At 62.5% G+C, this 56455-nt stretch carries 53 protein-coding genes (2 of these 53 only partly in view); 13 read left to right on the forward strand and 40 right to left on the reverse strand.

The annotated features are described in order from the left end of the window. The 7 genes from HMPREF3173_RS08480 to HMPREF3173_RS08510 form a co-directional block, all read right to left on the reverse strand. Positions 1–284, reverse strand: the 5' end (the start) of a protein-coding gene (locus HMPREF3173_RS08480; protein WP_070572335.1) for a phage tail protein I. It extends 325 nt beyond the left edge of the window; only the first 284 of its 609 coding nucleotides appear in the window; the start codon lies at positions 282–284; its stop codon lies off the left edge, out of view. A gap of 1 nt (position 285) precedes the next feature. Next, positions 286–1167 (reverse strand): baseplate assembly protein, encoded by an 882-nt coding sequence (locus tag HMPREF3173_RS08485; RefSeq protein WP_070572337.1) that lies wholly within the window; start codon positions 1165–1167, stop codon positions 286–288. Further along, positions 1164–1490: a GPW/gp25 family protein gene (locus tag HMPREF3173_RS08490; RefSeq protein ID WP_070572340.1), complete on the reverse strand. Its 327-nt coding sequence runs from the start codon at positions 1488–1490 to the stop codon at positions 1164–1166. Before HMPREF3173_RS08490 ends, HMPREF3173_RS08485 begins: the two co-directional genes overlap by 4 nt. 164 nt (positions 1491–1654) lie before the next feature. After that, positions 1655–2212, reverse strand: coding sequence for a phage baseplate assembly protein V (locus HMPREF3173_RS08495; RefSeq protein ID WP_070572342.1), 558 nt, complete (start codon positions 2210–2212; stop codon positions 1655–1657). Next, positions 2209–2706, reverse strand: a complete 498-nt coding sequence (locus tag HMPREF3173_RS08500) for a hypothetical protein (RefSeq protein ID WP_070572344.1) — start codon at positions 2704–2706, stop codon at positions 2209–2211. The genes HMPREF3173_RS08495 and HMPREF3173_RS08500 overlap by 4 nt, the downstream gene beginning before the upstream one ends. 11 nt (positions 2707–2717) lie before the next feature. Further along, a complete protein-coding gene (locus HMPREF3173_RS08505; RefSeq protein ID WP_070572346.1) occupies positions 2718–3056 on the reverse strand; it encodes a phage holin family protein in 339 nt (112 codons plus the stop codon). Positions 3057–3519: 463 nt separating this feature from the next. Further along, positions 3520–4266, reverse strand: coding sequence for a LexA family transcriptional regulator (locus HMPREF3173_RS08510; protein WP_043208797.1), 747 nt, complete (start codon positions 4264–4266; stop codon positions 3520–3522). 139 nt (positions 4267–4405) lie between these two features. On the opposite strand from HMPREF3173_RS08510, the gene HMPREF3173_RS08515 reads away from it, so the two are divergent. Next, a complete protein-coding gene (locus HMPREF3173_RS08515; protein WP_070572348.1) occupies positions 4406–5302 on the forward strand; it encodes a LysR substrate-binding domain-containing protein in 897 nt (298 codons plus the stop codon). A 1-nt stretch (position 5303) separates the two neighbouring features. On the opposite strand, the gene HMPREF3173_RS08520 is transcribed toward HMPREF3173_RS08515, so the two are convergent. Beyond that, positions 5304–6689 (reverse strand): amino acid permease, encoded by a 1386-nt coding sequence (locus HMPREF3173_RS08520; protein ID WP_070572350.1) that lies wholly within the window; start codon positions 6687–6689, stop codon positions 5304–5306. 235 nt (positions 6690–6924) lie between these two features. Here HMPREF3173_RS08520 and HMPREF3173_RS08525 point away from each other — a divergent pair, with 235 nt between their 5' ends. From HMPREF3173_RS08525 to fdxA, 3 genes are all read left to right on the forward strand, one after another. Beyond that, positions 6925–7725, forward strand: coding sequence for a phytanoyl-CoA dioxygenase family protein (locus HMPREF3173_RS08525; protein ID WP_070572352.1), 801 nt, complete (start codon positions 6925–6927; stop codon positions 7723–7725). Between the two features lie 154 nt (positions 7726–7879). Further along, positions 7880–10450: a DNA mismatch repair protein MutS gene (gene mutS, locus HMPREF3173_RS08530; protein ID WP_043208806.1), complete on the forward strand. Its 2571-nt coding sequence runs from the start codon at positions 7880–7882 to the stop codon at positions 10448–10450. A 140-nt stretch (positions 10451–10590) separates the two neighbouring features. Next, positions 10591–10914: a ferredoxin FdxA gene (gene fdxA, locus HMPREF3173_RS08535; protein ID WP_016392282.1), complete on the forward strand. Its 324-nt coding sequence runs from the start codon at positions 10591–10593 to the stop codon at positions 10912–10914. Positions 10915–11511: 597 nt separating this feature from the next. Here the strand turns inward: fdxA and rpoS are convergent. From rpoS to HMPREF3173_RS08575, 8 genes are all read right to left on the reverse strand, one after another. After that, complete coding sequence (gene rpoS, locus HMPREF3173_RS08540; RefSeq protein ID WP_043208809.1) at positions 11512–12519, reverse strand: RNA polymerase sigma factor RpoS; 1008 nt, start codon at positions 12517–12519, stop codon at positions 11512–11514. Between the two features lie 109 nt (positions 12520–12628). Continuing rightward, on the reverse strand, positions 12629–13489 hold the full coding sequence (locus HMPREF3173_RS08545) for a peptidoglycan DD-metalloendopeptidase family protein (RefSeq protein ID WP_070572354.1): 861 nt from the start codon (positions 13487–13489) through the stop codon (positions 12629–12631). Between the two features lie 186 nt (positions 13490–13675). Next, positions 13676–14314, reverse strand: a complete 639-nt coding sequence (locus HMPREF3173_RS08550; protein WP_167358117.1) for a protein-L-isoaspartate(D-aspartate) O-methyltransferase — start codon at positions 14312–14314, stop codon at positions 13676–13678. Between the two features lie 38 nt (positions 14315–14352). Further along, positions 14353–15102: a 5'/3'-nucleotidase SurE gene (gene surE, locus HMPREF3173_RS08555; protein ID WP_043208815.1), complete on the reverse strand. Its 750-nt coding sequence runs from the start codon at positions 15100–15102 to the stop codon at positions 14353–14355. Beyond that, the gene (gene truD, locus HMPREF3173_RS08560) at positions 15090–16148 is read right to left on the reverse strand and encodes a tRNA pseudouridine(13) synthase TruD (protein ID WP_043208817.1); all 1059 of its coding nucleotides are present in this window, start codon (positions 16146–16148) and stop codon (positions 15090–15092) included. The genes surE and truD overlap by 13 nt, the downstream gene beginning before the upstream one ends. Further along, positions 16145–16618, reverse strand: a complete 474-nt coding sequence (gene ispF, locus HMPREF3173_RS08565; RefSeq protein WP_043208819.1) for a 2-C-methyl-D-erythritol 2,4-cyclodiphosphate synthase — start codon at positions 16616–16618, stop codon at positions 16145–16147. Before ispF ends, truD begins: the two co-directional genes overlap by 4 nt. Positions 16619–16742: 124 nt before the next feature. After that, positions 16743–17597, reverse strand: a complete 855-nt coding sequence (gene fghA, locus HMPREF3173_RS08570) for an S-formylglutathione hydrolase (protein ID WP_070572357.1) — start codon at positions 17595–17597, stop codon at positions 16743–16745. A gap of 9 nt (positions 17598–17606) precedes the next feature. Then, positions 17607–18719, reverse strand: coding sequence for an S-(hydroxymethyl)glutathione dehydrogenase/class III alcohol dehydrogenase (locus HMPREF3173_RS08575; protein ID WP_043208823.1), 1113 nt, complete (start codon positions 18717–18719; stop codon positions 17607–17609). A gap of 108 nt (positions 18720–18827) precedes the next feature. Here HMPREF3173_RS08575 and HMPREF3173_RS08580 point away from each other — a divergent pair, with 108 nt between their 5' ends. Beyond that, entirely contained in the window at positions 18828–19724 is an 897-nt protein-coding gene (locus HMPREF3173_RS08580; protein ID WP_070572359.1) for a LysR substrate-binding domain-containing protein, read from the forward strand. A gap of 59 nt (positions 19725–19783) precedes the next feature. Here the strand turns inward: HMPREF3173_RS08580 and ispD are convergent, their stop codons facing one another. From ispD to rpsB, 23 genes are all read right to left on the reverse strand, one after another. Further along, a complete protein-coding gene (gene ispD / locus HMPREF3173_RS08585) occupies positions 19784–20491 on the reverse strand; it encodes a 2-C-methyl-D-erythritol 4-phosphate cytidylyltransferase (RefSeq protein WP_043208827.1) in 708 nt (235 codons plus the stop codon). Beyond that, positions 20488–20769, reverse strand: coding sequence for a cell division protein FtsB (gene ftsB / locus HMPREF3173_RS08590; RefSeq protein WP_043208829.1), 282 nt, complete (start codon positions 20767–20769; stop codon positions 20488–20490). Before ftsB ends, ispD begins: the two co-directional genes overlap by 4 nt. 157 nt (positions 20770–20926) lie before the next feature. Beyond that, positions 20927–22216 (reverse strand): phosphopyruvate hydratase, encoded by a 1290-nt coding sequence (eno, locus tag HMPREF3173_RS08595; RefSeq protein WP_043208831.1) that lies wholly within the window; start codon positions 22214–22216, stop codon positions 20927–20929. Between the two features lie 149 nt (positions 22217–22365). After that, positions 22366–23211: a 3-deoxy-8-phosphooctulonate synthase gene (gene kdsA / locus HMPREF3173_RS08600; RefSeq protein WP_043208834.1), complete on the reverse strand. Its 846-nt coding sequence runs from the start codon at positions 23209–23211 to the stop codon at positions 22366–22368. A gap of 3 nt (positions 23212–23214) precedes the next feature. After that, positions 23215–24843, reverse strand: coding sequence for a CTP synthase (locus tag HMPREF3173_RS08605; protein ID WP_043208837.1), 1629 nt, complete (start codon positions 24841–24843; stop codon positions 23215–23217). Positions 24844–25112: 269 nt separating this feature from the next. Further along, on the reverse strand, positions 25113–26408 hold the full coding sequence (tilS, locus tag HMPREF3173_RS08610; RefSeq protein ID WP_070572407.1) for a tRNA lysidine(34) synthetase TilS: 1296 nt from the start codon (positions 26406–26408) through the stop codon (positions 25113–25115). Positions 26409–26562: 154 nt separating this feature from the next. Next, positions 26563–27510, reverse strand: a complete 948-nt coding sequence (locus tag HMPREF3173_RS08615; protein ID WP_043208841.1) for an acetyl-CoA carboxylase carboxyltransferase subunit alpha — start codon at positions 27508–27510, stop codon at positions 26563–26565. A gap of 105 nt (positions 27511–27615) precedes the next feature. Further along, positions 27616–31140 (reverse strand): DNA polymerase III subunit alpha, encoded by a 3525-nt coding sequence (gene dnaE / locus HMPREF3173_RS08620; protein WP_070572361.1) that lies wholly within the window; start codon positions 31138–31140, stop codon positions 27616–27618. 90 nt (positions 31141–31230) lie between these two features. Then, a complete protein-coding gene (gene rnhB, locus HMPREF3173_RS08625) occupies positions 31231–31854 on the reverse strand; it encodes a ribonuclease HII (protein ID WP_043208846.1) in 624 nt (207 codons plus the stop codon). Between the two features lies 1 nt (position 31855). Then, the gene (gene lpxB / locus HMPREF3173_RS08630; RefSeq protein WP_070572363.1) at positions 31856–32983 is read right to left on the reverse strand and encodes a lipid-A-disaccharide synthase; all 1128 of its coding nucleotides are present in this window, start codon (positions 32981–32983) and stop codon (positions 31856–31858) included. Position 32984: 1 nt separating this feature from the next. Further along, positions 32985–33761 (reverse strand): acyl-ACP--UDP-N-acetylglucosamine O-acyltransferase, encoded by a 777-nt coding sequence (lpxA, locus tag HMPREF3173_RS08635; RefSeq protein ID WP_070572364.1) that lies wholly within the window; start codon positions 33759–33761, stop codon positions 32985–32987. Further along, a complete protein-coding gene (gene fabZ, locus HMPREF3173_RS08640; protein WP_003252314.1) occupies positions 33758–34198 on the reverse strand; it encodes a 3-hydroxyacyl-ACP dehydratase FabZ in 441 nt (146 codons plus the stop codon). The genes lpxA and fabZ overlap by 4 nt, the downstream gene beginning before the upstream one ends. Positions 34199–34311: 113 nt before the next feature. Next, complete coding sequence (lpxD, locus tag HMPREF3173_RS08645) at positions 34312–35367, reverse strand: UDP-3-O-(3-hydroxymyristoyl)glucosamine N-acyltransferase (protein ID WP_070572366.1); 1056 nt, start codon at positions 35365–35367, stop codon at positions 34312–34314. Between the two features lies 1 nt (position 35368). After that, on the reverse strand, positions 35369–35872 hold the full coding sequence (locus HMPREF3173_RS08650; protein ID WP_043208855.1) for an OmpH/Skp family outer membrane protein: 504 nt from the start codon (positions 35870–35872) through the stop codon (positions 35369–35371). Between the two features lie 44 nt (positions 35873–35916). Then, positions 35917–38268 carry an outer membrane protein assembly factor BamA gene (gene bamA / locus HMPREF3173_RS08655; RefSeq protein WP_043208857.1) on the reverse strand — a complete coding sequence of 784 codons (2352 nt, stop codon included), beginning with the start codon at positions 38266–38268 and terminating at the stop codon, positions 35917–35919. Positions 38269–38347: 79 nt separating this feature from the next. Next, positions 38348–39700: an RIP metalloprotease RseP gene (rseP, locus tag HMPREF3173_RS08660; protein ID WP_070572368.1), complete on the reverse strand. Its 1353-nt coding sequence runs from the start codon at positions 39698–39700 to the stop codon at positions 38348–38350. 75 nt (positions 39701–39775) lie between these two features. Beyond that, positions 39776–40966 (reverse strand): 1-deoxy-D-xylulose-5-phosphate reductoisomerase, encoded by a 1191-nt coding sequence (gene ispC / locus HMPREF3173_RS08665; RefSeq protein ID WP_070572371.1) that lies wholly within the window; start codon positions 40964–40966, stop codon positions 39776–39778. Continuing rightward, positions 40963–41778, reverse strand: coding sequence for a phosphatidate cytidylyltransferase (locus tag HMPREF3173_RS08670; protein WP_043208863.1), 816 nt, complete (start codon positions 41776–41778; stop codon positions 40963–40965). Before HMPREF3173_RS08670 ends, ispC begins: the two co-directional genes overlap by 4 nt. Beyond that, positions 41778–42533, reverse strand: a complete 756-nt coding sequence (uppS, locus tag HMPREF3173_RS08675) for a polyprenyl diphosphate synthase (protein WP_043208866.1) — start codon at positions 42531–42533, stop codon at positions 41778–41780. Before uppS ends, HMPREF3173_RS08670 begins: the two co-directional genes overlap by 1 nt. A gap of 17 nt (positions 42534–42550) precedes the next feature. Then, entirely contained in the window at positions 42551–43108 is a 558-nt protein-coding gene (gene frr / locus HMPREF3173_RS08680) for a ribosome recycling factor (protein WP_043208868.1), read from the reverse strand. Next, positions 43105–43848: a UMP kinase gene (gene pyrH, locus HMPREF3173_RS08685; protein WP_043208871.1), complete on the reverse strand. Its 744-nt coding sequence runs from the start codon at positions 43846–43848 to the stop codon at positions 43105–43107. Before pyrH ends, frr begins: the two co-directional genes overlap by 4 nt. A 180-nt stretch (positions 43849–44028) precedes the next feature. Further along, on the reverse strand, positions 44029–44892 hold the full coding sequence (tsf, locus tag HMPREF3173_RS08690) for a translation elongation factor Ts (RefSeq protein ID WP_043208875.1): 864 nt from the start codon (positions 44890–44892) through the stop codon (positions 44029–44031). 184 nt (positions 44893–45076) lie between these two features. Further along, positions 45077–45814 (reverse strand): 30S ribosomal protein S2, encoded by a 738-nt coding sequence (gene rpsB / locus HMPREF3173_RS08695; protein WP_043208878.1) that lies wholly within the window; start codon positions 45812–45814, stop codon positions 45077–45079. A gap of 331 nt (positions 45815–46145) precedes the next feature. Here rpsB and map point away from each other — a divergent pair, with 331 nt between their 5' ends. The 4 genes from map (at position 46146) to HMPREF3173_RS08715 (ending at position 51729) form a co-directional block, all read left to right on the forward strand. Next, the gene (gene map / locus HMPREF3173_RS08700; protein WP_043208882.1) at positions 46146–46928 is read left to right on the forward strand and encodes a type I methionyl aminopeptidase; all 783 of its coding nucleotides are present in this window, start codon (positions 46146–46148) and stop codon (positions 46926–46928) included. Between the two features lie 31 nt (positions 46929–46959). Next, positions 46960–49662 carry a [protein-PII] uridylyltransferase gene (locus tag HMPREF3173_RS08705; RefSeq protein ID WP_043208884.1) on the forward strand — a complete coding sequence of 901 codons (2703 nt, stop codon included), beginning with the start codon at positions 46960–46962 and terminating at the stop codon, positions 49660–49662. 27 nt (positions 49663–49689) lie between these two features. Further along, complete coding sequence (dapC, locus tag HMPREF3173_RS08710) at positions 49690–50883, forward strand: succinyldiaminopimelate transaminase (protein ID WP_070572373.1); 1194 nt, start codon at positions 49690–49692, stop codon at positions 50881–50883. A gap of 105 nt (positions 50884–50988) precedes the next feature. After that, positions 50989–51729 carry a zinc metalloprotease gene (locus HMPREF3173_RS08715; RefSeq protein ID WP_139146830.1) on the forward strand — a complete coding sequence of 247 codons (741 nt, stop codon included), beginning with the start codon at positions 50989–50991 and terminating at the stop codon, positions 51727–51729. A 5-nt stretch (positions 51730–51734) separates the two neighbouring features. Here the strand turns inward: HMPREF3173_RS08715 and HMPREF3173_RS08720 are convergent, their stop codons facing one another. Continuing rightward, positions 51735–53381, reverse strand: a complete 1647-nt coding sequence (locus tag HMPREF3173_RS08720; RefSeq protein ID WP_070572378.1) for a Na+/H+ antiporter — start codon at positions 53379–53381, stop codon at positions 51735–51737. 271 nt (positions 53382–53652) lie between these two features. Between HMPREF3173_RS08720 and HMPREF3173_RS08725 the strand changes: the two genes are divergently transcribed. The 4 genes from HMPREF3173_RS08725 to HMPREF3173_RS08740 form a co-directional block, all read left to right on the forward strand. Further along, entirely contained in the window at positions 53653–54000 is a 348-nt protein-coding gene (locus HMPREF3173_RS08725; RefSeq protein ID WP_139146831.1) for an ArsC family reductase, read from the forward strand. Between the two features lie 41 nt (positions 54001–54041). Then, a complete protein-coding gene (dapD, locus tag HMPREF3173_RS08730; protein ID WP_070572381.1) occupies positions 54042–55076 on the forward strand; it encodes a 2,3,4,5-tetrahydropyridine-2,6-dicarboxylate N-succinyltransferase in 1035 nt (344 codons plus the stop codon). Between the two features lie 79 nt (positions 55077–55155). After that, positions 55156–56361, forward strand: a complete 1206-nt coding sequence (locus HMPREF3173_RS08735) for a cysteine desulfurase (protein ID WP_070572383.1) — start codon at positions 55156–55158, stop codon at positions 56359–56361. Continuing rightward, positions 56358–56455 carry the 5' portion of a SufE family protein gene (locus HMPREF3173_RS08740; RefSeq protein ID WP_043208900.1) on the forward strand. 313 nt of this gene lie beyond the right edge of the window, so only the first 98 of its 411 coding nucleotides appear in the window; its start codon is at positions 56358–56360; the stop codon falls past the right edge of the window. Before HMPREF3173_RS08735 ends, HMPREF3173_RS08740 begins: the two co-directional genes overlap by 4 nt.

Genomic DNA, 56455 nt, shown 5'->3' on the forward strand with positions numbered 1-56455 from the left:
TCGATCAGATAACCGAATGGCTCGACCACCCTGCGCAACGCGCCGAGGGTGCCTTTGTGGGCATGGACGAAAAAAGCCGAGCGGATCACCGCACGCTTGATGGTGTCGCTCCAGCCGTCATCCCAGCGGTCTACCGACCAGGTCCAGGCCAGTTGATAAAGCAGGTGTGATGGACAGTTATCCGGGCTATAGAGCAGACGAAGATCGACACTCAGGTCTTCCTCGCCGGCCCGCTCGATGGCCCGTTCCAGAGGTGTTTGATTAAGGGGAAGCAGACTTGGCATGTCAGGCTCCCCGCTTCACATCGATTCCCGTGCACCAAGCCGCCTGGGCTTTGGTCGGGCGCAAATCAATCCATCCGCCCAACTCCACCCGGCTGACACCGTCGATATGCAACTGGGCATCGATGCCGGAACGCGCCACCTCCAGGCCCAAGCGACGACGCGGATTGACCCAGGCATTCAGGCGGCGCTTGCACTCGGCCAGAACGGCCTCAGATTCCGGCCCCTTGTCGGTCATGTACACCACCGCATCGATGCGATACGGCAGCACCTGTGCACTGCGCACGTTGACCCTATCGGCCACCGGGCGGATGTCGTCGTCATTGAGATACACCCTGACCTGCTCCAGCAGTTCAGCGCTGGCCACGCCGTCACCCTCAAGGCTCAGCACGGTGACATCTACCACCGCTGGAGACGGACTTTCAGCGGTCGCGTCAGCGACCAGCCCAGAAGCGTTGCGGGCATGCAAGATGTAGCTGTTGCGCGGGCCGGCGGTGGTCAGGCCTTCGTAGACCAGTTGCACCCGCTCGCGCAGGGCGTCGTCGGCTTCCAACACCTGCGCCAGCGGCGGCACCGCCTGCAGGTCCTCGGCCTGGACCACCAAGCGCTGGAGATTGACGTTGGCCGCCAGTTGGTCGAGGTCGCTCCCTTGGGCGTAGGCCAGCAGCAGCGCCTTGGCCGCGTCGTTGATACGGGCGCGGTTGAGCAGCTTGCGGTAGGCCCCGACCTCCAGCAGCTTGGTTACCGGATCGCTTTCCAACTGGGCGGTCCACCCGTCGCCCATCTGGGCGCGGAAGGCCTCCAGGTCGGCTTGGTACAGCGCCTCGTAGTCAAGGTCTTCGAGCAACTGAGGCGCAGGGAGTTTCGACAAATCCACCTGGCTCATATGCTGACCTCCACCAGGGCGTCATCGCCCAGGTAACGGCCGCTGAGGGCGAGGTTGACCTGGCCGTCGAGCACCGACAGCACACGCACCCGCTCAAGCTTCAGGCGCGGCTCCCAACGCCCCAAGGCGCGGGCGACTTCCGCCTGCACGGCGCTCTTCCAGCCGTCGTTGACGGGCAAGTCGACGTAGCGACGCAACTGGCTACCGTACTCGGGGCGCATGCGCCTGCTGCCTAGCGGGGTGGACAGGATGTCCTCGATGGACTGACGAAGGTGGGCAATGCCGGCCAAAGGTTGGCCGGTGCGGCGGTCCATGCCGATCATGGTGCGCCTCCTGTTGCAAGGTGCGAGGTCCGTTGGTGGAATCGCATTTAAGAGTCTCTCCAGGTTAGGGCCTGCACCTGTTCGCGGCTAAACCCGCGATACAGACGCCACGGAGCAGGAAACCTGCTTGTCGGCGCCGGCATTTCCGATGCAGTGGGCCTCAATCAATGCTTGTGGTTAGCGGTGTTGCCAGCGGTGTCGATGATCCTGCCGCCGCCGTTGATGTCGCCGCTGACGGTCAGCGGCCCGTTGATGGCGACCTGGCCGGTCAGGGTGATAGCCGTGGCGTCGAGCTCGATGGCACCCTCGCTGACGCGTAGGGTGCTGGCGCCTACCTTGATGCTGGCGTTGCCGGCAGGCAGGTGGATGTCGTAGCGCTTGGCCTGCCAGTCATAGGCGAGCGAGCCGCCGTCCTCGAACCGCCACACCTCCACATGGTCGCGGTTGTCCGGCGCGCTGCCGGCATTGCCGTAAAGACCCGGCACGAATGTGCCCTGGGCCGGCTCACCGCTGGGACTGACCAACACGCCCTGCTCGCCCAGGCTCGGTGCCCGCCAGTGACGTGCCTTACCGGCGGCCAGGCAATGCCAGCGCAACCAGGCACTGGTCCAGGCTCCATCGGATACCCGCACCCGAGCTGCGGTCAGGTCTACCGCAACAACGCGGCAAGGGATGACCAGGCTGGCCAGCATCCGGTCATGCATCGCGCTGGCGTAGCTCATGGGATGTCCTCTGCAGCGATATAACGGTGCTCGTTGCCCGACCCGGTGTCCGGGTCGATGCCCAACATCAGCATGCCGGGCGGCTGATCAGGCCAGTGCCACTGGGGCTCGCCCAACAGCACCGGCTGCTCCCAACGGACAATCCAGTGGCCACCCTCGAACTGCGCCAGCGCATTGCGGCTGGCCTCGACAAAATCCAGGCCCCAATACTGCTGGCGCAGCAGGTCCATCAGTTGTGCGGCCAGCAGGCTTCCTTGCAGGCGTGCATCAGAGTTGCCGAGGTCGGGGGTAATATCCGCCTCGAAGGTAGTGACCAGCACCGAGCGCCCATCCCGGGGCGCGGCGTCCGCGGTCATGCGCACGATGCCATGGCGCAGCGACGGCAGGACGGTGCTGCTGTCGACATCAGAAGCGATATCGACTGACGCAAGTTCAGGAATCGCCTCACGAATCGTTGCGGTCAGGGCCGCATGCAAAGTGGCCAGTTCGCTCATTTCAATGCCTCCTATTGCTCATCGGCCTGGGGCACATCACGCAACCCCAGGCGTTTGGCCGCCCAGCGCTCGTAGAGCCCGATAGCTACGTCGGCGCCTGCCATGGCAGTCATGCAGCCAAAGGCGCTGGCGCTCCAGATCGACATGCCGCTGGCGTACAGCAGCATCACCGTCGAGACCCCGCAGACCATGCAAGCCCCGGATCGCAACGCCAGCCGGCGCACCAGCGCCCATCCTCGCGCGCCAGCCTTGTCGGCACGCCACATCTCACCGCTCAGGCCGCCCAGCAATGCCAGGACGATCACCAGCCAGAGCGGTATCTCCAGCAACGTCTGTTGCTCGTTCGTCACTGTCCTGCCTCCTGTATGAATGCCCGCCGGCGCTACCGGCGGGACGGTTGTGTATGAACTCGGCATTCCAAAAAGCCCGGGCTGCCAGGCTTTTCAGTAATGCGTTGTCGAACCGCCGGCCACATCTGGTGACGCCTGGCGGTTCCGCTTCGAATTGGTGTCTCCGACCGCGGCCACCTGCCCGCCGGATAACTGATCGTGGTGCTTTACGCTGCACACCCGGGCCAGTTGCCAACCCTCTGAACAGTCGAGGCCTGTTCATCGCTGCCTGTGTAACAACCGGTGTCGACCGGCTTGAGACACAGATTATGCACTGATGCATATACAGTCAATGCATAAATTCATATTTCTAACGAATAAAATTTGCTGAAATGCATGAAGGCTATGCACGACGTGGCTTGTAGGGATTTTCTGCGGACGAAAAAAAACCCGCCAAAGCGGGTTTTCTTGAAAAGGAAATGCCTCAGCGAGCGTACATGCCCCACCAGAACACATGGCCCAACAGGCTGATCTGCTCTTCCTGCATCTGCTGGAAGCTGTAGTCCTCGTCAGGGTGTTCATCGCGATTGAAGCTGCGCAAGCGAATACCGGTGGGCAGACGGTAGACCTGTTTCACACGTAACTGGCCATTGTGGTTAATGGCGTAGAGGTCACCATCGATGATGTCGCCAATCGCGCATTTGCCGGTGTTGACCCCGACCGTCGCGCCGTCACGCAGTACCGGCAACATACTGTTGCCGCGCACGGTCACACACTTGGCCTGGTCGAACTGCACGCCATTGTGGCGCAGGCTGCGCTTGCCGAAGCGCAGGCGGGCCTTCTCGCTTTCCTCGATGACGAATCTTCCTGATCCTGCTGCCAATTCGACCTCTCGAAGAAAAGGAACGGACACCTCGTCATCCTCGACGGGGGTTTCGTCGTCCCACAGGCTGATGTCGCTCAGGTCCGCATGGCCATGGGCCGGCTGCGCCGCCTCGCGGGACTCGCCCAGCTCGACGCGCCCGCGCAGTTGGTCGGTACTGACGCCGAAGTACTCGGCGATCTTCGACACATGCTTGTCGGACGGGTCGACGATCTTCTCGCTGAGGATGCGCGACAACGTGGATTGGGGAACGCCCGTGCGCCGGTGCAGCTCCGTCGGTGACAGGCCGTGGCGGTCGAGCAGTGCTTTGAGTACGGTGGCTACGTTGCGTTTTTGCATACCGTGCATAATGGATGTGCCGCAGCGCAAATGCAATCCGTGCACGTGCTTTCTCTTATACCCATCGCCCGACCGTGGGGATTTCCTTGTACTCTCATGAGCCCTACACCGCGGGAAGACTCTCCGCGATAGCGAGGTCAAGACAACAATGATCGGCTTTACCTTTCGCCAGCTCGAGTACTTCGTCGCCACCGCCGAACAGGGCAGCGTCAGCGCCGCAGCGCGAGCCAAGCACATCTCCCAGCCCTCGGTGTCGCTGGCGATCTCGCAGCTCGAGGCCATCCTGGGCGAAAAGCTGTTCCTGCGCCAGGCCAGCCGGGGCCTGGAGCTGAGCCCGGCGGGGCGGCAACTACTGGAGCAGGCACGCGAGATCCTGGCCATGGCGGCCGGCATACGCAGTGCGGGGGATGAGCCGGAAGTGCTGCGCGGCAACCTCAGCCTGATCTGCTTCCAGGACCTAGGCCCGTGGTACGCGCCGCGCCTGCTCAGTGGCTTTCGCCAGCGCCACCCGGAAGTCGCCATCACCTTGTTCGAAACCGACCTTGCCGGGGTCAACCGGCGCTTGAACGAGGGCAAGGCAGAATTGGCGCTGACTTATGACGTAGGCCTGGACCCACAGATCGAGCGCCGGGTTCTGGCACAGGTGGCGCCGTATGCCCTGTTGCCGGCGGACCATCCCTTGGCCCGCCAGGAGCAGGTATCGTTGGCCGACCTGGCCGAGGAGTGCCTGATCCTCGAAGACATCGCGCGAACCCGCGAGTACTTCCTCTCGCTGTTCTGGGCCCACGACCTGCAGCCACGCGCCCAGCAACTGACCCAGACCTTCGAGATGCAACGCGGGCTGGTCGCCCATGGCTATGGCGTGGCGCTCTCATGCACACGGCCTGCAGGCGACCAGAGCTACGATGGCCGGCCGCTGGCGTGCCGGCCTCTGCGTGAAGCGGTCAGCCCGCAGTCGGTGGTGCTGGCGCAATCGAGCGCCATGCGCCCCTCCCCTGCGGCCCAGGCATTCCTACGCTGGGCCAGCGAACTGTTTTCCGTCTAGCTCAGGCGTTGACCGGCGCCGGGCGTGGCTGGCGCGCCACCCACAACCAGTAGCCGACCGACAGCAGGGCCAACCAGCCAAGGCCGACGTACATTGCGGTGCGGGTATCCGGGAACCAGCCCAGCACGCCGAAGATGAACAACATGAACACGATCGCCAGGGCCGGCCCGACGGGCCACAGCGGCACCGGGAAGTCCAGCGCGGCGATTTCCTCGCGGCTCATGCCGCGGCGCATGGCCACTTGGGACAGCAGGATCATCAACCACACCCAGACGATCGAGAAGGTCACCACGGCGGCGAGGATCAGGAACAGGTTCTCCGGTGCCAGGTAGTTCAGCACCACGCCCAGCAACAGTGCGACGCCCATCACCAGCACGGTCATCCAAGGCACGCCGAAGCGCGACAAGCGGGAGAAGCCGACCGGCGCCTGGCCGTTCTGGGCCATGCCGTACATCATCCGCCCGGCGCTGAAGATATCGCTGTTGATCGCAGATACCGCCGCTGAAATCACCACGATGTTGAGCAAGGTTGCCGCCGAATCGATGCCCAGGCCGCTGAAGATCTGCACGAACGGGCTGCCCTGGCTGCCGATGTTGGTCCAGGGGTAAATGGCCATCAGCACCACCAGCGTGAGCACATAGAACAGCAGGATACGCAGCGGTACCGAGTTGATCGCCTTGGGCAGCACGCGCTTGGGGTCCTTGGCTTCGCCGGCGGTGATACCGATCATTTCGACGCCGCCGAAGGCGAACATCACCACGGTGAAGGAGGCGATCATGCCGCCGACCCCATTGGGGAAGAACCCGCCATGGCTCCACAGGTTGGACAGCCCCGTGACCGCCTCGGCGCCGTTACCCAGCTGGATGCCAAACAGCAGCACCGCGCCCCCGGCCGCGATCATCGCGATGATCGCGGTGACCTTGAGCAATGAGAGCCAGAACTCCATCTCGCCGAACACCTTTACGCTGCACAGGTTTAGCGCGCCAATGAAACAGACGATCCCCAATACCCAGATCCAGCGCGGTGTGTCGGGGAACCACAAGCCCATGTACACCCCGAATGCCGTGACGTCCGCAAGGCACACCACCAGCATGGAGAAGGCATAACTCCAGCCTGTCAGAAAGCCCAGGTAGCGCCCCAGGTATTGGCTGGTGTACTGCCCGAAGGAACCGGACACCGGGTTGCGCACCGCCATTTCACCGAGGGCACGCATCATCATGTAAATCGCCGCGCCGCCGATCAGGTAGGCCAGCAGTACCGACGGCCCGGCCAGCTTGATCGCCGACGCCGAGCCGTAGAACAGCCCGGTGCCGATCGCCGATCCCAATGCCATGAAGCGGATATGCCGGGTACTCAGGCCTCGTCGCAAGTTGTTGTGATCGTTCATCCCAGGGACTCCTCATTGTTCTTGTTCTTGGCCGGCAGTCACGCTGCCGTTGAAGGGTTCTCGCAAGGCCCGGAAACCGCAGGGCGCAGGGCTATTAACCGGCCAATCGCAGGGCAAGACAACAAGGTGGGGCATACAGAATAGCTATAGTGGCGAATAGGAATTCTGTGATTTACCCGGCCCTCGGCGGCATCCGATGCTGGTGCCACGACAACAACAACGAGAGGGCTGCCCCATGAATCCCCACATCGAAGATTTCCAGCGAGACGGCGCGGTGATCCTGCGCGGCGTGTTCAAGGACTGGATCGAACGCCTGCGCGAAGGCTTCGAGCAGAACCTGGCCGAACCCAGTGCCTTCGCCATCGAGAACGTCGGCTCCGGCGAGAGCGGCCGATTCTTCGAGGACTATTGCAACTGGCAGCGCATCCCGGCGTTCACCGACTTCGTACTGAACTCGCCGGCCGCTGGGCTTGCCGGCGAGTTGATGGGCTCGCAGCAGGTACAGGTGTTCCACGACCACATCCTGGTGAAGGAGCCCGGCACCGCCAAGCCCACCCCTTGGCACCAGGACCTGCCCTACTACTGTGTCCAGGGCCTGCAGACCGCCAGTTACTGGATCCCGCTGGACCCGGTTACCCGCCACAACACCTTGAGCGTGGTGCTCGGCTCGCACCTCTGGCCCAAGCCTGTGCGCCCCAAACGCTGGGCCAGCAATCAGGACTTCTATGGCGCCACCGACGCCGACGGCCAGAACCTGTTCATGGACATGCCGGACGTGGAGAACGGCGAGTACCAGATCCTTTCCCCGGAAATGGAACCTGGCGATGCCATCGTCTTCGATTTCCGCACCGTGCATGGCGCCGCCGGCAACACAGGCATGAACCGGCGCCGCGCCTTTTCCACGCGCTTTTTGGGAGATGACGTACGCTACGTGCAGCGCCCGGGGCGCACCTCGCCGCCCTTCCCTGGCATCAATTTGAGCGACGGCGAACGCATGCGCGAGGACTGGTTCCCGGTGGTCTGGCAGCGCCGCTGACCCCTACCTGACACGCTCAAGCCCCGCGCCTTGCTACGCGGGGCTTGAGCACTTTCAACGAGGCCGAAGTGGCCAAGGCGGCCTGTGCCCGGCTGACAAGAACCTGTAGACTTGGGCGTTTCGCATTTTGTCTGAGACAGCTTCAAGGCCTTGAATGTCTGACCTTTCCGCACACACACCAATGATGCAGCAGTACTGGAAGCTGAAAAACCAGCACCCAGACCAGCTGATGTTCTACCGCATGGGCGATTTCTACGAGATCTTCTACGAAGATGCGAAGAAAGCCGCCAAACTGCTGGATATCACTCTGACCGCCCGTGGCCAGTCCGCCGGCCAGTCGATCCCCATGTGCGGGATTCCCTTCCACTCGCTGGAAGGCTATCTGGCCAAGTTGGTCAAGCTGGGCGAGTCGGTGGTGATCTGCGAGCAGATCGGCGACCCGGCCACCAGCAAGGGTCCGGTGGAACGCCAAGTGGTGCGGATCATCACCCCCGGCACGGTCAGCGACGAAGCGCTGCTCGACGAGCGCCGCGACAACTTGATCGCCGCGCTGCTTGGGGACGAGCGTCTGTTCGGCCTGGCCGTGCTGGATATCACCAGCGGCAACTTCACCGTGCAGGAGATCAAAGGCTGGGAAAACCTCCTGGCCGAACTCGAACGCATCAACCCGGTGGAACTGTTGATCCCCGACGACTGGCCGCAAGGCCTGCCAGCCGAGAAACGCCCGGGCTGCCGCCGCCGCGCGCCCTGGGACTTCGACCGCGACTCGGCGCGCAAGAGTCTGTGCCAGCAGTTCGCGACCCAGGACCTCAAAGGCTTTGGCTGCGACAAGCTGACCCTTGCCATCGGCGCCGCCGGCTGCCTGCTGACCTACGCGAAGGAAACCCAACGCACCACCCTGCCTCACCTGCGCAGCCTGCGTCATGAGCGCATGGATGACACCGTGATCCTGGATGGCGCCAGCCGTCGCAACCTGGAGCTGGACATCAACCTGGCCGGGGGGCGCGAAAACACCCTGCAATCGGTGATCGACCGTTGCCAGACCGCCATGGCCAGTCGCCTGTTGACCCGTTGGCTGAACCGCCCGCTGCGCGACCTCAAGGTGCTCAAGGCTCGCCAGGATTCGATCCGCTGCCTGCTCGACGGCTACCGCTTCGAGAAGCTGCAACCGCAGCTCAAGGAAATCGGCGATATCGAGCGGATCCTCGCCCGCATCGGCCTGCGTAACGCCCGCCCACGAGATCTCGCGCGCCTGCGCGATGCCCTCGGCGCCCTGCCCGAGCTGCAGAATGCCATGGCCGAGCTCGAAGCGCCGCACCTGGCACGCCTGGCCGCCATCGCCGGCACCTACCCGGAGCTCGCCAGCCTGTTGGAACGGGCCATTCTCGACAACCCGCCAGCGGTGATCCGCGACGGCGGCGTGCTCAAGACCGGCTACGACACCGAGCTGGACGAGCTGCTGGCCATGAGCGAGAACGCCGGGCAGTTCCTCATCGATCTGGAAGCCCGTGAGAAGGCCCGCACCGGCCTGGCCAACCTTAAGGTCGGTTACAACCGCGTGCACGGCTACTTCATCGAACTGCCCACCAAGCAAGCCGAGCAGGCGCCAGCCGACTACATCCGCCGCCAGACCCTCAAAGGCGCAGAGCGCTTCATCACACCCGAGCTCAAGGCCTTCGAGGACAAGGCGCTGTCGGCCAAGAGCCGCGCCCTGGCCCGGGAAAAGATGCTCTATGACGCCTTGCTCGAGACTTTGATCGGCCACCTGGCACCGCTTCAGGACAGCGCCGCCGCCCTGGCCGAGCTGGACGTGCTGAGCAACCTGGCCGAACGCGCCCTGAACCTGGACTTGAACTGCCCAAGCTTCGTCGACGAGCCGTGCCTGCGCATCGAGCAGGGTCGCCATCCGGTCGTCGAACAGGTACTCACCACGCCATTCGTGGCCAATGACCTGGCGCTGGACAACAGCACACGCATGCTGATCATCACCGGCCCGAACATGGGTGGTAAATCCACCTACATGCGCCAGACCGCGTTGATCGTGCTGATGGCGCACATCGGCAGCTTCGTGCCGGCGGCGCGCTGCGAGCTGTCGCTGGTCGACCGCATCTTCACCCGCATCGGCTCCAGCGACGACCTGGCCGGCGGCCGCTCGACCTTCATGGTCGAGATGAGCGAAACCGCGAACATCCTGCACAACGCCACCGACCGCAGCCTGGTGCTGATGGACGAAGTGGGGCGTGGCACCAGTACCTTCGACGGTCTTTCCCTGGCCTGGGCTGCGGCCGAGCGCCTGGCCCAATTGCGTGCCTATACCCTATTCGCCACGCATTACTTCGAGCTGACCGTGCTGCCGGAGAGCGAGCCGCTGGTGGCCAACGTGCACCTGAACGCCACCGAGCACAACGAGCGGATCGTCTTCCTGCACCACGTCCTCCCGGGCCCTGCCAGTCAGAGCTACGGCCTGGCCGTGGCGCAGTTGGCTGGCGTGCCTTCCCCGGTGATCCAGCGTGCCCGTGAACACCTGGGCCGCCTGGAAACCACCAGCCTGCCCCATGAGCAGCCGATCAAGGCTGCCAAGGGCGAGCCGCAAGTGCCGCATCAGAGCGACCTGTTCGCCAGCCTGCCACATCCGGCCATCGAGAAGCTGGGCAAGCTGGACCTGGACAATATGACGCCGCGCCAAGCTATCGAAACGCTATATCAACTGAAAAACCTGTTATAACGGCGCCCACTACAAACTGGTAGAATCCGCCGCGGTTTGCTGGTGCTGCAGGTTATTAGCCTGGCCTGCAGCCAATGCCTGTAAACCGCGCGGCCCTGATGAGGAAGGGCCGCCGCCGTCGCCTGAGGAGAGAATTAGAAATGACCTTCGTCGTCACCGACAACTGCATCAAATGCAAGTACACCGACTGCGTGGAAGTCTGTCCGGTGGACTGCTTCTACGAAGGCCCGAACTTCCTGGTCATCCACCCGGACGAGTGCATCGACTGCGCCCTGTGCGAACCGGAATGCCCAGCTCAAGCCATTTTCTCGGAAGACGAAGTGCCTGCCGGCATGGAGAACTTCATCGAGCTCAATGCCGAACTGGCGGAGATCTGGCCGAACATCACTGAGCGTAAGGATGCCCTGCCTGACGCTGAAGAGTGGGACGGCAAGCCTGGCAAGATTGCAGATCTGGAACGCTGATAGCGTCCGGATACGAAAAGGCCCCAAACGGGGCCTTTTTCATTTCTGGAAATGCGCCATACAAACTGCCAAAGCCGGCGATGGACTGCAAAGCAGCCCCAAGGGACAGGACCACTTCATTCGAGGCCAAGCGGATAGCCCCTGCACGCCACATGAAGCGCAGCCTCTGCCACTGAATTCAAGGCAAAAAAAGGGGCGGTTTGACCCGCCCACATTTTTTCCGTAGTCCCTGCTTGTCCTAAACATCATCCTGATGAATCGCATCTTGCGATGTCCATGACCTTCATCCGTGAAGGCTGTGCCGGTCCGTCGACACAGTTCGAATACTAGCCACTCCAGCACGGCGAGCAAGGGCTAAACCTCTCAAAACGCTACAGCTGACACATCTTTTAATGCCTAAAAAAGCATTACTTTTCAGATACTTGAATAAATAGATAGCTTAGAAACGACAATGATTTACTGATCCTTACGGGGAAGTCTTACACCACGAGTAAGCGATCTCTTACACGCAAAGCAACGTAGGTAGCGAAATAAACAATCCTCTCAGATACAAAAACGCCCCGAGATTATCGGGGCGTTTTGGTGTTGCGATTGCGCTTACTGGAACAGCGACTCACTCGAGAGGCCGTTCTTTTCAAGGATTTCACGTAGACGCTTGAGCCCCTCGACCTGGATCTGCCGCACGCGCTCTCGGGTCAGGCCGATTTCCAGGCCTACATCCTCAAGGGTGCTGCTTTCGTGGCCCCGCAAGCCGAACCGACGCACCACTACCTCACGCTGCTTGTCGGTCAACTCACCCAGCCATTGGTCGATGCTCTGGGAGAGGTCGTCGTCCTGCAGCAGCTCGCACGGGTCGGTCGGGCGATCGTCCGTCAGCGTGTCGAGCAGGGTCTTGTCGGAGTCCGGGCCGAGCGAAACGTCCACCGAAGAGACACGCTCGTTGAGCCCAAGCATGCGCTTGACCTCGGCCACGGGTTTTTCCAAAAGCCCGGCGATTTCTTCCGGGGAAGGCTCGTGGTCGAGCTTCTGGGTCAGCTCCCGCGCGGCACGCAGGTAGACGTTGAGCTCCTTGACCACGTGGATCGGCAGGCGGATGGTGCGGGTCTGGTTCATGATCGCCCGTTCGATGGTCTGGCGAATCCACCAGGTCGCATAGGTCGAGAAACGGAAACCGCGCTCCGGATCGAACTTTTCCACCGCGCGGATCAGACCGAGGTTGCCCTCTTCGATCAGGTCGAGCAGCGACAGGCCACGATTAACGTAGCGGCGCGCAATTTTGACCACCAGGCGCAGGTTGCTCTCGATCATGCGTTTACGGCCAGCCGGATCGCCTTTTTGCGACAGGCGTGCGTAATGCACTTCCTCTTCGGGGGAGAGCAGCGGAGAAAAGCCGATTTCGTTGAGATACAGCTGGGTGGCGTCGAGCGCCCGGCTGTAATCGATGTACTTGTGCTGTTTGAGCGATGAGCCTTGTTTGGCCTTGGTCCGAACCGAAGGTACAGCAGGTTCGTCTGACACCACATCCGTTTCCAAAACGATGCCCGTCTCCATCAACAGGAGGTCATCGTCGATGTCAAACTCCGGCACTTCTTTGCTGAGAGCCATTGTTATAGTCCTTTGCTGAGTTCGAACTCAGACTCGAGCGGCACCTGTTTCCCTGGCAGCGCTGGAGCCTGTCCCCTCTACGTCAGCAGGAACAGGCTGGGTGCAAAGATCAACGACGTGGCAAGAACTGGAGCGGATCGACGGGTTTGCCCTGGCGGCGAATCTCGAAATGCAGCTTCACCCGATCAGTGCCCGTGGACCCCATTTCAGCGATCGTCTGCCCTGCCTTGACCTGCTGCCCCTCCCGAACCAAAAGCCTGCGGTTATGACCGTAGGCACTGACGTAGGTATCGTTGTGCTTGATGATGATCAGCTCGCCGTAGCCCCTCAAGCCACTTCCGGCATACACCACTGAACCACCAGACGCAGCAAAAACAGGCTGTCCCAAATCACCGGCGATATCAATGCCTTTATTCAAACTACCGTTTGAAGCGAATTTTCCAATCAACACACCATTGGCAGGCCAGCTCCAGCCCCCTACCGAGCGCTCGGCAGCAGGTACCTGGGTAATCACTGGAGCGGTGGTCGTCGCAGGTGGGGAGACCGGTTTACCGCTATTGCTGGCAGGCGGCGTGGAGGTGCTTGCCACCGGGCGACGGGTGACCGTGGTCTTGCTCGAGGAGGACGGGCTGGACACCACCGTGGTGCTACCACCGCTGCCGCTGCTGAAGCGGATCGGCTGGCCGGGGCGAATGGTATAAGGCGCCGCAATGCCGTTGCGCGCGGCCAGCTCTTTGTAGTCCCAACCGTAGCGGAAGGCGATGGAGTACAGGGTATCGCCGGGCTTGACCACATATTGGCCTGAGGTAACGGTCGGGCGCTTGGGCACGGTGTTGTTGCGATCCACCACACGAGCGCCACTCGAACCGGTGCTGGAGCAGCCCGCCAGCGATGTCGCCATGGCCAGCGCAATCACCAGAAGCTTGAAAACCGACCGATCCTTGCGTTGCCGCATGATTGTGTGACCCACCCGCGCTCCCCTCATGGTGCCGAAAAACGATATGACGATACGAAATGCAATATTGTTGCAATTATAAACGAGACAGACCGGGTTGGGTGGCTGGCTCAGGTGCCGCGGCAAGCGCGACGAAACCCCGCACGATAGACAGGTTCGCGGCTGAAGAATTCGTCGACGACGCAAATATTCAGCGCGCCCTCACGCCACCGGACCGTTGAGCAGCGGCACGAAACGCACGGCGCCCAGTACGCGACGGGAGAACCCATGTTCCTCGCGCACGATCAACATCAACTGTTGGGACTCGCCGGCAGCGCCCACTGGAATCACCATGCGTCCACCCGGCGCCAGCTGGTCCAGCAAGGCTTGGGGAACCTCCGGCGCCACGGCTGTCACGATGATGCCGTTGTAAGGCGCCAGCGCCGGCCATCCTTCACAGCCGTCGCCCCAACGAAACACCACGTTGCGCAGGTTGAGCTCGACCAGGCGCTCCTTGGCCCGGTCCTGCAGGACCTTGATCCGCTCCACCGAGAACACCCGCTCCACCAGTTGCGCGAGAATGGCGGTCTGGTAACCCGACCCCGTGCCGATCTCCAAGACCTTGTCCAACGGCCCGGCCTCCAGCAGCAGCTCACTCATGTGCGCCACCATGAACGGCTGGGAAATGGTCTGGTTATGCCCGATCGGCAGCGCGGTGTCCTCGTAGGCCCGGTGCGCCAGGGCCTCGTCGACAAACAGATGACGCGGGGTGCGACGGATGACCTCGAGCACCTGGGTGTTCGAGACGCCTTCCTCGTACAGACGCTGGATCAACCGCTCCCGGGTACGCTGGGAGGTCATGCCGATGCCTCGGCGCAGCAGATCGTCCTGTTCGCGCATCAGAGCAGATCCTCCACCCAGCCATCGAGACGCTCGAAGGCTTCGTTGAAGGTGCGGTCCAGTTGCAGCGGGGTGATCGACACGTACCCCTGCATCACCGCGTGAAAGTCGGTCCCCGGCCCGCCGTCCTCGGCGTCACCGGCCACGGCGATCCAGTAGCCTTCCTTGCCACGCGGGTTGACCACCTTGGTCGGCGCCGCTGCCCGCGCCCGATGGCCGAGCCGGGTGAGCTGGATGCCACGAATGTGTTCCAGAGGCAGGTTTGGGATGTTCACGTTGAGCACGGTGCGAGGCGGCAGCTCCAGGCGCGACTGGGCTTCAACCAGGCGGCGGGCGATGTAGGCCGCGGTCGGCAGGTTGTCTGGCAGGCGCGACAACAGCGAAAACGCCAGCGATGTGCCGCCCAGGAAGCGCCCCTCCAGTGCCGCGGCGACCGTGCCGGAATAGAGCACGTCATCCCCGAGGTTGGCTCCCAGGTTGATACCGGACACGACCATATCGGGCGTCTCGGGCAACAACCCGTTAAGCCCTAAATGCACGCAGTCGGTGGGCGTGCCGTTCAGGCTGATGAAGCCGTTGGCCAGGGTCTGCGGATGCAGCGGCCGGTCCAGTGTCAGTGAACTGCTCGCACCGCTTTTGTCTTGATCCGGGGCAATCACCACGCACTCGGCGTAGTCCGCCAGCGCAGCATGCAGCGCGGCAAGGCCGGGTGCGGTAACACCGTCGTCATTCGAAATCAGAATACGCATGGGCTGTCCGTCTGCCCTGCCGGCACCAGATCGACGAGCTCGCGCACCACCACGGTGGCGAAGCATCCGGCCGGAAGGACGAATTCCAGTTGCAGGATATCAGGCTCGGGATAATGCCACGTCAGCCCGCCAATAGGGAGCCGCAGGATGCGTCGTTCGTGATTCATGCCTGCTCGTGCCAACCACTGGCACAGCGCCAGATGCCGATCGCCGATGGCTGTTTCCAGCATAGACGTATCGCCGCGGGTCGGTGAGACGCCTTCGCCCCAGAGCGGCCCGGTGGGATGCAAGTCAAGAATCGCCAGTCGTGGATCGGTACATTCCTGCTCACCCGCCGGGAAGAAACTGCGGCTTTCTGTGAAGGCCAGCAAATCACCGACCTGCGCTGTGTTCCAGCTGCCATTGGCGACACGCGCGGCCAGCACCTGGTTGAACACGTAGCTGCGCGCGGCGGACAACAGCCGCGAGCGGACATTGCGCTGCTCCGGCAATGCGTTGCGCTCGGCCCACTGGCGGGCGTCATGCACGTTGCCGCCCTCGTGGCCGAACCGTTGGCTGCCGAAGTAATTGGGCACCCCATGCTGCTTGAGTTGTTCCAGGCGCGCATCGAGGGCTTGGTGATCGGCCGCAAGAGCCGTGAGGCGCAAGGTGAAGCCGTTAGCCGAATGGGCCCCGCGCTGGAGCTTGCGCTGGTGACGTACCTGCTTGAGTACGCGCAGGCTTGCATCTTCGGCACGGGACAGGTCAGGGTCGGCCTTGCCCGGCAGGTGCAGACTGAACCACTGACGGGTCAGGGCCTGTCGGTCCTTGAGGCCGGCATAGCTGATCGAGCGAACCGGCACGCCGGCGGCACGCGCCAGGCGACGGGCCGCTTCCTCGGTGTTCAGGTCACGTTTTTCGACCCACAGCCAGAGGTGCTCGCCCTGGCCAGAGAGGGGAATGTCCAGCACTTCGTCGACCTGAAAGTCCTCAGCCACTGCCTTGAGCACCGCCTGGCCCAAGGAGCCCCCCCAGGCCCGTGGGCCCAGCAGTTCCAGTTCGGTCATGCTGGCAGCAACAGGGCCACCGCATGCACGGCGATGCCCTCCTCACGGCCGGTGAAACCCAGCTTCTCGGTGGTGGTGGCCTTGACGTTGACTTGGTCGAGTTCGACCTGCAGGTCTTCGGCGATCAACTGGCGCATGGTCGGAATATGCGGTGCCATCTTGGGTGCCTGGGCGACGATGGTGGTGTCGACGTTGCCGACCTTCCAGCCCTTGGCCTGGACGATGCCGACCACATGGCGCAGCAGCGCCCGGCTGTCGGCCCCTTTGAACTGAGGGTCGGTATCGGGGAAATGCTTGCCGATGTCGCCCAACGCCGCAGCGCCAAGCAGGGCATCGCTGAGCGCATGCAGCAGCACATCGCCGTCGGAATGGGCCAGCAGGCCGTATTTGTGGGGTATACGCACCCCACCCAGGGTAATGAAATCACCGTCGCCGAAACGGTGCACATCGTAGCCGTGGCCAATACGCATAAGAAAAAGCCCTGAATGAGTCAGGGCTGGATTCTACCTGCTTTGCTGGATATTGGGGCTGCTTTGCAGCCCCTTTACCGCAGCGACCCCGCTGGTGCGAAGCGGCCGCAAAGAAGCCCCTGGATCAGACCCTGCCCAACGCCACCGCGTGATGGCGCAGGTGTTCATCGATGAAGCTGGCGATGAAGTAGTAGCTGTGGTCATAGCCAGGCTGCAAACGCAGCGTCAGCTCATGTCCTCCCTTGCGCGCCGCCTGCTCCAGCGCCTGGGGCTTGAGCTGCTTCTCGAGAAAGTCATCCCGGTCACCCTGGTCGATCAGCAGCGGCGGGCATTGCCCGGCGGCTGTCTCGGCCAGCAGTACGCTGGCATCCCACTCGCGCCAGCGCGCCCGGTCGTCCCCCAGGTACCGGGAGAAAGCCTTTTCACCCCACGGGCAATCCATCGGATTGCTGATCGGCGAAAAGGCCGACACCGAGCGATAGCGCCCAGGGTTGCGCAGGGCGCAAACCAAGGCACCGTGCCCACCCATGGAGTGGCCGCTGATACTGCGCAGGTCGGAGGCTGGAAAATGCGCCTCGACCAAGGCGGGCAGCTCCTGCACCACGTAGTCGTGCATGCGGTAGTGCTGAGCCCAGGGCTGCTGGGTGGCGTTGAGGTAGAAACCTGCGCCCAGACCAAAGTCCCAGGCGCCATCCGGGTCACCCGGCACCTGCTCGCCGCGCGGGCTGGTGTCGGGGGCAACGATGATCAGGCCAAGCTCTGCGGCCAGGCGCTGGGCGCCGGCCTTTTGCATGAAGTTCTCGTCCGTGCACGTCAGGCCACTGAGCCAGTACAACACCGGCAGTTTCTCGCCCTGCTCGGCCTGCGGCGGCAGGTAGACGGCGAACACCATGTCGCAACCCAGGACCTTGGAGGCGTGCCGGTAGCGCTTGTGCCAGCCGCCGAAGCTTTTCTGGCAGGAGATGTTTTCCAGGCTCATGGGCAAACCTCAGAAATGGATCACGCTGCGGATGCTCTTGCCTTCATGCATCAGGTCGAAGGCTTTGTTGATGTCCTCCAGGCCCATGGTGTGGGTGATGAAGGTATCCAGCGGGATCTCGCCTTTCTGCGACATTTCCACGTAGCTTGGCAGCTCGCTGCGACCACGCACACCGCCGAATGCCGAACCACGCCAGACTCGGCCGGTCACCAGCTGGAACGGACGGGTGGAGATTTCCTGCCCGGCGCCGGCGACACCGATGATCACCGACTCACCCCAACCTTTGTGGCAGCACTCCAGCGCCGCACGCATCAGCTGGACGTTGCCTACGCATTCGAAGGAGTAGTCCACACCACCGTCGGTGAGGTCGACGATGACTTCCTGGATCGGACGGTCATAGTCCTTCGGGTTCACGCAGTCGGTGGCGCCGAGCTGGCGCGCGATCTCGAACTTGGCCGGGTTGATGTCCACGGCGATGATGCGCGAAGCCTTGGCCTTCACCGCACCGATGATCGCCGACAGACCGATGCCGCCCAGACCGAAGATGGCGACGGTGTCGCCAGCCTTGACCTTAGCGGTGTTGAGCACGGCACCGATACCAGTGGTGACGCCGCATCCGAGCAGGCAGACCTTCTCCAGTGGCGCATCCTTGGCGATTTTGGCCACGGAGATTTCCGGCAACACGGTGTACTCGGAGAACGTCGAGGTGCCCATGTAGTGGAACAGTTGCTGGCCTTTATAGGAAAAACGGGTGGTGCCATCCGGCATCAGGCCCTTGCCCTGGGTGGCGCGGATGGCCTGGCACAGGTTGGTCTTGCCCGAGCGGCAGAATTTGCACTGGCCGCACTCAGGGGTGTACAGCGGGATCACGTGGTCGCCGACAGCGACCGAGGTGACGCCCTCGCCCACGGCTTCGACGATCGCACCGCCCTCGTGGCCCAGGATCGAGGGGAAGATACCTTCCGGGTCGGCGCCCGACAGGGTGTAGGCATCGGTATGGCAGACACCGCTGGCCACCACACGCAGGAGCACTTCACCCGCTTTGGGCATGGCCACGTCGACTTCGACGATTTCCAGGGGTTTCTTGGCCTCGAAGGCAACAGCGGCGCGGGACTTGATCATCAACGGAACTCCAGACAAGGGATGATTGCTTCGGCTCAGTGTAATTCAAGCACTTTTGATGAATAATCCGGCGCAAGTAAAAACATTATTGCCATACAGGGATAATCCATGAGCAGTCGCTGGGAAGGCATCGACGAATTCGTCGCGGTGGCCGAGTCAGGTCAGTTCACCGCCGCCGCTGAACGTCTGGGTGTTTCGTCCTCGCACATCAGCCGACAAATCGCTCGTCTGGAAGAGCGCTTGCAGACACGGCTTCTGTACCGCAGTACCCGCCGGGTGACCCTGAGCGAGGCAGGGCAGACCTTCCTGCAACATTGCCAGCGCTTGCAGGACGGACGCGAAGAAGCCCTGCGCGCCATGGGCGACCTTGCCAGCGAGCCCAAAGGGCTGTTGCGCATGACCTGCGCGGTGGCTTATGGAGAACGCTTCATCGTCCCCTTGGTGACGCGCTTCATGGCCCAGTATCCGCAACTGCGCGTTGAGGTGGAACTGAGCAACCGCACCTTGGACTTGGTGCATGAGGGAATGGACCTGGCGATACGCCTCGGGCGACTGCAGGACTCACGCCTAGTGGCTACGCGCCTGGCCCCCCGGCGCATGTACCTGTGCGCCTCCCCCGCCTACCTTGAGCGCTATGGTCGCCCCCACAGCCTGTCGGAACTGACTCGGCACAACTGCCTGATCGGCAGTTCCGACCTCTGGGTGTTGCAGCAGGATGGGCGGGAGTTGAGTCAGCGGGTGCAGGGCAACTGGCGCTGCAACAGCGGGCAGGCCGTGCTGGATGCAGCATTGTTGGGCATGGGATTGTGCCAGTTGCCGGACTACTACGTACTCGAGCACCTCAACAGCGGTGCGCTGGTATCGCTGCTCGAAGCGCACCAGCCACCGAACACGGCTGTGTGGGCGCTGTACCCGCAGCAAAGGCACTTGTCACCGAAAGTGCGGCGGCTGGTGGACTACCTGAAGGAAGGGCTGGCGGAGCTGCCAGAGTATCGGCAAAACTGAGGATTCCGATGACCTCTTCACGGGGGCACTTGCGAAGAGGAGGACGCAAGCGTTCGGTTTCAGCGACGGGCGGCCCAGCGCTGGCGCAACCATTCCAGGTCTTCCGGACGGGTGACCTTTATGTTGTCGCTGCGCCCTTCAATCAAGCGCGGCGCCTGACCGGACCATTCGATGGCCGAGGCCTCGTCCGTGACCACCACATCGGAGACCAGGCATTCGGCCAGGGCCCGGTGCAAGGCCCCCAGGCGGAACATCTGCGGCGTGTAGGCCTGCCAGATGGTGCTGCGATCCACCGTGGCACTGACCCGTCCATTGGCATCGGCACGCTTGAGCGTGTCGCGAGCAGGCACCGCAAGTAAACCTCCGACAGGATCGTCGGCCAACTCCGACAGCAACCGATCCAGATCACTGCGTGCCAGGTTCGGTCGCGCCGCGTCATGCACCAGCACCCAGTCGCTGTCCGCCGCCCCTTGGGCATGCAAAAGCAATAATGCATTGAGCACCGAGTCGGCCCGCTCACGCCCCCCGGCCGCACGCTGTATGCGTGGGTCGTTGGCACAGCGTAGGCCAGGCCAGTAGGGATCATCGGCGGCAATGCTGACCACCACGCCCTTGAGCGAGGGGTGGTCGAGAAAACAGTCGAGGCTATGCTCGAGAAGGGTCTGCCCGCCCAATTGCAGATACTGCTTGGGACGATCGGCAGCCATGCGGGCACCGACGCCCGCGGCGGGAATCACGGCCCAGAAAGCCGGTAGCGTCTGCGTCATTTCTGCGGCAACTGGTAGAGGGTTTCACCCTCCTTGACCATCCCCAATTCGTGACGAGCCCGCTCTTCGACGGTCTCCATACCTTTTTTCAACTCCAGAACTTCAGCATCCAGCACGCGATTACGCTCGAGCAGCCGCTCGTTCTCGGCATGCTGTTCGGCGATCTGCTGCTTGAGCTCGGCCACTTGCGCCAGGCTGCCGTTACCCACCCAAAGGCGGTACTGCAGGCCGCCGAGCAGCAGGAGCAGGACGAGAAACAACCAATAGGGACTGCGCATCAAGATATCCAGAGGTAAAAGGCCGCCGCAGCGAGCTTCCAATAGCACGAAGCCTGGCCGAGGCCAGGCTTCGTCGACAGAAACCCGTAAGAGGCGTCTGACAGCTCAGTACGAACGTTCAGACGGCCTCGGCTGCTGCCTTTTTACCATCTCTTGCTCAGCCGCGAAACTCGGCACGACCGCGGTACACGGCCTTGGCGCCCAGTTGCTCTTCGATACGCAGCAGCTGGTTGTACTTCGAGACGCGGTCGGAACGGCACAGCGAACCGGTCTTGATCTGGCCAGCAGCGGTACCGACGGCCAGATCGGCGATGGTGGAGTCCTCGGTTTCACCCGAACGGTGGGAGATGACCGCGGTGTAGCCGGCAGCCTTGGCCATCTGGATGGCTTCCAGGGTTTCGGTCAGCGAGCCGATCTGGTTGAACTTGATCAGGATCGAGTTACCGATGCCCTTCTCGATGCCTTCCTTGAGGATCTTGGTGTTGGTCACGAACAGGTCGTCGCCGACCAGCTGTACCTTGGCACCGATCTTGTCGGTGAGGATCTTCCAGCCAGCCCAGTCGGACTCGTCCAGGCCATCTTCGATCGAGATGATCGGGAAGCGCTCGGTCAAGCCCTTGAGGTAATCGGCAAAGCCTTCGGCATCGAACGACTTGCCTTCGCCAGACAGGTTGTACTTGCCGTCTTCGTAGAACTCGGAAGCCGCGCAGTCCAGGGCCAGGGTCACGTCGGTGCCCAGCTTGTAGCCGGCCTTCTCGACGGCCTCGGCGATGGCGCCCAGGGCGTCTTCGTTGGAGGTCAGGTTTGGCGCGAAGCCACCTTCGTCACCCACAGCGGTGTTCAGGCCACGAGCCTTGAGCACGGCTTTGAGGTGGTGGAAGATTTCGGTACCCATGCGCAGGGCATCGGAGAAGGTCTTGGCGCCAACCGGCTGAACCATGAACTCCTGGATGTCGACGTTGTTGTCGGCGTGCTCGCCGCCGTTGATGATGTTCATCATCGGAACCGGCATGGAGTACTGGCCTGGGGTGCCATTGAGGTTGGCGATGTGTGCGTACAGCGGCAGGTCCTGATCCTGGGCAGCAGCCTTGGCGGCAGCCAGGGAGACGGCCAGGATGGCGTTGGCGCCCAGCTTGGCCTTGTTCTCGGTACCGTCCAGTTCGATCATGGCGCGGTCCAGGGCCTTCTGGTCGGCCGGGTCCTTGCCCAGCAGCAGGTCGCGGATCGGGCCGTTGATGTTGGCAACAGCCTTCAGCACGCCCTTGCCCAGGTAACGGCTCTTGTCGCCATCACGCAGCTCCAGCGCTTCACGCGAGCCGGTGGAAGCACCGGACGGCGCGCAGGCGCTGCCGATGATGCCGTTGTCGAGCAGAACATCGGCTTCCACGGTGGGGTTGCCACGCGAATCGAGAACTTCACGACCTTTGATGTCGACGATTTTTGCCATTGTTGTAAGCACTCCAGAATTGACGAAAACAACGCAGCTAAGGAAATCTGGGCGTTCGCCAGGCAGTTCGGGAACGGGCAGGCCTGGCGAAGGCGACCCCTGACCGTTCGGTCAGGGGTGAGGGCGGTACTTTACCGGAGAAATGAGCTTTACGCGGTCTCTACCGTCGGAAAACTTTTCACCAGGTCGTCCAGTTGCTTGAGCTGGGCCAGGAACGGCTCCAGCTTGTCCAGGCGCAGGGCGCAAGGACCATCGCACTTGGCGTTGTCCGGGTCCGGGTGGGCTTCCAGGAACAGCCCGGCCAGGCCTTGGCTCATGCCGGCCTTGGCCAGGTCGGTGACCTGGGCGCGACGACCACCGGCGGAATCGGAGCGACCGCCCGGCATCTGCAGGGCATGGGTCACATCGAAGAATACCGGATACTCGAACTGCTTCATGATGCCAAAGCCGAGCATGTCCACGACGAGGTTGTTGTAGCCGAAGCTCGAACCACGCTCGCAGAGGATCAACTGGTCGTTACCGGCTTCTTCGCACTTGGTCAGGATGTGCTTCATTTCCTGAGGCGCGAGGAACTGAGCCTTCTTGATGTTGATCACGGCGCCGGTCTTGGCCATCGCCACGACCAGGTCGGTCTGGCGCGACAGGAAGGCTGGCAGCTGGATGATGTCGCACACCTTGGCGACGGGCTCGGCTTGGTAGGGCTCGTGCACGTCGGTGATCACCGGCACCTTGAAGGTCTGCTTGATCTCTTCGAAGATCTTCAGCCCTTCTTCCATGCCCGGACCACGGTAGGAGTTGATCGACGAACGGTTGGCCTTGTCGAAGCTGGCCTTGAACACGTAAGGGATACCGAGCTTCTCGGTGACCCGCACGTAGGCTTCGCAGACCTTCAGGGCCAGGTCACGGGACTCCAGGACGTTCATGCCACCGAACAGGACGAACGGCTTGTCGTTGGCGATCTCGATGCTACCGACGCGAATGATCTTCTGGGTCATGGATCAGGCCTTGTTCTTCTGGGCCAGGGCCGCCTTGACGAAACCACTGAACAGCGGGTGGCCGTCACGTGGGGTCGAGGTGAACTCGGGGTGGAACTGGCAAGCGACGAACCATGGGTGGTCCTTGGACTCGACCACTTCAACCAGCGCACCGTCCTCGGAACGACCGGATACCACCAAGCCTGCCTCGACCAGCTGTGGCAGCAGGTTGTTGTTCACTTCGTAGCGGTGGCGGTGACGCTCGGTGATCACATCCTTGCCATAGCAGTCATGGACCTTGGAGCCGGCCGCCAGTTGGCAGTCCTGAGCACCCAGGCGCATGGTGCCGCCCAGGTCGGAAGCTTCGGAACGGGTCTCGACCGCGCCGGTCGCATCGGCCCATTCGGTGATCAGGCCGACGACCGGGTGGCCGCTGTTGCGGTCGAACTCGGTGGAGTTGGCGTCTTTCCAGCCCATCACGTTACGTGCGAACTCGATGACTGCGACCTGCATGCCCAGGCAGATGCCCAGGTACGGCACCTTGTTTTCGCGCGCGTACTGGACAGCGGTGATCTTGCCTTCCACGCCGCGCAGACCGAAACCGCCCGGGACGAGAATGGCATCGGCGCCTTCGAGCAGGCTGGTGCCCTGGTTCTCGATGTCTTCGGAGTCGATGTAGCGCAGGTTGACCTTGGTGCGGTTCTTGATGCCCGCATGGCTCATGGCCTCGATCAGCGACTTGTACGCATCCAGCAGTTCCATGTACTTGCCGACCATGGCGATGGTGACTTCATGCTCAGGGTTCAGCTTGGCATCGACGACCTGGTCCCACTCGGACAAATCGGCGCTGCTGCACTGCAGGCCGAAGCGCTCGACGACGAAGTCGTCCAGGCCCTGGGCATGCAATACACCTGGGATCTTGTAGATGGTATCGACGTCCTGCAGGGAGATCACCGCACGCTCTTCGACGTTGGTGAACAGGGCGATCTTGCGGCGCGACGACGCGTCGACCGGGTGGTCGGAACGGCAGATCAGCACGTCCGGCTGCAGGCCGATGGAGCGCAGTTCCTTGACCGAATGCTGGGTCGGCTTGGTCTTGGTCTCGCCGGCAGTGGCGATGTAAGGAACCAGGGTCAGGTGCATCAGCATGGCGCGCTTGGAGCCCACTTCGACGCGCAGCTGGCGGATCGCCTCGAGGAACGGCTGCGACTCGATGTCGCCGACGGTGCCGCCGATCTCGACCAGGGCGACGTCGGCATCGCCGGCGCCCTTGATGATGCGACGCTTGATCTCGTCGGTGATGTGCGGGATGACCTGGATGGTCGCGCCCAGATAGTCACCACGGCGCTCCTTGCGCAGCACATGCTCGTAGATACGGCCGGTGGTGAAGTTGTTGTTCTGGGTCATGGTGGTGCGGATGAACCGCTCGTAGTGGCCCAGGTCGAGGTCGGTCTCGGCGCCATCGTGGGTGACGAACACTTCACCATGCTGGAACGGGCTCATGGTGCCGGGGTCGACGTTGATGTACGGATCCAGCTTGAGCATGGTGACCTTGAGCCCCCGCGCCTCCAGGATGGCCGCCAAGGAAGCCGAGGCAATGCCTTTCCCCAATGAAGAAACAACACCGCCCGTGACGAATATGTAGCGCGTCATGAAAAACCCTAGAAGTCTGCGTTAAAGCGGTCAGCGCCGCCGGAGAAAGCGAAGGAAGGCCGAAGCCCCCGATCACCTGCGTCAATCACAGTGCATCTCGAACAACTGCCGCGTCTGTACAAACCAGGGATATCCCCGGCATGGAGCTCGCTCGTCATTTTAAGAATCAGCCCAGCAAAAAACTGCTTGGTAATCGGCAACTGCTGTGTTTTCGAGGAACCCACAGAAGCTGTATCAAGAAGGGAGGGTAGTCTACCGGAATGTACCCTTCAGCTCAAACCTTGCACGCTCGTCGGCGGCCGCCAATGCAACTGGATACCGCCCTGCCCTGCCAGCGGCAGGTTGGCCACTGCCAACAGGCGCTCGCTCTGCCACAGCAGTGGCAAACGCGAGCGCACGAAATGCGGGACTTGCAGCTCGTTCAGCAAGCGCTTGAGGTTACGACGGCCCCGTCCTGGCACCTCGAGCATCTCGCCGCCCTGACGGTAGCGCACCTGCACCTCACCTGGCGGACAATCACCCTGCACGGACACGCAACCATTACCGGGTAACGTCAGAGGCACGCTTGGGTCCACCCAGGTCAGAACGCCCTTGACCGGCACCAGCCATTGACCCTTCAACCACCAGATGCGCCCATGACTGCGCTGCAACTCACCATCGCCCAGCCGCCACACTGGCTGGGCATCGACGGCTGCGTCACGCAGGCTGTCCCAGCCGGCCCAATGACGGGCGTCGGGTAACCGAGTCCGACGGCTCAACCAATATTGCAGGGCATTTCGCTGGCGCGCTGGCGATAACGCCTCAAGCGCGGCCAGATCGAGAGAGTCCAGGCCGAGCCAGGCAAACGGTGCCCCTTGTGCGGCTCCCGCCAGATCATCTGCCGCCAACTCGTCCAGCAAGCCCAGGGCCTCGCCCAAATGCCCGGCACTGCGGGCAAGATTGCTCGCGGCCTGAGGCCAACGCTGATTCAGTACAGGGAATACCTCGCCGCGCAGGTAGTTTCGGGCATAGGCGGTATTGGCGTTGGAGGGATCCTCGGTCCAGCAAAGCCCCTGTGCATTGGCCTGCGCGAGCAACTGCGCCCGACCGACCGCCAGCAGGGGCCGGGCCAGCCACCCCTGCCCCAGGGGGCGGGCTGCCGGCATGGCCGCCAGCCCGCGCAGTCCGGCACCGCGCAACAGACGAAAGAGCAAGGTCTCGGCCTGGTCCTCGCGGTGCTGACCTGTGAACATCACCTCCCCAGCCCCGAGCACTTGCGCGAATGCGGCGTAGCGGGCATCCCGGGCCGCCTGTTCCAGGCTGGCACCGGGCGTGACCTGAACATGGATGACCTTGAGCTCGAGACCTAGCCCATCACAGATCGACTGGCAATGTTGCGGCCAATCATCAGCAGCGGCTTGCAGGCCATGATGAATGTGCACGGCGCGCAGTGGCGGGGCGTGATGACGACGGGCGTAATCGGCCAGCAGATGCAGGAGGACGGTGGAGTCAAGGCCGCCGGAGAAGGCGACGTACCAGGCGGGGGCATTGAGCCAGGGGGAAAGTTGAACGGTGAGGTTGATCATCAGGACCTCACATTGCAGAGGATCATCGCAGGTGCGTCGCGCCCCTTTTCGCGGGTAAACCCGCTCCCACAGGTACAGCACTGCCATTGAGAGCAATGCCGTCGTTGTAAGAGCGGGTTTACCCGCGAATGAGCGCGACGCAGCCCCGAATGGGTCAGACGCCGTAGCTCATCAGGCGGTCGTAACGACGGGCCAGCAGCGCATCGTGGTCGAACTTGCCCAGCATCTCCAACTGCTCGACCAGATCGGCACGGATGCTTTCGGACATCTTCGCAGGGTCACGGTGGGCGCCGCCCAGAGGCTCGCTGATGACCTTGTCGACGATGTTCAGGCTCTTCAGGCGCTCGGCGGTGATGCCCATTGCCTCGGCAGCATCGGCAGCCTTGTCGGCGGTCTTCCACAGGATCGAGGCACAGCCTTCCGGCGAGATCACCGAGTAGGTGGAGTACTGCAGCATGTTCAGTTGGTCGCAGACGCCGATGGCCAGTGCACCACCGGAACCGCCCTCACCGATGACGGTGGCGATGATCGGGGTCTTCAGGCGTGCCATCACACGCAGGTTCCAGGCGATGGCCTCGCTCTGGTTGCGCTCTTCGGCGTCAATTCCAGGGTAGGCACCCGGGGTATCGATGAAGGTCAGGATCGGCATCTTGAAGCGCTCGGCCATTTCCATCAGGCGGCAGGCCTTGCGGTAGCCTTCCGGACGCGGCATGCCGAAGTTGCGGCGCACCTTCTCACGCACTTCACGGCCCTTCTGGTGACCGATGACCATCACCGGCTTGCCGTCCAGGCGCGCGGTACCGCCGACGATCGCAGCATCGTCAGCGAAGTGACGATCGCCGTGCAGCTCTTCGAACTCGGTGAAGATGTGGTCGATGTAGTCCAGGGTATAGGGACGACGAGGGTGACGGGCCAGACGGGCGATCTGCCAGCTGGTCAGGTTGCCGAAGATGCTTTCGGTCAGGGTATTGCTCTTGTCTTGCAGACGGGCAATTTCATCGCTGATGTTCAGCGAATTGTCGTTGCCCACCAGGCGCAGCCCTTCGATCTTGGCTTGCAGGTCGGCAATCGGCTGTTCGAAATCGAGGAAATTCGGGTTCATAGGCATCCGTCTTGGGTCTACGGCCAGGCGGCCGGCCGGTTGATCCGTTTGGCGCCCTACCTTAAGGGATCAGGCGCATTCAGGTCGAGATTAAAATTCGTCGGTTCAGCGGTATTGCAGGAAGACGTTCTCACGTCCGAACTGGTCACGCAGCGCTTGAATCAGGCCGTCGGCGGGGTCGATCGACCACTCGTCGCCAAACTGCAGCATCGCCCGCGCCTCGCTCCCGGTGTACTCCAGGGTGATCGGGCAGCCACCGCGATGGCGGGTGATCAGCTCGCCCAGCCAGGCCAGTCGGTCGCCCTTGAGGGCCTCGTGGGCCACCTTCAGGCGCAGACTCTCGGCCAGCTTGGTGCGGGCATCCTCCATGGTCATCACCTGCTTGACTCGCAGGCGCAGGCCGCCGGAAAAGTCGTCGTGACTGACCTCTCCTTCCACCACCACCATCGCATCCGTCTGCAACAGGGCCTGAGCCGCCATGAACGCATCGGCAAACAAAGAAGCCTCGATACGCCCGGAACGGTCGTCGAGGGTGACGAAGCCCATCTTGTCGCCCTTCTTGTTCTTCATTACCCGCAGCGCAATGATCATTCCAGCCACGGTCTGGATGTCGCGGGACGGTTTGAGATCGATGATGCGCTGGCGTGCGAAGCGGCGGATCTCGGTCTCGTACTCGTCGATAGGGTGGCCGGTCAGGTACAGGCCCAAGGTGTCCTTCTCGCCCCGCAGGCGCTCCTTGAGGGTCAGCTCGCGCACCTTGCGGTGGTTGGCGTAGACGTCGGAGTCTTCTTCGACGAACAGGCCGCCGAACAGATCCACGTGACCGCTGTCGGCAGTACGGGCGATCTGCTCGGCAGCCTTGATCGCTTCCTCCAGGGCCGACAGCAGCACCGCGCGGTTGCGATCGATGTTGGCTTGGTAGGCTTTGATCTCGTCATGGAAGTACGGGCCCAGGCGATCAAGCGCGCCACTGCGGATCAGCGCATCGAGCGTTCGCTTGTTGATACGCTTGAGATCGACGCGCTCGCAGAAGTCGAACAGGTCCTTGAACGGCCCGCCCTCGGCACGCGCCTCGACGATGGCCTCGACCGGGCCCTCGCCGACGCCCTTGATCGCCCCCAGCCCATAGACGATGCGGCCATCGTCGTTGACCGTGAACTTGAAGTCGGAGTTGTTCACATCCGGCGCGTCCAGGCGCAGCTTCATGCTGCGCACTTCTTCGATCAGCACCACCACCTTGTCGGTGTTGTGCATATCCGCCGACAGGACCGCAGCCATGAACGGCGCCGGGTAGTGAGTCTTGAGCCAGGCTGTCTGATAGGACACCAGGCCATAGGCGGCGGAGTGGGACTTGTTGAAACCGTAACCTGCGAATTTCTCCACCAGGTCGAAGATGTTGCCCGCCAGGTCTGCATCGATACCGTTGTTGGCGCAACCTTCAATGAAGCCGCCGCGCTGCTTGGCCATTTCCTCGGGCTTTTTCTTACCCATGGCGCGACGCAGCATGTCGGCGCCGCCCAAGGTATAGCCGGCCATGACCTGGGCGATCTGCATCACCTGTTCCTGGTACAGGATAATGCCGTAGGTCGGCGCCAGTACCGGCTTGAGGCCTTCGTACTGGTAGTCCGGGTGCGGGTAGGCCAGCTCGGCGCGGCCGTGCTTACGGTTGATGAAGTCATCCACCATGCCCGATTGCAGCGGGCCGGGGCGGAACAGCGCCACGAGTGCGATGAGGTCTTCCAGGCAGTCGGGCTTGAGCTTCTTGATCAGCTCCTTCATACCGCGCGATTCGAGCTGGAACACGGCCGTGGTCTCGGCCTTTTGCAAAAGCTCGTAGGTCTTCTTGTCGTCCAGCGGGATGAAGTCGATGTTGACGTCGGGCAGGTTCTTCTTGGCCTGCTCGCGGTTGATCGTCTCCATCGCCCACTTGATGATGGTCAGGGTACGCAGGCCGAGGAAGTCGAACTTCACCAGGCCCGCAGCCTCGACGTCGTCCTTGTCGAACTGGGTCACCAGGCCGCCACCCTCTTCGTCACAGGCGATCGGCGAGAAGTCGGTGAGCTTGGTCGGCGCGATCACCACGCCCCCGGCGTGCTTGCCGGTGCCTCGGGTAACGCCTTCGAGCTTCAGGGCCATGTCCCAGATTTCGCGGGCATCCTCGTCGCTCTTGAGGAAGTCGCGCAGGATTTCTTCCTGCTCGTAGGCCTTCTCCAGTGTCATGCCCACTTCGAACGGGATCATCTTCGACAGGCGGTCGGCCAGACCATAGGACTTGCCCTGGACCCGCGCCACGTCCCGCACCACCGCCTTGGCCGCCATGGTGCCGAAGGTGATGATCTGGCTGACTGCATTACGCCCGTAGGCCTCGGCCACGTAGTCGATCACCCGGTCGCGGCCATCCATGCAGAAGTCGACGTCGAAGTCGGGCATGGAAATACGTTCTGGGTTGAGGAAGCGCTCGAACAGCAGGTCATAGGCCAGCGGGTCGAGGTCGGTGATCTTCAACACATAAGCCACCAGCGAGCCCGCACCCGACCCCCGGCCAGGCCCCACCGGCACCCCGTTGTTCTTGGCCCACTTGATGAAGTCCATAACGATCAGGAAGTAACCGGGGAAGCCCATCTGGATGATGATATCCAGCTCGAACTTCAGGCGGTCCAGATAGACCTGGCGCTTCTCTTCGTAATTGGGCGTGGTCTCCTTGGGCCAGAGCACCGCCAGGCGCTCTTCCAGGCCTTCGTGGGAGACGTGACGCAGGTAGTCGTCGATGCCCATGCCGTTGGGCGTCGGGAAATCGGGGAGGAAGTACTTGCCCAACTGCACGGTGATGTTGCAGCGCTTGGCGATTTCCACGGTATTGGCGATGGCGTCCGGCAGGTCGCTGAACAGCTCGGCCATTTCCTCGGCGGACTTGAGGTACTGCTGGTCGCTGTAGGCACGGGGCCGGCGCGGATCGTCGAGGGTCCAGCCCTCGCCGATGCAGACGCGGGTCTCGTGGGCGTCGAAGTCGGACTGCTTGATGAAACGCACATCGTTGGTCGCCACCAAGGGCGCACCGAAGCGGTCGGCCAGCGCCACGGCGGCATGCACGTACTCTTCGTCACCGCTGCGATTGGTCCGCTGCACCTCGACGTAGAAACGGTCGGGGAACATGCCCATCCAATCGCCAAGCAGCGCCTGAGCCTCGTCCTGGCGCCCCGCCATGAGCGCCATGCCGATGTCGCCTTCCTTGCCAGCGGACAGCGCGATCAGCCCTTCGCTGGCTGGAGCGATCCACTCGCGCTGGATGATCACCAAGCCGTTGCGCTGGCCTTCGGTCCAGCCGCGGGAGATCAATTCCGTGAGGTTGCGATAGCCCTTGGGGTTCATGGCCAGGAAGCAGATCCGCGAAAGCGGCGCTTCCGGGTCGCTGCCAGCCAGCCAGAGGTCGGCACCACAGATCGGCTTGATGCCGGCGCCCATTGCGGTCTTGTAGAACTTCACCAGGGAGCACATGTTGCTCTGGTCGGTAATCGCCACCGCCGGCATGTTCATTCCGGCCAGTGCCTTGGCCAGCGGCTTGATCCGCACCAGGCCGTCGACCAGCGAAAATTCGGAGTGCACGCGAAGGTGAACGAAGGAAACCGACATGGAAAATCCTATAGCAGTGCCAGACAACAAGAGCGGGATTGTAGCGTAAAAGCCATGAAAGTTTTGGGGCCGCAAAGCGGCCCCAATCGATCAGATCAAAGAGTCGGTGATGCCCTCACGGGCCTCCCACGCCGCGCGCACCGGGGCGAAGGAACGCCGATGTATCGGCGTCGGCCCCAGACGCGCCAACGCCTCAAGGTGCACAGGCGTCGGATACCCTTTGTGCCCGCCGATCCCGTAGCCCGGATAGATCAGCTCGAACGCGCTCATCTCACGATCACGGGTGACCTTGGCCAGGATCGAGGCAGCCGCGATGGCCGGCACCTGGGCGTCCCCTTGAATCACAGGCGCCGCCGGCACCGCCAGCTTGGGGCAGCGGTTGCCATCGATCAGGGCGAGCTTGGGCGTGATGCTCAGCCCCTCGACCGCACGTTGCATGGCCAGCATCGTGGCCTGGAGAATGTTCAGTCGGTCGATTTCCTCGACCTCCGCCCGGGCGATGCAAAAGCTCAAGGCTTTTTCGCAGATCTCGTCGAACAGCGCTTCACGCTTGGCCTCGGTGAGCTTCTTCGAATCGTTGAGGCCAAGAATCGGCCGCTGCGGATCGAGAATCACTGCAGCGGTGACCACCGCTCCGCAGAGCGGGCCGCGACCAACTTCATCGACACCGGCGACCAGCTCCTCGACCAGATTGAAATCCAGCCCCATTTGCATCCTATTGGTCTCCCAGCAAGGCCAGCACCGCCTCGGCCGCTTGGTTGGAGGCGTCACGGCGCAGAGTGCGGTGGATCTGGTCGAAACTTTCGGTCTGCTGCGCGCCGTTGCTGATCAGCGGCGCCACGGTCTGGGCCAAAGCTTCACTGGTGGCGGCGTCCTGCAGCAGCTCCGGCACCAGCAGGCGCTGGGCCAACAAGTTGGGCAGCGACACGTAGGGGCTCTTCACCATGCGCTTGAGAATCCAGTAAGTCAGGGGTGCCAGGCGATAGGCGACCACCATAGGCCGCTTGTACAGCAGCGCCTCCAGGGTCGCGGTACCTGAAGCGATGAGCACCGCGTCACAGGCTGCCAGGGCCTGGTGCGAGCGGCCATCGAGCAGGGTCACCGGCAGGTCGCGGCCCTGCAGCATCTGCTCGAGCTGGGCGCGTCGCGCCGGGTTGGCGCAGGGCGAGACGAAACGCACGCCCGGCACCAACTCACGCAGACGCTGGGCCGTATCGAGGAACAACTCGCCCAGCCGGCCGACTTCACCACCACGACTGCCCGGCATCAAGGCCACCAATGGCCCCTCGCCCGCGCCTATGGCCTCACGGGCGGCCTGACGGTCGGCTTCGAGCGGGATCGTGTCCGCCAGCGGATGGCCGACGAAGCGCACCGGCACGCCCTTCTCTTCGTAGAATTTCGCTTCGAAGGGGAACAAGGTGAGCATCAGGTCGCAGCCTTCGCGGATCTTGAGCACACGCTTCTGCCGCCAGGCCCAGACCGAAGGGCTGACATAATGCACGGTCTTGATCCCGGCCTGACGCAGCTTCAGTTCGATATTGAGGGTGAAATCCGGCGCATCGATACCGATGAACACGTCGGGCTTTTCGGCGATGAGGGTGCTGATCAGTTCCTTGCGTCGCTTGAGCAGCTCCCGCAGGCGCCCGAGCACCTCGACCAACCCCATGACCGCCAGGCGCTCCATGGGGAAGTAGGACACCAGGCCCTCGGCCTCCATCAAGGGGCCGCCGACGCCAATGAAACGCACATCGGGATGGCGCGCCTTGAGCGCGCGCATCAGACCGGAGCCAAGAATATCGCCGCTGGCCTCACCCGCGACCAGCGCCACGCAAAGCTGGGCCATGTCAGCGGGTGATGCCGCGGGCGGAACTGAGAATCGACTGACGGAACAGTTCGACCTCGGGGTATTGGGAAGCAAGCTCGCCCAGCTCGTTGATCGCATCTTCCACAGTCAGGCCGTGGCGATAGACGATCTTGTAGGCGCGGCGCAGGGCGTGGATGACTTCGTCACTGAAGCCCCGACGGCGCATGCCCTCGAAGTTCATGCTGCGTGCCTCGGCAGGGCTGCCGAACACCGTGACGAAAGCTGGCACGTCCTTGCCGATGGCCGTCCCCATGCCAGAGAAGGCATGGGCACCGATATGGCAGTACTGGTGGACCAGGGTATAGCCGGACAGGATCGCCCAGTCACCCACGTGCACATGGCCGGCCAACGCTGTGTTGTTGACCAGGATGCAGTGGTTGCCGATGACGCTGTCATGCCCGATATGGGCATAGGCCATGATCAGGTTGTGGTCGCCCAGCGTGGTTTCCGAGCGGTCCTGGATGGTGCCCCGGTGAATGGTCACGCCTTCGCGGATCACATTGTGGTCCCCGATCACCAGACGCGTGGGTTCGCCCTTGTACTTGAGGTCAGGCGTGTCCTCGCCGATGGAAGAGAACTGGAAGATTCGGTTGTGCTTGCCGATGCGGGTCGGCCCTTTGAGCACCACGTGAGGACCGATGACGGTGCCCTCGCCAATCTCCACGCCTGGGCCTACGATCGACCAGGGGCCTACCTCGACACCGTCGGCAATCTTGGCCGACGGATCGATGATCGCCCGAGGATCAATCGAACTCATAGGGAGCGTTCCGCGCAAGTGATCTCTGCCGAGCAGACCGGCTTGCCGTCGACCAGGGCGCGGCACTCGAACTTCCAGATCATGCTCTTGCGGCTGAGGAACTTGGCTTCCAGCACCAGCTGGTCGCCTGGCAGCACCGGCTGGCGGAAGCGCAGCTTGTCGGAGCCGACGAAATAGTAAAGAGTGCCGTCCGCCGGCTTGGCATCGAGCATCTTGAATCCGAGAATCCCGGCCGCCTGGGCCATCGCCTCGATGATCAGCACGCCCGGCATGATTGGATGCGCCGGGAAGTGGCCATTGAAGAACGGCTCGTTGATGCTGACATTCTTGTAGGCACGAATGCTCTGGGCCTCGAAATCCAGATCCGTGACCCGGTCCACCAGCAGGAACGGGTAACGGTGAGGCAGGTATTCGCGAATCTCGTTGATGTCCATCATTTCGGGGGGAAGCCTGTAATAAGAATAGGGAGCGCAGGTGCTGACCACACGCTCCTTTTGCAATCCAAAGAGGAGCCAGCTAGCGTCTGTTCACTCTTGCTCAGGGAATGGTATCAGCCTTCTGATGTCGGCTGGCCACCTGAGGTCACGGTATCGACACGTTTTTCCAACTGCTGGAGACGCTTGGACATTTCATCCAACTGGCGGATACGCGCGGCGCTCTTGCGCCATTCGGCCAGAGGCTGCATGGCCGTGCCGGAAGAATAGCCGCCCGGCTCGGTGATCGAACGGGTGACCATGGTCATACCGGAAACGAATACGTTGTCGCAGACATCGATGTGACCCACCATGCCGACGCCACCGGCGATCATGCAATGCTTGCCGATGCGCGTGCTGCCGGAGATCCCGACACAGGCCGCCATTGCCGTGTGGTCACCGACCTGCACGTTGTGGGCGATCTGGATCTGGTTGTCGAGCTTGACGCCATTGCCGATACGAGTGTCCGACAGTGCACCGCGGTCAACGGCGGTGTTAACACCGATCTCAACGTCGTCACCCAGCGTCACACCGCCGATCTGGGCGATCTTCTGCCAGACGCCCTTCTCGTTGGCAAAGCCAAAGCCTTCCCCACCGATCACGGCACCGGACTGGATCACCACCCGCTTGCCGATGGTCACGTCGTGATACAGCGTGACCCGCGGAGCGAGCCAACCACCTTCGCCGATCACGCAACGTGCGCCAATAAAGCAATGGGCGCCGACCGTCACGTTCGCGCCGATCCGCGCGCCGCTTTCGATCACCGCGAACGGGCCAATGCTGGCGCTGGCATCGACCTGTGCATCCTCATGTACCACGGCGCTGGGATGAATTCCCGCCACAGCCTTGGGCTTTGGATCGAACAGGTGCGAAATGCGGGCATACGCAAGGTATGGGTCCGCCACGATCAGTGCGTTGCCGGCGAAGCCTTCGGCGTCCTCGGCCTTGAGCAACACCGCGCCTGCCTGGGAATCGTCCAGGTACTTGCGGTACTGCTTGTTGGCAAGGAAGCTCAACTGCCCGGCGGTGGCCTCCTGCAAGGTGGCCAATCCGGTGATCTGCAGCGCCTCGGGGCCTTTGAGTTGCGCCCCGAGGGCCTCGGCCAATTGGCCGAGCGTCATGGTCACGGTCATATCAACGGGCTTGGTTCATGCGCTCGATGACCTGGCGGGTGATGTCGTACTGCGGCTTGACATCGATTACCGCGCCGCGCTCGAGCACCAGGTCGTAGCCACCTTTCTTGATCACTTCCTCGACAGCGCCATCCAGCTTGGGCTTGAGCTGCTTGAGCATGTCACGGTCAGCAACGGCCTTGGCTTCGTTCAGCTCCTTGGACTGGAACTGGAAGTCGCGGGCCTTTTGCTTGAACTCGAGCTCCAGGCGCTCACGCTCCTGCTGCTGCATCTTGTCGCCACCCTTGATCAGGCGGTCCTGGATGCCTTTGGCACTGCTTTCCAGGTTCTTGAGCTTGGTCAGTTGTGGACCGAACTTCTTCTCGGCATCGACGGCGTACTTCTTGGCCGCGTCGGATTCGAGCAGCGCCATCTGATAGTTCAGCACGGCGACCTTCATTTCGGCGAAAGCCGGGGTGGCGACCAGCGCCGCGGCCATCACGGCCAGTTGGGTCAACTTACGCACGATGCACTCCTGGATAAACCGTTGTCGTTAAGCAAGGGCCGACCTTAGAAGGTCTGGCCCAGAGAGAATTGGAACACCTGGGTATCGGCGTCGTCTGGCTTCTTCACCGGCATCGCCAGGCTGAAGCTCAGCGGACCCAGCGCAGTGATCCAGGTGACGCCCAGACCGACAGAGCTTGCCATGCCCGAGAAACCGACCTTTTCGCAATCAGGCTTGTTGCCGCAATTGGTGTCGAACACGTTACCCACGTCCCAGAACACGGAGGTGCGCAGGGAGCGCTGGTCTTTGACGAACGGCAGCGGGAACAGCAACTCGGCACCGCCCTGGACAAGGACGTTACCACCGAATGGCAGCGGATCCTGGTCCGGGTCCTTGATGGTGCCCGGCTTGGTGCCCTGGCTCGGCGTACTGCGGGGGCCCAGACTACTGTCCTTGAAGCCACGCACCGAGTTGAAGCCACCCGCGAAGTAGTTCTCGTAGAACGGCAGGCCGTCGGTGGAGCCGAAACCATCACCATAGCCCAATTCGGTGTGCAAGCGCAGGGTGTAGTCGTTGGTGATTGGCTTGAACAGCTGGCCGCGGTAGTCGATCTTGAAGAACGACAGGTCGCTGCCTGGAGTGGTTACCTCGGCGCTCAGGCTCTGGGAGTGACCACGGGTCGCCAGCACACCCTTGTTGAGGGTCGATTCCGACCAGCCCGCCGAAGCCTTGAAGTTCAGGAAGCTGTCATCGCCTTCCTTATCCAGGAAGTCGAAGATCTCGTCGACGGTGTACTTGCCGGTCTTGATCTTGTCCTGCTGTACGTTCAGGCCGAAGGTCAGGCGCGAGGTTTCGCTGATCGGGTAACCGACGCTGACGCCAGCGCCCAGGCTGTCCACCGCATAGCTGGCCACGTCGACATCGAGGTCGTCATAGTCGGTGCTGCGGTAGAAGGCGTTGTAACCCAGGCTGACGCCGTCGGCGGTCCAGTAGGGGTCTACGAAGCCGAAGTTGTAGCGGGTCTGGTATTCCGAACGGGTCAGACCAACGGAAACCTTGTTACCGGTACCCAGGAAGTTGCTCTGGCTGATCGAACCACCCAGGATCAGGCCTGCGCTCTGGGCGAAACCGACGCTGGCGGTGATCGAGCCGGAGGCCTGCTCTTCAACGCTGTAGTTGACGTCGACCTGGTCGTCGGTACCCGGCACCGGCGGGGTCTCGACGTTAACTTCCTTGAAGAAGCCCAGGCGCTCCAGACGGGTCTTGGACTGGTCGATCAGGTAGGTCGAGGCCCAGCCGCCTTCCATCTGGCGCATTTCGCGACGCAGCACTTCGTCTTCGGTCTTGGTGTTGCCGCGGTAGTTGATACGGTTGACGTAGGCACGCTTGCCCGGATCGACCACGAACATGATGTCGACGGTATGGTCTTCGTCGTGCGGCTGCGGCACACCGTTGACGTTGGCGAAGGTGTAGCCTTCGTTACCCAGACGACGGGTGATCAGGTCGGAGGTGGTGGTCATCACCTTGCGCGAGAACACCTGGCCTGGCTGCACCAGCAACAGCGACTTGACCTGGTCTTCCGGCACCTTGAGGTCGCCGGAGAGCTTCACGTCGCGGACGGTGTACTTCTCGCCTTCGTTGATGTTGACGGTGATGTAGACGTGCTTCTTGTCCGGGGTGATGGACACCTGGGTGGAAGCGATGTCCATGTTGATGTAGCCGCGGTCCAGGTAGTAGGAGCGCAGACGCTCCAGGTCACCGGAGAGCTTCTCGCGGGCATACTTGTCGTCGTTCTTGAAGAAAGACAGCCAGTTGGTGGTCTTGAGCTCGAACAGCTGGCTCAGTTCCTCGTCATCGAAGACATTGTTGCCAACGATGTTGATGTGCTGGATGGCAGCGACGGTGCCTTCGTTGATCTTGATCTTCAGGCCGACACGGTTGCGTGGTTGCGGTACCACTTCAGCGTCGACTTCGGCCGAGTAGCGACCCTGGGCCACGTACTGGCGCTGCAATTCGTTACGCACACCTTCGAGGGTGGCGCGCTGGAAGATTTCGCCTTCGGCCAGGCCGGACTGCTTCAGGCCCTTCATCAGGTCTTCGGTGCTGATGGCCTTGTTGCCTTCGATCTCGATGCTCGAAACCGATGGGCGCTCGACCACGTTGATGATCAGGACATTGCCGTCGCGGCTCAGCTGGATGTCCTGGAAGAAGCCGGTCTTGAACAGGGAGCGCGTGGACTCGACCAGGCGGCGATCGTCAGCCTGGTCACCCACGTTCAAGGGCAAGGCACCGAACACGCTGCCCGCGGAGACCCGCTGCAGACCATTGACGCGAATATCGGAGATGGTGAAGGACTCGGCGTGAACTTCAGCGATCATCAGTGCGGAGAGGACCGCAGTTAGCAGCAGACGTTTCATGAAGTCCTTTTATTCCAACTGGCAATAAACAACCCGCCGCGATAAGGCGGCAGGTTCGTTCGCAATTGAGCGAAGCTTTTTATAGTCGACCCAGATCGTTGATCAGGGCGAGCAACATCACCCCGATGACCAAACTGATACCGATCTGGACCCCCCAACCTTGCACCCGATCCGAGAGCGGACGACCGCGCGCCAGCTCGATCAGGTAAAACAGCAAATGCCCCCCATCCAGTACTGGAATGGGCAGCAGGTTAAGAACCCCCAGGCTTATGCTCAGGTAGGCCAGGAAATTCAGGAAATCCCCCACGCCCGACTGGGCTGAAGCGCCCGCCACTTTAGCAATGGTTATCGGTCCGCTCAAGTTTTTTACCGAGAGCTCCCCGAACAGCATTTTCTTCAGCGATTCAAGGGTCAGGACGCTCATGCTCCAGGTTCGGGAAAGGCTCTCGCCCACCGCCTCCAGCGGCCCGTAGCTGATTTCACGAAGCATTTCTGCAGGCCATTCGACCCCCTTGACCCCCGCGCCAAGGTAACCCCCAGAGGCCTGCCCTTCACCGCGGCGTGCAAGGGTTACCGGGACCTCCAGCTGTGCGCCGTCACGCTCTACGCGCAACTGCACCTTGGCCTCGGGACGTGCGCGAACGCTGTCCACGACTTGCTGCCAGTCCGCCAGGGCAACTCCGTCCAGCGCAAGCAACGTGTCACCAGTCTTGAGCCCGGCCGCAGCCGCAGGCCCCTTGGGGTCGATCTCCGCGAGCACGGGAGGGATGACTGGACGCCAGGGGCGCAGGCCAAGAGACTGGATCGGGTCCGGCTCGTCGACACCCTTGAGCCAATGATCAAGATTGATTTCATGCTGACGCTCGAGGGTAGCGCCCTCATCGCGCACCCCGACCCGCAAGATCCCGCTCTCGCCAAGGCGGCGCACCAGTTGCAGATTGACGGCGGACCAGCCGTTGGTCGGTTTGCCGTCGATCGAGACCACTTCCTGGCCCGCGATCAGCCCGGCGGAAGCCGCAAGGCTGCCCGACTCCACCGAACCGATGACCGGGCGAACCTGCTGGGTTCCGAGCAGGGCCACGACCCAGAAGAACAGAATCGCCAGGAGGAAGTTGGCAATGGGGCCCGCCGCGACGATAGCGATGCGCTGGCCAACCGGCTTGCGGTTGAAGGATTGACCAAGCAGCGCAGGGGGTACCTCTCCCTCACGCTCATCGAGCATCTTGACGTAACCACCCAGGGGGATCGCCGCCACCACGAACTCGGTGCCATGGCGGTCGTGCCAGCGCACCAGCGGCGTGCCGAAACCTACGGAGAACCGCAACACCTTGACGCCGCAGCGCCGGGCGACCCAGAAATGGCCGAATTCATGGAAAGTGACCAATACACCCAGGGCTACCAGGGTGCCGATTATCATGTAGAGCGCTGTCATAACCATCTCCGAATGACGTTCAGCCCATCCCTGGAACTCGCGACCTGCAAGGCGTGAGCATGCAGGCCACCAGCATCAGTAACCGTGGCGCCTCAACCATTCCCGGGAAAGCTCCCGGGCCCGCTGGTCGGCGGCGAATACCGCATCCAGCGTTGGCAGCGCCACCACCGGCTCCTGGTCAAGCACCTGTTCGATCATACCCGCGATCTCGGGGAAGCGGATACGCCGCTGGAGAAATGCCTCCACGGCCACTTCGTTGGCGGCATTGAGCACGGCAGGGGCACTGTTACCGGCCTCGGCAGCCTGACGCGCCAGGCGCAGGCAGGGGAAGCGCTGTTCGTCGGGGGCCTGGAAGTCCAGACGAGCGATCGCGAACAGATCCAACGGCGCGACACCGGAATCGATACGTTCAGGCCAAGCCAGGGCATTGGCGATCGGCGTACGCATGTCCGGATTACCCAACTGGGCAAGCACCGAACCATCGACGTAATCCACCAGGGAGTGGATGACGCTCTGTGGATGGACCACCACTTCCACTTTGGCCGGAGCTGCATCGAACAACCAGCAGGCTTCGATAAGCTCCAGCCCTTTGTTCATCATGCTCGCCGAGTCGACAGAGATCTTGCGCCCCATGGACCAGTTGGGATGGGCGCAGGCCTGCTCGGGAGTGACATCTGCCAGCGCGGCGACGGGCGTTTCGCGGAACGGCCCGCCCGAGGCGGTCAGCAGGATACGACGCACGCCCACCTGGGCCAGGCCCCGTCCATGGTCGGTCGGCAGGCACTGAAAGATCGCATTGTGCTCGCTGTCAATCGGCAATAGCACGGCGCCGCTGCGCCGCACCGCATCCATGAACAGCGCACCGGACATCACCAGCGCTTCCTTGTTGGCCAGCAATACCTTCTTGCCCGCCTCGACGGCAGCCAGGGTCGGGCGCAGGCCCGCAGCGCCGACGATGGCCGCCATCACGGCATCCACTTCAGATGCACAGGCGACCTGACAAAGACCCGCCTCCCCTTCCAACACTTCGGTGGGGCAACCGGCAGCGCTCAGACCGTCACGCATACGCGCAGCGGCATCAGCGCTGGGCACCACCGCATAGGCCGGGCGATGGCGCACACAAAGAGCTAACAGCTCATCGAGACGGGAGTAGCCGCTCAGGGCGAATACCTGGTAACGCTGAGGATGACGCGCGATGACATCCAGGGTGCTGAGACCGATCGACCCGGTGGCTCCCAGCACTGTGATACGTTGCGGACGACTCACATGACACCCCATTCGGCCGCCCAGAGCAGCACGGCGAACATGGGGATTGCCGCGGTCAGGCTATCGATGCGATCAAGCACGCCACCATGACCCGGCAGCAGGTTGCTGCTGTCCTTGATGCCTTCGCGGCGCTTGAACATGCTCTCGGTCAGGTCACCGATCACCGAAGACATCACCACGACGACGGCGCCCAGCAGCCCAAGCAGTACTTGCCCGAAGCTCCAGTCGCGAACCAGGCCCACTGCAAGGGCGATCAGCAGGCTGACGGTCATACCGCCATAGACACCTTCCCAGCTCTTGCCCGGGCTGACCTGCGGCGCCAGCTTGCGCTTGCCGAAGGCGCGCCCGGCGAAGTAGGCCCCGATATCAGCCGCCCAGACCAAAACCATCACCGCCAGGATCAGCCAGTTGCCCAGCTGCCAATGCTTGAGCAGCACCAACCCCTGCCAGGCCGGCAACAACACCAGCAGCCCGATCAGCAGGCGACAGGCCGCACTGGCCCACAGGTCGCTGGTACGAGGATAGGTAAGGACCAACCAGGTGGCCAGCGCCCACCAGATCACCGACGCCCCCAAGACCCAGGGTGCGAGATCCGGCATCAGATAGAGCAGCATCAACGCCCCGGCCACCACAGCGGCATAAGCCAGGCGCAGCGGTTGGGCCACCAGCCCTGCCAGCCGCGCCCACTCCCAGGCACCAATGGTCACCACCAGGCCGATGAACAAGGCGAACTCCCCACCATTGAGCAGGAAGAAACCACCCAGCGCGATCGGCAGCAGGATCAGCGCGGTAATGATGCGTTGTTTAAGCATTAAGCACGAGCTCCAGCCTCGACCTGCTCGCTGGTCTTACCGAAGCGGCGCTGGCGCGAAGCGAAATCGGCCAGGGCGTTGCGCATGGCCTCGTGTTTGAAGTCCGGCCAGTACAGGTCGGAGAAGTACAGCTCGGCATAAGCCAGCTGCCACAGCAGGAAGTTGCTGATGCGATGCTCGCCCCCGGTGCGGATGCACAAGTCGGGTAGCGGCAGATCACCGGTGGCCAGGCACGTCTGCAGCAGATCGGGCGTGATGTCCTCGGGGCGCAGATGGCCCGCCTGGACTTCACGCGCCAGGCGCTGCGCAGCCTGGGCGATATCCCACTGGCCGCCGTAGTTGGCGGCGACCTGCAGGATGAAGCGGTCATTGCCGGCGGTCAGGGCCTCTGCTTCGCGCATTGCAGCCTGCAACTCAGGATGGAAGCGCGAACGATCGCCAATGATCCGCAAACTGATCTTGTTCTCGTTGAGGCGCTTGGCTTCACGGCGCAGGGCCGTGAAAAACAGCTCCATCAGCGCACCGACTTCATCGGCCGGACGCTGCCAGTTCTCACTGGAGAAAGCGAACAAGGTCAGCACCTCGACCCCGGCCTCGGCACAGACTTCGATCACCGCACGCACGGCATCCACGCCAGCCTTGTGCCCGGCGACGCCGGGCAGCAGGCGTCGCTTCGCCCAGCGATTGTTGCCATCCATGATGATCGCGACGTGACGCGGCACCGAAGGCGATGCCGCTGACTTGGTCTTTTCCATGAGAGAAACCCCTGGCCTCAAACGGCCATCAGGTCCTTCTCCTTGATTTCCAGAGCCTTGTCGACTTCAGCGATGAACTTGTCGGTCAGCTTCTGCAGCTCGTCGGCGGCGCGACGCTCTTCGTCTTCGCTGATTTCCTTGTCCTTGGCCAGCTTCTTGAGATCGGCCAGGGCATCGCGACGCACGTTACGCACCGAAACCTTGGCATCTTCGGCAACGCCACGGGCCTGTTTGGTGTAACCCTTACGGGTTTCCTCGGTCAGGGCTGGCATCGGCACACGAATGGTGGTGCCAGCGCTCGACGGGTTCAGGCCAAGGTCGGAGGTCAGGATGGCCTTCTCGATGGCGGCGCTGAGGTTCTTGTCGTGGGCCACGATCTTCAGGGTACGGGCGTCCTCGACGGTGATAGCAGCCACCTGGTTCAGCGGCATCTCGCTACCCCAGGCCGGCACCTTGACGCTATCCAGGATGCTCGGGTGGGCGCGACCGGTGCGGATCGCCGCCAGGTTGCGGCCCAGGGCCTCGATGGACTTGCCCATGCGCTCCTGAGCGTCTTTCTTGATGTCGTTGATCATGCTTCGCCTTCCTCGATCAGAGTACCTTCAGCGCCACCCACTACGATGTTCAGCAGGGCGCCAGGCTTGTTCATGTTGAATACCCGCAATGGCATCTTGTGGTCGCGGCACAGGCAGATTGCGGTCAGGTCCATGACACCGAGCTTGCGATCCAGGACCTCATCGTAGGTCAGGTGATCGAACTTCTCGGCGTGCGGGTCCTTGAATGGATCGGCAGTGTAGACACCATCGACCTTGGTCGCCTTCAGCACCACATCAGCATCGATTTCGATGGCACGCAGGCAGGCTGCGGAGTCGGTGGTGAAGAACGGGTTGCCGGTACCGGCGGAGAAAATTACCACATCCCCGGAGTTGAGGTGACGAATAGCTTTGCGACGGTCGTAATGATCGGTGACGCCGACCATGGAAATGGCGGACATGACCAAGGCCGGGATGTTCGAGCGCTCCAGCGCGTCGCGCATGGCCAGGGCGTTCATCACGGTCGCCAGCATCCCCATGTGGTCACCGGTGACGCGGTCCATGCCGGCTGCGCTGAGCGCTGCGCCGCGGAACAGGTTGCCCCCACCGATCACCAGGCCGACCTGGACACCGATACCGACCAACTGACCGACTTCCAGGGCCATGCGATCAAGTACTTTCGGGTCGATCCCGAATTCTTCCGAGCCCATCAGGGCCTCGCCGCTAAGTTTGAGCAAAATGCGTTTATAGCGAGGTTGGCGACCACTCACCTGCTGGGCCATTGCGAGTCTCTCCTGCGGCGTCTTAAGTAAATTCTGCGCGGGCTGGGTAACAGCCTGCTAACTGTAGCGTGGCACTGCTTCAGCGCCAGCGGAGCCTGGCCGGATAAACCCGGCTCCGGTTTGACAAAGAGGCTGCGCGCGTGAGCGGGCAGCCTCTTTGGGGCGACAGACGAGTCCGTCTTACTGCTTGGCGGCAGCTACCTGGGCGGCAACTTCTTCAGCGAAGTTGTCGACAGGCTTCTCGATGCCTTCGCCGACCTTGAAGTAGGTGAAGGAAACGATTTCAGCACCGGCCTTCTTGGCCAGCTCGCCGACTTTGACTTCCGGGTTCATGACGAACGCCTGCTCGACCAGCGAGGCTTCGGCCAGGAACTTCGAGATACGACCTTTGATCATGTTCTCGACGATGTTTTCTGGCTTGCCAGCGATCTTGTCAGCGTTCAGCTGCAGGAAGACGCCCTTCTCGCGCTCGATGGCTTCGGCCGAGACTTCCGACGGCAGCAGGAACTCCGGGTTCGAAGCTGCAACGTGCATAGCGATGTTCTTGGCCAGCTCGACGTCGCCGCCTTTCAGGACGACAGCGGCACCGATCTTGTTGCCGTGCAGGTAGGCACCGACAACGTCACCTTCAACGCGCGCCAGGCGACGGATGTTGACGTTCTCGCCGCACTTGGCGACCAGGGCTTCACGAGCGGCTTCGCGCGAGGCGATCAGCGGGGCTGCGTCGGTCAGCTTCTGGGCGAAGGCTTCTTCGATGCTTTCAGCAACAAAGTTCTTGAAGTCGTCTTGCAGAGCCAGGAAGTCGGTCTGCGAGTTCACTTCCAGCAGGACGGCGGATTTGCCGTCGGTCTTGACGGCGATAGCGCCTTCAGCGGCAACGTTACCAGCCTTCTTGGCAGCCTTGATGGCGCCCGAAGCGCGCATATCATCAATGGCTTTCTCGATGTCGCCGCCGGCCTTTTCCAGGGCCTTCTTGCAATCCATCATGCCTTCGCCAGTACGCTCACGCAGTTCTTTTACCAGCGCTGCAGTAATTGCTGCCATTTCAAAATCCTCTTGGAAAGTTTTTCAACCATTCCACCCGCTCATCACGGGCGTTCAATTCTGGAAATCCACTGTCTTGATGTCAGCGCACTACAGGATGCGACGGGATGCTGACAGGAGGATTTCAGGTGGCAAAAAGGGGGCCAAGCCCCCTTTTTGCGTGCCAAGTAGACGCAGGCGTCAATTACTCGGCAGCTGGTGCCGCCGCTTCTTCAGCGTAGACTTCGGTGCCGCCAGCAACGTTGTTGCGGCCACGGATGACGGCGTCAGCCATCGAAGTCATGTACAGCTCGATGGCGCGGATGGCGTCATCGTTACCTGGGATGATGTAATCAACACCTTCAGGGCTGCTGTTGGTATCGACAACGCCGATGACCGGGATGCCCAGCTTGTTGGCTTCGGTGATCGCGATGCGCTCGTGATCAACGTCGATGACGAACAGTGCGTCAGGCAGACCGCCCATGTCCTTGATGCCGCCCAGGCTGCGATCCAGTTTTTCCAGGTCGCGGGAGCGCATCAGGGCTTCTTTCTTGGTCAGCTTGGCGAAAGTGCCGTCTTCGGCCTGGGTTTCCAGGTCGCGCAGACGCTTGATCGAAGCGCGGATGGTCTTGTAGTTGGTCAGCATGCCGCCCAACCAGCGGTGGTCAACGTATGGCGAACCGCAACGAGCAGCTTGCTCGGCGACGATCTTGCCAGCGGAACGCTTGGTGCCGACGAACAGGATCTTGTTCTTGCCCTGGGCCAGGCGCTCTACGAACGACAGAGCGTCGTTGAACATCGGCAGGGTTTTTTCCAGGTTGATGATGTGGATCTTGTTACGCGCGCCGAAAATGAACTTGCCCATTTTCGGGTTCCAGTAACGGGTCTGGTGGCCGAAGTGCACACCGGCCTTCAGCATATCGCGCATGTTGACTTGGGACATGATAGTTCCTTGATAAGTCGGGTTGGGCCTCCACGTATCCCAATGACCAACCCACGAGCCCATCGGACTCGGAGCACCCAGGCCATCGTGTCGACACGTGTGTGGGTTTGAGCTTCCGGAGGACCTCCCCCGAAAGCGGCGCATTTTATACCACAGACCGCGAGCGAACGGAACCCAGTCAGAACAGTTCGAATCGACAAGCGACAAGCCAAAGCAAATCGCATGTAGACGGCTGCAGCTTGCAGCTCAATGCTAGGTTTGAAGCCACCCTCTGATAGAATATGGCCTTTCCCGTTTGTTCGCGCCCTCGCGGCGCCGTAGAGAGCCCGTAATGACCGTCACCATCAAGACCGCAGAAGACATCGAGAAGATGCGCATCGCCGGCCGCCTGGCCGCCGAAGTCCTCGAGATGATCGAGGAACACGTCAAGCCCGGTGTCACCACCGAAGAACTGGACCGCATCTGCCACGACTACATCGTCAATGTCCAGCAGGCCATTCCGGCACCGCTCAACTACAAAGGCTTCCCCAAGTCGATCTGCACCTCGATCAATCATGTGGTCTGCCACGGCATCCCCAACGAGAAGCCGCTCAAGGACGGTGACACCATCAACATCGACGTCACCGTGATCAAGGATGGCTACCACGGCGATACCAGCCGTATGTTCCATGTCGGCACCGTCGCCCCGTGGGCCGAGCGTCTGTCCAAGGTGACCCAGGAGTGCATGTACAAGGCCATTGAGCTGGTCAAACCGGGTTGCCGCCTGGGCGACATCGGCGAGGTCATCCAGAAGCACGCCGAGAAGAATGGCTTCTCCGTGGTCCGCGAGTTCTGCGGTCATGGCATCGGCAAGGTGTTCCATGAAGAGCCGCAAGTGCTGCACTACGGCCGCGCCGGCACCGGCATGGAACTCAAGGAAGGCATGACCTTCACCATCGAACCGATGATCAACCAAGGCAAGGCCGACACCAAGGTGCTGGGCGACGGCTGGACCGCCATCACCAAGGACCGCAAGCTCTCGGCACAGTGGGAACACACCATTCTGGTGACCGCTACCGGCTACGAGATCTTCACCCTGCGCAAGGACGACACCCTCCCGCGCACCTCGGCCTGACCCGGGGCCAATCACACAGGAACGCGACTCGATGACCCAGGTGGATCCCGAGCTGTTCGACCGCGGCCAGTTCCAGGCGGAACTGGCCCTCAAGGCTAGCCCCATCGCTGCCTTCAAGAAGGCCATCCGCCAGGCGGGCACGGTGCTCGACCGGCGCTTTCGGGAAGGCTGTGAGATCCGCCCTCTCATCGAGGCGCGCGCCTGGTTCGTCGACAACATCCTGCAACAGGCCTGGAACCAGTTCGACTGGCGCGACCAGGCCGGTATCGCCCTGGTGGCCGTCGGCGGCTACGGCCGTGGCGAGCTGCACCCCTGGTCGGACATCGACCTGCTGATCCTGCTCGACAGCGCCGAGCATGAGCAGTACCGCGACGCCATCGAGCGCTTCCTGACGCTGCTCTGGGACATCGGGCTGGAGGTCGGCCAGAGCGTGCGCACGGTCGATGAATGCGCCGAACAGGCCCGCGCCGACCTGACGGTCATCACCAACCTGATGGAAAGCCGCACCATCGCCGGCCCTGAAGCCCTGCGCCAGCGCATGCTGGATGTAACCAGCACCGAGCACATGTGGCCGAGCAAGGAGTTCTTCCTGGCCAAGCGCGCCGAACTCAAGGCCCGTCACCACAAGTACAACGACACCGAATACAACCTCGAGCCCAACGTCAAAGGCTCTCCGGGCGGTCTGCGCGACATCCAGACCGTCCTCTGGGTGGCCCGCCGCCAGTACGGCACCCTGAACCTTCATGCCCTGGCCGGCGAAGACTTCCTGCTGGAAAGCGAGAACGAGCTGCTGGCTTCGTCCCAGGCGTTCCTGTGGCGCGTGCGCTATGCCCTGCACATGCTTGCAGGGCGCGCCGAGGACCGCCTGCTGTTCGACCATCAGCGCAGCGTCGCCGCTCTGCTCGGTTACAGCGACGAGAATCCCAAGCGGGCCATCGAACAGTTCATGCAGCAGTACTACCGGGTGGTGATGAGCATCAGCCAGCTGTGCGACCTCATTATCCAGCACTTCGAGGAAGTCATCCTCGCTGACGAAGACAGCGGCACCACCCAGCCGCTCAATGCACGCTTCCGCCTGCACGATGGCTACATCGAAGCGGTCAACCCGAACGTGTTCAAACGCACGCCGTTCGCCATGCTGGAGATCTTCGTGCTGATGGCACAGCACCCGGAGATCAAGGGCGTGCGCGCCGACACCGTGCGCCAGTTGCGCGAACACCGTCACCTGATCAATGACAAGTTCCGCAACGATATCCGCAACACCAGCCTGTTCATCGAGCTGTTCAAGTGCGAAATCGGCATCCATCGCAACCTGCGGCGCATGAACCGCTACGGCATTCTGGGCCGCTACCTGCCGGAATTCGGCCTGATCGTCGGGCAGATGCAGCACGACCTGTTCCACATCTATACAGTCGATGCCCATACCCTCAACCTGATCAAGCACTTGCGCAAACTCCAGTACACCCCGGTGTCGGAGAAATTCCCGCTGGCCAGCAAGCTCATGGGCCGCCTGCCTAAACCCGAGCTGATCTACCTCGCCGGCCTGTATCACGACATCGGCAAGGGCCGTCAGGGCGACCACTCCGAGCTGGGCGCGGTGGATGCCCAAGCGTTCTGCAAGCGCCATCAGTTGCCAGCATGGGACAGCAAACTGATCGTCTGGCTGGTGCAGCAGCACCTGGTGATGTCCACCACCGCCCAGCGCAAGGACCTCTCGGACCCGCAGGTGATCAACGACTTCGCCCTGCTGGTGGGCGACGAGACGCGCCTGGATTACCTTTACGTACTGACCGTGGCCGATATCAACGCCACCAACCCCAGCCTGTGGAACTCCTGGCGCGCCAGCCTGCTGCGCCAGCTCTACACCGAGACCAAGCGCGCCCTGCGCCGGGGCCTGGAAAACCCGCTGGACCGCGAAGAGCAGATCCGCCAGACGCAGACCGCGGCGTTGGATATCCTGGTCCGCGAAGGCACCGACCCGGACGACGTGGAGCAGCTCTGGGCTCAATTGGGCGACGACTACTTCCTGCGCCACACCGCCGCCGACGTCGCCTGGCACAGCGACGCGATTCTCCAGCAGCCAGCCGATGGCGGCCCCCTGGTACTGATCAAGGAAACCACCCAGCGCGAGTTCGAAGGCGGCACGCAAATCTTCATCTATGCGCCGGACCAACACGACTTCTTCGCTGTGACCGTAGCCGCGATGTCCCAGCTCAACCTGAACATCCACGATGCGCGGATCATCACCTCCAGCAGCCAGTTCACCCTCGATACCTATATCGTCCTGGACAACGACGGCGGCTCGATCGGCGACAACCCGCAGCGGGTCAAGCAGATCCGCGATGGCCTGACCGAAGCCCTGCGCAACCCTGAGGACTACCCGACCATCATCCAGCGTCGGGTGCCGCGCCAGCTCAAGCACTTCACCTTCGCCCCCCAGGTGACCATCCACAACGACGCCCAGCGGCCGGTGACCATCCTCGAGATCACCGCGCCCGATCGACCTGGCCTGCTGGCCAGGGTCGGCAGGATCTTCCTGGAGTTCGACCTGTCGCTGCAGAACGCCAAGATCGCCACACTGGGCGAACGCGTGGAAGACGTGTTCTTCATTACCGATGCCGACAACCAACCGCTGTCCGACCCGCAACTGTGCCTTCGTTTGCAGGAGGCCATCATCAAGCAGTTGCAGGCCGGCCAAGCCAGCGACGCCAGCCCGACCCGCGTGACCTTTTAACGATTAGATTGACGAGACCTTGCGCCGATGAACCATGCCCTGACCCAGCTTCAGCCCTACCCGTTCGAGAAACTCCGCGCCCTGCTGGGCAGCGTGAAGCCTGCGGCGGACAAGCGTGCCATCGCCTTGTCGATCGGCGAGCCGAAGCACGAATCGCCGGCGTTCGTCGCCCAGGCCATGGCCGACAACCTCGACAAGCTGGCGGTGTATCCGAGCACGATCGGCCTGCCAGCCCTGCGCCAGGCCATCGGCCAGTGGTGCGAGCGACGCTTCGGTGTACCGGCCGGCTGGCTCGATGCCGACCGTCATATCCTGCCGGTCAATGGCACCCGCGAGGCGCTGTTCGCCTTCACCCAGGCCGTGGTCAACCGCGCCGATGACGGCCTGGTGGTCAGCCCCAACCCGTTCTACCAGATCTACGAAGGCGCGGCCCTGCTGGCTGGGGCTACGCCGCATTACCTGCCGTGCCTGGAAAGCAATGGTTTCAACCCTGACTTCGACGCCGTGCCGGTCGAGGTCTGGAAGCGTTGCCAAATCCTCTTCCTGTGCTCGCCCGGCAACCCCACCGGCGCCCTGGTGCCAATGGAGACCCTGAAAAAGCTGATTGCCTTGGCCGACGAGCATGACTTCGTGATTGCCGCGGACGAGTGCTACAGCGAGCTGTACTTCGACGAAGAGGCGCCGCCACCTGGCCTGCTCAGCGCCTGTGCCGAGCTGGGCCGCAGCGACTTCGCCCGCTGCGTGGTGTTCCACAGCCTGTCCAAACGCTCCAACCTGCCGGGCCTGCGCTCCGGTTTCGTGGCTGGCGATGCCAAGATCATCAAGCCATTCCTGCTCTATCGCACCTACCACGGCTGTGCCATGCCGGTGCAGACCCAACTGGCGAGCGTGGCGGCCTGGCAGGACGAAGCCCACGTGCGCGAGAACCGCGACCAGTACCGGGCCAAGTACGACGCGGTGTTGGACATTCTCCAGCCGGTGATGGACGTGCAGCGTCCCGACGGCAGCTTCTACCTGTGGGCCAAGGTGCCCGGCTGCGATGCTGACTTCACCCGCGACCTGTTCGAAGCCGAGCATGTGACTGTGGTGCCAGGCTCCTATCTGTCTCGTGAGGTGGACGGGGTCAACCCTGGCGCTGGCCGCGTGCGCATGGCGCTGGTCGCACCGTTGGCCGAGTGCATCGAGGCGGCAGAACGGATTCGCGCCTTCCTGACTCGCTGAGATGCGACGCGCCGGGCAGCGAACCTGCCCGTGAGCAATAAGTACCGCACATAGCCACCGGCAACAGGAAAAGCTCCGCATCTTTGACCTAGCGGAGCTTTTCCCTTGACCTCATTGATCTTTCCTCGTCGGCGCGCGCCTCTGGACATGCGCCAAGCACATGCCCTGGCGATCGCCGAAAACCCTCGCAACGCTGGCTACGCACCGTTGGCCAACCGCCGCAAACGCGCCCTCGGCGTGCAGGGCAAGCTCTGGCGTCCGGGCCGTACCCTTTGGGTCTCGTTCCTGGGCTCGACTGACCGGCGCCTGAAAAACGATATCTTCGACCTGGCCAGCCAATGGCTGGACGAATCCGACGCCAACCTCTCGCTCGACCTTGCGCTGGATGACGACCCACGTGCACAGATCCGGGTACGTGCCCACCCATCGCTGATACACAACGAATCGCTCGTGGGCACCGACGCGCTGACAACCAGGGGCGAAACCATGAACCTGAACGTTGTACCGGCGCAGGCGAGTTTCGAACACGTCGTGCTGCATGAATTCGGCCACGCCCTGGGCGCAGAGCACGAACATCAGCACCCTGGCGCAAACATTCCCTGGAACCTGCCCGAGGTGCTGAAAAGCGTCACCGCGATGCCCGGCTGGACGCACCAGCACGTCATGGAGGAAATGATCGGCACACGTGACGACGTCGGCCTGGTGAAGACCGACTACGACCCCGGCTCAGTCATGCACTACCCAGTCCCCCAGGCCTACACCTTGGGCGACTGGGAAGTTGGGCTGAACAGTCAGCTGAGCGACAAAGACCTGACATTCATGCGCCTGGCCTATCCCCATGACTGATGTCCTCAGCGCACTTGGCCGAGGTTCGCCTCGCTGAGGTCTAGCTCGCCCAACACCTGGCGCACCACTTCATCGCCGACCAAGTGCTGGCGATGCAGGTTGTACAGTTCAAGCCGCTGGGCGCGCAGCGCACGTAGACGCAGGCGACGTTCCAACAGGTCCATCTGCTCGGCCAGAGCCCTGGCCTCTGCCGAGTCGTTGTAGCTGTCCAGCTCATCACGGTATTCGGCCATCAGACGCGCCTTCAACTCGGTGGCCATGGTGGCCTGGGCTGCATCCTGAGCGGCGTTGGCATCAATCACTTCTTCCGCCTCCAGCGCGTGGATCGCCGCTTCTGCAGTGCGTCGCCAAGCTTCCTGTACCTCTTGGCGCAAGCGATCATCCGGGCTGCGGGTAACGCCACGCAGCAGGATCGGCAAGGTGATCACCGCGCAAATCAGTGACAGCAGGATCACCCCAGCGGCAATGAAGATGAGCAGGTCGCGCTCAGGGAAGGCCTTGCCGGCCCCCATCAGCAAAGGTATCGACATCACACCGGCCAGGGTCACGGCGCCGCGCACCCCGCCCAAGGTCAGCAACCAGCAGGAGCGAGCCGTCGGCAGCAGCACCAGTTCAGGCTTGCCACGCCAGCGCCGCACGACCCCAATGGCGCGCCAGATGCTCTGCACCCAGACAAAACGCAACAGAATCAATGCCGCGAAAATGGCGACCACGTCCAGGCATCGCCAAGCCAGGGTCGGCCAAACCGTGGCTTCATCGGTGACCACGGCCTTGACGATGTCCGGCAACTGCAACCCTAGCAACAAGAAGATCAGGCCATTGAAGGCAAACTCCAGCAGGGACCAGACGCTGCGGTTGAGCAGACGTGTGCTGGTCTGGCGCGGTAACAGATCGAGCCAGCTCTGCATCATGCCCGCCGCCACCGCCGACAGGATGCCCGACACTCCCAGGCGCTCGGCCAGCACATAAGCGGCGAACGGCAGCAGCAGCATGAACACCACGTGGGTCGCCGGGTCATCCCAGCCCCGAGCGATCATCCACATGCGCAGGCGCCCGACCAGCCAGCTCAATACCACCCCCACGCCCAGACCACCCAGAGCGACCAGCACGAACGTGAGGCTGGCATCGGCCAAGGAAAACACACCAGTGATAGCTGCAACGAGGGCAAACTTGAAGGTCACCAGGCCTGAGGCGTCGTTCATCAGCGCCTCCCCCTGGAGCATGTGCATCAATGGCGTGGGCAGGCGGTCCTGGGTGATGGCCGACACCGCCACCGCATCGGTAGGCGAAAGCACCGCCGCCAAGGCGAACGCCACCGGCAGGGGAATGCTGGGCAGCAGCCAGTGGATGAAGTAACCCGCACCGACCACGGTGAACAGCACCAGGCCCACTGCCAGTGCCACCACCGGACCACGGATGCGCCAAAGCTCACGCTTGGGCATGCGCCAGCCATCGGCGAACAGCAAGGGCGGCAGGAACAGGAACAGGAACAACTCCGGATCCAGCGCAACGTGCAGCCCGAGGGTCGGCCAGGCCAGCAAAGCGCCGGCGCCGATCTGCACCAGCGGAAGCGGCAGCGGAATCACCCGCCCCACCAGTTTCGACAAGCTCACCAGCATCAGCAGGATAAGGACGGTATAGGCTGACTGCATCGGCAAAGCTTCCTCTTTAGAACGGACAAACGACAGCGCAGGCGAGATAGCCTTTGAAACAATATGTTAGCGGTGCTCCGCTACCTAGAGCCGCTGCACGATAGTCGCAGCTGCCCTGTCAATATGTAACACAATGCTACTCCTCTCGATGCGACAACCCCTGCGCGACCACAGCCGTGGCGCTCAATGGAACGATGCCGCATAATCCGGCGACTGACTTTCGGGAGAACATGGGGAGGATTGGGGAAGCCAATGATCCCCGATGAATTCAATGGCTTACACTCTCTACGGCATCAAAGCCTGCGACACCATGAAGAAGGCCCGTAGCTGGCTTGACGAAAACGCCGTCAGCTACGCCTTCCATGACTACAAGACCCAGGGCATCGACCGCGACAGCCTGAACCGCTGGTGCAACGAGCACGGCTGGGAAGTGATCCTAAACCGCGCCGGCACCACCTTCCGCAAGCTGGACGACGCCAGCAAGGCCGATCTCGACCAGGCCAAGGCCGTCGACTTGATGCTGGCCCAGCCTTCGATGATCAAGCGCCCGGTGCTCGATCTCGGTGACCGCACCCTGGTGGGTTTCAAGCCCGACCTGTACGCCGCGGCATTGGCCTGAACCGCCTTCGCTTCAACCCCTTATTCGCATGAGGTAATTGCATGTCCACTACCCTGTTCAGCCTGGCCTTCGGTGTCGGCACCCAGAACCGCCAGGGCACCTGGCTGGAAGTCTTCTACGCTCAACCTGTCCTCGCCCCGACTGCCGAGCTGGTCGCAGCCATCGCGCCGATCCTCGGCTACGAAGGCGGCAACCAGGCCATTGCCTTCAGCAACGCCCAGGCCGCCCAGCTGGCTGAAGCCGTCAAGGGCGTGGACGCCGCCCAGGCCGCACTGCTGACCCGCCTGGCCGAAAGCCACAAGCCGCTGGTCGCCACCGTGCTGGCTGAAGACGGCGCGCTGACCTCCACGCCGGAGGCGTACCTGAAGCTGCACCTGCTTTCGCACCGCCTGGTCAAGCCACACGGCGTGAGCCTGGCCGGCATCTTCCCGCTGCTGCCGAACGTCGCCTGGACCAACCAGGGCGCGGTCGACCTGAGCGAGCTGGCCGAATTGCAACTGGAAGCGCGCCTCAAGGGCGAGCTGCTGGAAGTGTTCTCGGTGGACAAGTTCCCGAAGATGACCGACTACGTGGTTCCAGCTGGCGTGCGTATCGCCGACACCGCCCGTGTACGCCTGGGCGCCTACATCGGCGAAGGCACCACCATCATGCACGAAGGCTTCGTCAACTTTAACGCTGGCACCGAAGGCCCAGGTATGATCGAAGGCCGCGTCTCCGCAGGCGTGTTCGTCGGCAAGGGCTCGGACCTGGGCGGCGGCTGCTCGACCATGGGTACCCTGTCCGGCGGCGGCAACATCGTTATCAAAGTCGGCGAAGGCTGCCTGATCGGCGCCAATGCCGGTATCGGTATCCCGCTGGGCGACCGCAACACCGTGGAAGCTGGCCTGTACATCACCGCCGGTACCAAAGTGAACCTGCTGGACGAGAACAACCAACTGGTCAAGGTAGTCAAGGCGCGCGACCTGGCCGGCCAGACCGACCTGCTGTTCCGTCGCAACTCGCTCAACGGCGCGGTGGAGTGCAAGACCCACAAGTCGGCCATCGAGCTGAACGAGGCGCTGCACGCCCACAACTGAGAACCTGCCCGGGTTTGAAGTGATAAGATCGGGGCTGACGTCGTGTCAGTCCCGATTTTTCATTCCAGGCCCCGCGATCATGTTCCAGCCCTCCCCCTGGCGTGCCGATTTCCCCGCCATCGCCGCCCTGCAACGCCAGCACCAGACCTACCTGGACAGCGCCGCCACCACGCAGAAACCTCAAGTTTTGCTCGATGCCCTGAGCCACTACTACGGCCATGGCGCAGCCAATGTGCATCGTGCCCAGCACCTGCCTGGCGCGTTGGCGACCCAGGCCTTCGAGGCTAGCCGCGACAAGGTAGCCGCTTGGCTCAACGCCGCAGATTCCCGGCAGATCGTGTTCACCCATGGCGCCACCTCGGCCCTCAACCTGCTGGCTTATGGCCTGGAATACCGCGTCGAAGCAGGCGATGAAATTGCAATCAGCGCCCTGGAACACCACGCCAACCTGTTGCCCTGGCAGCAACTGGCGCGACGGCGCGGTGCGCGCCTGGTGGTACTGCCACTGGACGAACATGGCCGCATCGACCTGGACCAGGCCCTGCAACTGATCGGCCCGCGCACCCGGTTGCTGGCGGTAAGCCAGCTGTCCAACGTGCTGGGCACCTGGCAGCCACTGCCGGCCCTGCTCGCCCATGCTCGCGCCCAAGGCGCGCTGACGGTGGTCGACGGTGCCCAAGGTGTGGTGCATGGCCGCCATGACGTGCAGCAACTGGGCTGCGACTTCTACGTATTTTCCAGCCACAAACTCTATGGCCCCGAAGGCGTCGGTGTGCTCTATGGCCGTCTGCAGGCACTGGAGCAGCTGCGTCACTGGCAATTTGGCGGTGAGATGGTGCAACTGGCCGACTACCAAAGCGCCAGTTTCCGTTCGGCACCGCTGGGTTTCGAGGCCGGCACGCCACCGATCGCCGGAGTCATTGGCCTTGGGGCGACCCTCGACTACCTGGCCAGCCTCGACGCCACCGCCGTGGCCCACCATGAAACCAGCCTCCACCACTCCCTGCTGCGCGGCCTGGGCGATCGCGAAGGCATTCGCATCCTGGGCACGCCACAAGCAGCCCTGGTGAGCTTTGTGGTTGAGGGTGTGCACAATGCCGATATCGCTCATCTGCTCACCGAGCAAGGTATTGCCGTACGCGCCGGTCACCACTGCGCCATGCCACTGCTCAAAGGGCTGGGCCTGGAGGGGGCGATTCGCGTGTCCCTGGCTTTGTACAACGACAGCGATGACCTGCAGCAGTTCTTCGATGCCCTGGATCAAGGCCTGGAGCTGCTGCGATGAGCCTGCCTACCGCCGCCAGCCAGGCGCTGGAGCACTTCGAACAGGCCCGGGGTTGGGAGCAACGGGCGCGGTTACTGATGCAATGGGGCGATCG

This window comes from Pseudomonas sp. HMSC08G10 (genome assembly GCF_001808425.1).
Taxonomy (GTDB): domain Bacteria; phylum Pseudomonadota; class Gammaproteobacteria; order Pseudomonadales; family Pseudomonadaceae; genus Aquipseudomonas; species Aquipseudomonas guariconensis.

Excerpts from the sequence above, each read along its gene's own strand:
- HMPREF3173_RS08575 (WP_043208823.1), bottom strand. The coding sequence starts at position 18,719 with ATGATCAAGTCCCGCGCCGCTGTTGCCTTCGAGGCCAAGAAACCCCTG.
- HMPREF3173_RS08735 (WP_070572383.1), top strand. The coding sequence starts at position 55,156 with ATGTTCCAGCCCTCCCCCTGGCGTGCCGATTTCCCCGCCATCGCCGCC.
- HMPREF3173_RS08550 (WP_167358117.1), bottom strand. The coding sequence starts at position 14,314 with ATGACCTCCCAGCGTACCCGGGAGCGGTTGATCCAGCGTCTGTACGAG.
- uppS (WP_043208866.1), bottom strand. The coding sequence starts at position 42,533 with ATGGAAAAGACCAAGTCAGCGGCATCGCCTTCGGTGCCGCGTCACGTC.
- dnaE (WP_070572361.1), bottom strand. The coding sequence starts at position 31,140 with ATGTCGGTTTCCTTCGTTCACCTTCGCGTGCACTCCGAATTTTCGCTG.
- mutS (WP_043208806.1), top strand. The coding sequence starts at position 7,880 with ATGTCTGACCTTTCCGCACACACACCAATGATGCAGCAGTACTGGAAG.
- kdsA (WP_043208834.1), bottom strand. The coding sequence starts at position 23,211 with ATGACCCAGAAGATCATTCGCGTCGGTAGCATCGAGATCGCCAACGAC.
- HMPREF3173_RS08670 (WP_043208863.1), bottom strand. The coding sequence starts at position 41,778 with ATGCTTAAACAACGCATCATTACCGCGCTGATCCTGCTGCCGATCGCG.
- fdxA (WP_016392282.1), top strand. The coding sequence starts at position 10,591 with ATGACCTTCGTCGTCACCGACAACTGCATCAAATGCAAGTACACCGAC.
- HMPREF3173_RS08490 (WP_070572340.1), bottom strand. The coding sequence starts at position 1,490 with ATGATCGGCATGGACCGCCGCACCGGCCAACCTTTGGCCGGCATTGCC.
- HMPREF3173_RS08615 (WP_043208841.1), bottom strand. The coding sequence starts at position 27,510 with ATGAACCCGAATTTCCTCGATTTCGAACAGCCGATTGCCGACCTGCAA.
- HMPREF3173_RS08495 (WP_070572342.1), bottom strand. The coding sequence starts at position 2,212 with ATGAGCTACGCCAGCGCGATGCATGACCGGATGCTGGCCAGCCTGGTC.
- rnhB (WP_043208846.1), bottom strand. The coding sequence starts at position 31,854 with ATGCAAATGGGGCTGGATTTCAATCTGGTCGAGGAGCTGGTCGCCGGT.
- lpxD (WP_070572366.1), bottom strand. The coding sequence starts at position 35,367 with ATGACCGTGACCATGACGCTCGGCCAATTGGCCGAGGCCCTCGGGGCG.
- HMPREF3173_RS08525 (WP_070572352.1), top strand. The coding sequence starts at position 6,925 with ATGAATCCCCACATCGAAGATTTCCAGCGAGACGGCGCGGTGATCCTG.
- map (WP_043208882.1), top strand. The coding sequence starts at position 46,146 with ATGACCGTCACCATCAAGACCGCAGAAGACATCGAGAAGATGCGCATC.
- HMPREF3173_RS08485 (WP_070572337.1), bottom strand. The coding sequence starts at position 1,167 with ATGAGCCAGGTGGATTTGTCGAAACTCCCTGCGCCTCAGTTGCTCGAA.
- HMPREF3173_RS08720 (WP_070572378.1), bottom strand. The coding sequence starts at position 53,381 with ATGCAGTCAGCCTATACCGTCCTTATCCTGCTGATGCTGGTGAGCTTG.
- eno (WP_043208831.1), bottom strand. The coding sequence starts at position 22,216 with ATGGCAAAAATCGTCGACATCAAAGGTCGTGAAGTTCTCGATTCGCGT.
- dapC (WP_070572373.1), top strand. The coding sequence starts at position 49,690 with ATGAACCATGCCCTGACCCAGCTTCAGCCCTACCCGTTCGAGAAACTC.
- HMPREF3173_RS08725 (WP_139146831.1), top strand. The coding sequence starts at position 53,653 with ATGGCTTACACTCTCTACGGCATCAAAGCCTGCGACACCATGAAGAAG.
- rpsB (WP_043208878.1), bottom strand. The coding sequence starts at position 45,814 with ATGTCCCAAGTCAACATGCGCGATATGCTGAAGGCCGGTGTGCACTTC.
- fghA (WP_070572357.1), bottom strand. The coding sequence starts at position 17,597 with ATGAGCCTGGAAAACATCTCCTGCCAGAAAAGCTTCGGCGGCTGGCAC.
- HMPREF3173_RS08605 (WP_043208837.1), bottom strand. The coding sequence starts at position 24,843 with ATGACGCGCTACATATTCGTCACGGGCGGTGTTGTTTCTTCATTGGGG.
- HMPREF3173_RS08500 (WP_070572344.1), bottom strand. The coding sequence starts at position 2,706 with ATGAGCGAACTGGCCACTTTGCATGCGGCCCTGACCGCAACGATTCGT.
- truD (WP_043208817.1), bottom strand. The coding sequence starts at position 16,148 with ATGACCGAACTGGAACTGCTGGGCCCACGGGCCTGGGGGGGCTCCTTG.
- lpxB (WP_070572363.1), bottom strand. The coding sequence starts at position 32,983 with ATGGCCCAGCTTTGCGTGGCGCTGGTCGCGGGTGAGGCCAGCGGCGAT.
- frr (WP_043208868.1), bottom strand. The coding sequence starts at position 43,108 with ATGATCAACGACATCAAGAAAGACGCTCAGGAGCGCATGGGCAAGTCC.
- HMPREF3173_RS08705 (WP_043208884.1), top strand. The coding sequence starts at position 46,960 with ATGACCCAGGTGGATCCCGAGCTGTTCGACCGCGGCCAGTTCCAGGCG.
- HMPREF3173_RS08580 (WP_070572359.1), top strand. The coding sequence starts at position 18,828 with ATGAGCAGTCGCTGGGAAGGCATCGACGAATTCGTCGCGGTGGCCGAG.
- HMPREF3173_RS08510 (WP_043208797.1), bottom strand. The coding sequence starts at position 4,266 with ATGCACGGTATGCAAAAACGCAACGTAGCCACCGTACTCAAAGCACTG.
- tsf (WP_043208875.1), bottom strand. The coding sequence starts at position 44,892 with ATGGCAGCAATTACTGCAGCGCTGGTAAAAGAACTGCGTGAGCGTACT.
- tilS (WP_070572407.1), bottom strand. The coding sequence starts at position 26,408 with ATGATCAACCTCACCGTTCAACTTTCCCCCTGGCTCAATGCCCCCGCC.
- surE (WP_043208815.1), bottom strand. The coding sequence starts at position 15,102 with ATGCGTATTCTGATTTCGAATGACGACGGTGTTACCGCACCCGGCCTT.
- pyrH (WP_043208871.1), bottom strand. The coding sequence starts at position 43,848 with ATGGCCCAGCAGGTGAGTGGTCGCCAACCTCGCTATAAACGCATTTTG.
- fabZ (WP_003252314.1), bottom strand. The coding sequence starts at position 34,198 with ATGATGGACATCAACGAGATTCGCGAATACCTGCCTCACCGTTACCCG.
- lpxA (WP_070572364.1), bottom strand. The coding sequence starts at position 33,761 with ATGAGTTCGATTGATCCTCGGGCGATCATCGATCCGTCGGCCAAGATT.
- HMPREF3173_RS08515 (WP_070572348.1), top strand. The coding sequence starts at position 4,406 with ATGATCGGCTTTACCTTTCGCCAGCTCGAGTACTTCGTCGCCACCGCC.
- ftsB (WP_043208829.1), bottom strand. The coding sequence starts at position 20,769 with ATGCGCAGTCCCTATTGGTTGTTTCTCGTCCTGCTCCTGCTGCTCGGC.
- ispF (WP_043208819.1), bottom strand. The coding sequence starts at position 16,618 with ATGCGTATTGGCCACGGCTACGATGTGCACCGTTTCGGCGACGGTGAT.
- HMPREF3173_RS08520 (WP_070572350.1), bottom strand. The coding sequence starts at position 6,689 with ATGAACGATCACAACAACTTGCGACGAGGCCTGAGTACCCGGCATATC.
- ispD (WP_043208827.1), bottom strand. The coding sequence starts at position 20,491 with ATGACGCAGACGCTACCGGCTTTCTGGGCCGTGATTCCCGCCGCGGGC.
- rpoS (WP_043208809.1), bottom strand. The coding sequence starts at position 12,519 with ATGGCTCTCAGCAAAGAAGTGCCGGAGTTTGACATCGACGATGACCTC.
- dapD (WP_070572381.1), top strand. The coding sequence starts at position 54,042 with ATGTCCACTACCCTGTTCAGCCTGGCCTTCGGTGTCGGCACCCAGAAC.
- rseP (WP_070572368.1), bottom strand. The coding sequence starts at position 39,700 with ATGACAGCGCTCTACATGATAATCGGCACCCTGGTAGCCCTGGGTGTA.
- bamA (WP_043208857.1), bottom strand. The coding sequence starts at position 38,268 with ATGAAACGTCTGCTGCTAACTGCGGTCCTCTCCGCACTGATGATCGCT.